Source organism: Leptotrichia rugosa (assembly GCF_041200005.1).
In the GTDB taxonomy this organism is placed as follows: Bacteria; Fusobacteriota; Fusobacteriia; order Fusobacteriales; family Leptotrichiaceae; genus Leptotrichia; species Leptotrichia rugosa.
Genome location: NZ_CP165644.1, coordinates 978,785 through 1,036,455, shown reverse-complemented (window position 1 = coordinate 1,036,455; position 57,671 = coordinate 978,785). Strand labels below are relative to the sequence as shown.

Genomic DNA, 57,671 nt, shown 5'->3' with positions numbered 1-57,671 from the left:
ACAAGCTGCCACATTTCTTGTCCCAGCCGCTGCATATCCTTTATCTTTGTCCTTGTAATTAATATCTAATTTTTCCATAATTGGCTGAACCATTTTATTGACTTTTTCAATGTCCTTCCAATTGATTCCCAAAACTTCAAATCCTTGACGAGTTGTAATATGCACATTTCCATCTCCGTAAGTATTTGCTATGTCTGCAACTAATCCCATTATTTCTGCTGTAACTGCTCCACCTGGAACTCTTACACGAAGTGCAGTTTTTGATCTGTCTTTTGTCACTCTATATGCATTTTTTGTAACAACTTTTCTATTTAAATCCATACTCATTTTATTGCCTTCTTTCTTAAATTTAGATTTCTAAAAATTTTTCTAATCCAACAATTTTTGTGCCTTGTCATACTTAAATACAGGCCCTTCTAAGCAGATGTATGTTTCATCAATTTTACAGTGCCCACATTTTCCAACCGCACACGACATTTTTCTCTCAAATGAAACCCATATTTTTTCAACTGGCACATTTAATTTCAAAATTTCAAGACAGGCAAAATGCATCATTATTGGCGGTCCCACTACAATAAACTCGGTTTCATCCATATTTTCAATTTTCAAATCTGGAATATATTTAGTTACCATTCCTTCATGAAATTCTTCTTCAGTTTTCCCTAAATCTCTTGCACTTTCAGCATTGTCCAAAGTGACTAAAATCTCAATATTTTCCCTCCAACGAGAAAACTCTTCTTCAAAAATCACGCTTTCATAATTTTTGTAACCTACAATTATTTTAAAAGACTTCATTTCTTCAGGATGTTTTGTAAAATATTCAATAATCGGACGAACTGGTGCAATTCCACTTCCTCCAACAATCATTACAATATGCTTATTTTTATATTTTTCAATTGGAAAACCATTTCCGTAAGGTCCACGCAAAAATACTTTATCTCCAGCTTTTAATTTAAAAATTTCATCTGTTACTTTCCCAACTTTTCTAATCAAAAAATCCAGATATCCTTTTTCCAAGTCAAAATTTGCAATCGAAATAGGAGCTTCTCCAACTTTAGGAAGCGACACTTGCATAAATTGTCCAGCATTCACACTACTTTCATTATATTCCACACGAAAAAGCCATTCTAAATCCGTTGTCTGCTCTACAAGCAAAACTTTATGCGCTGTTGGCAAATAAACATTTTCCATTAGATTTCACCCCTTTTTTCTTTGGAAATTCTCTTTAGTTCCGCACTTAATTTATTTATACAGTTTGAGAATGAAATGTATTCAGGGCAAGCGTCATCACATCGTCCACAACCAGTACACATTTGATAACCAAATCTCTTTTTAAAGTCAGAAATTTTATGCATAACTTTAAATCTCATTCTATCTCCATGTCTTTGCCTAAACGAATGTCCACCAGCCATATCAGTAAATCCATTTACATGGCACGAAGCCCACACTCTTCTCCGCTCACCGTTATTATCATTTTCACTGTAAAAAACATCTTGCGTCGTCGTACAAGTACAAGTTGGACAGACGAAGTTACATTTTCCACAAGCTATGCAACGGCTGTCATATTCACGCCATAAATCTAAATTTATAATATCGGAAAGTTCAATATTGTCTGGAATATCTACATGAATTTCATTGTCATCTACAAATTCCATTTCAAAATCTTTTTCTTTATTTTGTGTTTCTTCAAAAAACTCTTTCATTTCGTCGTCTTTTATATCAACAAAAATTTCATTTTCTGTAACTTTAATTCCCAAATTATATTTATCAGTTTTGTTAGTTCCCATATCCACGCAAAAACAATTTTCAAATGAATTTGGACATCCAAATACGACAAATTTAACTTTATCCCTCACTCTTTTATAATAAATATCTAAAAATTTGTTATTTAAGTAAATTTCATCCACTCTTTTTACTCCATGAAAATCACAGCTTCTTAAAAATATTAAATATTTTTTATCCTGTTCTTCTGGCATTTTACACTCGTCACCAGTAAAATAGAACATTGTTTGAGTTATAGGAAGCATTATTTCCTTTGCTGAAAAATGTGATTTTTTATCAAAGCAAATTTCTTCCACTTTATTTATTTTTGAATATCTGATAACAGGCGTATCAGAAAAAGTTCCACGATACGGTATTTCAATCGGAGCATAGATTTCATATTCTTTGCTCAATTTTGAAAGTGCTGCATTAAAATTTTTGTAATCTAAACTTATTTTCATTTTTCCTCCTGAATTAAATTTCTCTCCGTATATTAATAAAAAATTTTATTTATTTTTTTCTCTTCCAATATAGTAATATGCGAAACCGATAAATCCGCCACCAACTATATTACCTAATGTTACAAATAATAAGTTATAAGCACATCCTCCCAATGTAACTTTTGCACCGTTTAATAAATTTGCGATCGTAAAAAGCGTCATATTGGCTACACTATGTTCAAATCCGCATGTTATAAAAACGAATAAACACCAGAAAACCATTATTAATTTTGCAGTTTCCTCTTTTAATTTTATTCCAGAAAGTACGGCAAGGCAGACAAGAAAATTACATAAAATTCCTCTAAAAAATAATTGTCCCGCTGGTGCGGTCGTCTTTGCCACACCCGCTTTTACAAATGCATCAACTATTTGCGGCGTTGCAACTCCTGAAAAAACAAATAACGCTCCACCTATAATTGAACCAATAAGATTTCCAATGTATGAAAATATCCATAATTCAATCAATTCTTTTCCAGTTATTGCTCTATTTAAAAATCATGCAAAACCAACCATATTATTTCCAGTAAACAGTTCCACGCCAAGTGCAACCACCAAACTCAAGGCAACTGGAAAAGCTACTCCCATAACAATTTTAGTTGCTGGACTCTTTTCTAAAAGTCCTGAAATTACAAAAATAAGCATAATTCCAAATCCAATAAACAATCCCGCAAGTCCTGCCGACATTAAATATCTGGCTTTACTTTCTCGCAGTAGTTCAACTTTACCTTTTGCCGCATTTGAAACTTTAGATATTGTGTCTTCATGCATAAATATTCTCCTTTTAAATTATTTTTTTCACTTAATTTAATATCAACATTATAATTATTACATATATTTTTTAATTTGTAAAATACTTTTTTATATTTGTTACATTAATATTTTGGTTTTAAAAGTAGTTTCATTGTTTTAAATTTTTCTTTCGTTTTTTAATTCTTTCAATAAATTTTTTAACATAAAAGAATCAGCTTTTGGATTATTAATAGCTCTTTTCCAAAACTTGCTGCCTTTCTGTCCAAAAAATAAACCGTGAGTGTGCATTAAGAATAAATGTGGTCTTATTCCATTTAATTCTATCTTTTCGACATATTTTATCATTTTTTCAATAATTTCTTCCCTCGTAATTTTTATATTTTTACCATAATACTTTCCAAACTGTGTTAAAATCATCGGATTTTCATAAATTTGCCGCCCAATCATTACTGAATCAACATGTTCCAAGTGCTTATCAATCTCTTCAACTGTTTTAATTCCTCCATTAATTTCTACATACAAATCTGGTATTTCTTTTTTTATTTTATAAACTTCATCATATCTCAAAGGCGGAATTTCTCTGTTTTGCTTAGTATCAAGACCAGCAAGAACTGCTATTCTTGCATGAATTATAAATTTTTTAATCCCAACTTTTTTTACAATTTCAACAAAATTTTTCATATCTTCGTATGTGTCAAACACTTTTTTTGAAATCTCATCAGGCAATATCTTTGTTCCATCTATCCCAATTCTATGCTTAATCGAAACAGGTTTTGAAGTAGCTGAATTCATTGCCTCCAAGATTTTTGCCACTTTTTCTGGATACGCCATAAGACAAGCTCCCATCATATTTCCAGAAACTCTGTCTGATGGACACCCCACATTCAAATTTATTTCATCGTAATCATATTTTTCTGAAATTTTTACAGCTTTGTATGCCTCTTCAGGACTTGTCGCCGCAATTTGCAAAACAATGGGATTTTCAATTTTTTCAAATCCCAAAATGTAATCTAAATCCCCATTTATAATTGCCTGTGCCGTGATCATTTCCGTATATAACAACACGTCTTTATTTATCATTCTGACAAAATTTCTGAAGTGCCTGTCAGTTCTATCAACCATTGGAGCAATACTTATTTTATTTTTTATAATTTCTTTTTTTTTATATTTATTCATTTTTTTATAAAACTCCTTTTATTTTTTAATAATTTAAAAAATAGAGCAAAATATTTTTATTTTTAAATTTTACTCTATCTCAATTTTTTCATTTTTTATTTTATTTTATTACTATTCTATTTTTTTATTTCTTAATTTTTCTTATTTCTTATAATATTTCATAGCTTCTGGCAAAAATTTTCTCATTGCTTCAACTCTGTTTTTTCCAGATGGATGTGTCGATAAAATTTCTATATCTCTGCCACCTATTGATTCCATTCTCTCTTGAGCGGTAATGGCATCTGCTGGATTATAACCTGCCATTGCCATAAAAATCATACCATATTTATCAGCCTCATATTCTTGCGTTCTATTAAATTTTAACAGACCTATACTAAGTCCTTCTGATACAAGCGAAGTTACCAAGTTTCCAGCAAAAAGTCCTGTAACAGATGCCGCAACTCCAGCTAATGCTTGATTACTTGCACCTTCAGAGTGATGCCCTCCAATGACATGTCCTATTTCATGCCCCATTACAAACGCTATTCCAGAATCTGTATTTAACACTGGCAAAATTCCCGTATAAAAGGCAATCTTTCCACCTGGCATAGCAAAAGCATTCACTTCGTTACTTTTTATCAAGTTAAATTCCCAGTCCAAATTTTTAGCTTTACTCGATAAATTATTTTCACGTAAATACTGTTCAACCGCTGAAGATATTCTGTTTCCTATTCTTCTAAGTCTTTGCCCATCAGCCGTATTATTAGCAAGAAGTCCCTTTGCACTCGCCTGACGAATAAATTCGTTGTAAGAAGATATTGAGCTCTCTCTGACACTTTCATCGCTGACAAGGCTAAGCTGTTTTCTTCCTGTAAGTGGTGCAGTAGTACAGCTTGACAAAATTCCTAAAAGTGTTAAACCCATAAATATTTTAGAATATTTTTTTAGTTTCATAAGTTCACTCCTTTAATATTTAATATTTTTTTATATTTTACTACAAAAAATAAATTATATCAAATTTTTTCTCTTTATTTATTTTTTTCTTTCTTTTTCGATTCACAAAATATTTTATAAAAAAAGTTTCTGTAAAAATGCAATTTTTTAGTTACATTATTTAAGAAACTTTTTTATATTTAAATTATGTTGTTAAAATAAATTATAAATCATTTAATATACGCATATGTAAAATCTGTTATTCCAGTTATTTCTCTCCGAACAATCCCATGAATTTTAGGATTTGTGTAGGTATTCTCGATTGCAAAATAAATTGGTGCGATTACTGCATCATCAATTAAGATTTTTTCTGCTTCATTAATTTTCTTATCTCTTTCAGCACTTTTTGGCATTTTATAAATTTCATCAACTAACAAGTCATATTTTTGTTTTTGCCAAGAAGAAGCATTTTTGTTATCTTTTGTCTTCCATCTGTCGAAATATGTAGTGGCATCGTCATATTTTGGTGACCAAGTATTTAGAACGATGTCGTACTTTTCACTTCGTGTCATATTTAGACGCTCTTTTAACGATACAACTGTTATTTTTGTCTTTAATCCCAATTTTACTCTTAATTCTTCCTGAATATGCTGTATTTCCAATATTTCAGGATCAGAATTTCCTGCGAGTAATCCCAGTTCAAGCTCTTTCACTCCAAGTTCTTTTAATGCTTCGTCATATAATTTTTTAGCCAATTTTGAATCTTTATCATTTATGTAATTATTATCAGGATATTCTTCTCTATATTTTTTTGAATATCCAGAAATTTGATTACCAATTACTGATCTTGCGGCTATTGAACCATCGTTGTTTTTTATTTTTTTTATATTTACATCTCTGTCAATTGCCATTGAAATAGCTTGTCTTAATTTTTGATTTTTCAAAAATTTGTTATTTAAATTATAATCTAAATACCACAGTTTTCCTATTAAGAAAGAATTTAATGTTTTATCTTTTCTATATTTTTCAAGGTTATAGTTTTCAACTCTCGAAATATCGATTTCCCCATTCTCTATTAAATTATCTACAGCGTGAAAATCTGAAGAAACGATATATTTTATTTTAGGTATTTTTATATTTTTTACATTCCAATAATTTTCATTTTTTTCAAGTAATGTTTCCCCGTCGCTTAATTTTGTTATTTTGTATGGTCCATTAAACAAAAAACTGTCTAAATTTACTGCAAAAGTCTTTTCGTGAGCCTTATAAAATTCTTCTTTTATAGGTGCTGTTATTGGAAGTGTTAAAATATATTTAAAGTAAGCTACTGGATGTTCAAATTCTATTTCAAGATTGTTGTCATCTATTGCTTTAACACCTAATTCATTAACATTTGCTTTTCCATTATAATATTTTTCTGCATTTTTTATTGGAAAAAGCATCTCTGAAAATCTTGCAGCTGTCTTTGGATTTAAAACTCTTCTAAATGCAAATACAAAATCATTTGCAGTAATTTTAGAACCGTCACTCCATTTGGCATTTTTTCTAATTTTAAAAGTCATCTTATTATTATTTTCTGTAAAGCTTTCAGCAACTCCACCAATATAATTTCCTTTTTTATCAAGACGCAAAAGTCCTTCATAAATAGAACTGTCAACTTGAGCAGAAATCATTTCCGTAAATAAATGTGGATCTAATGTATTGTAATTAATTCCTAAATTAAATACCACAGGATCATCATTTTTTTCTTTGCTTTTAAAAAAAACATTTTTTATTCCTATTCCTAAAATCAAAATAATTATAACGAAAAATAAAATCTTAAATTTTTTCACAATTCCTCCTTAAAATATATTAAATGGTTTTGTACTTTTTCATTAATTTAATATGCTAATTTTACATAATTTATTTTACCATTTTTTATTTTAATGCTTCTTTTATTTCTTTAACTTTATCAAGTTTTTCCCAAGGCAAGTCAATATCTGTTCGCCCAATATGTCCAAATGCCGCTAAATCTTGGTATCTAAACGATGGTTTTCTAAGGCTAAGAGATTTTTCAATACCTCTAGGTGTTAAATCAAAAATTTTAGAAATTGCTTCTTCAATTTTTTCTTCGTCAACAGTTCCAGTCCCAAATGTTTCAACTCTTATTGACACCGGCTCAACAACTCCAATCGCATAAGACAGCTGAACTTCACATTTAGTTGCAAATCCTGCCGCAACGATATTTTTAGCAATCCATCTTGCCGCATAGGCAGCCGATCTGTCAACTTTTGATGGATCTTTTCCAGAAAATGCTCCTCCACCGTGTCTAAAATATCCACCATAAGTGTCAATTATAATTTTTCTTCCAGTTAGCCCAGAATCCCCGTGAGGCCCTCCAATTACAAATCTTCCAGTCGGATTTATGTGAAATTTTCTAACTTCGTCAATTTTTAAATCATATTTTTCAAGTACAGGTTTTATCACTTTTTCTTTTAAATCTTCTTCAATTTGTTTTTGCGTAACTTCTTCGTTGTGTTGAACTGATAATACAATTGTATCTACTCCTAAAACTTTACCATTTTCATCATAAGCAAGCGTAACTTGAGCCTTAGCATCAGGTCTAGCCCAAGAAAGCTCTTTACTTCTAGTAAGTTTTGTCAATTTTTGAATAATTCCACGAGATAGAACAAGCGCAAGCGGCATAAGCTCTTCAGTTTCGTTTACCGCACCACCGAACATAATTCCTTGATCTCCAGCTCCACCTGTGTCAACTCCCATTGAAATATCTGGCGATTGAGAATGGATAGTATTTAACACACCACAGTCAGCGTCAAATCCCATTCCAGGTCTATATCCAATTTCAGTTATTTTTTCTCGTACAATTTTTTGTACATCTACATAAGTTTTAGTCGTAATTTCTCCACCTATAACAACTAGTCCAGTTGTTGCAAACGCTTCACAAGCAACTCTTGAATTTTCATCATCTTTTAAACAAGCATCCAAAATTGAATCAGAAATTTGGTCACAAATTTTATCTGGATGCCCCGGTGATACAAATTCTGATGTAAAATAAACTTTTTTTTCCATTTTTTCCTCCTAAATTTCATTTCAAATATTTAAAAAAAAATCTCTTCCTGCTAGGAAGAGAATTGTAATTCTTATCTTCGCATTCAATGCCAGGATTTAGCACCTTGTAAATACAGGTTGCTGGATACTCAAAACGTATGTCCCTAATATCTCTCTTGATAAGTTATTTAATTTGATTATTATACGGCTAGTATACAACATTTTTTTAAATGTCAATATTTTTTATTTGCTATATTCTTTTGCTTTACTGTTCATAATTTCATCTATATTTACTTCTTTTTTCATTATTATGTTTTTCGTTTGTATCTTTCTTTTCCTCTATTTTTTTCTCCTCTTCAGCTTTACCTTTACTTTTAACACTGTTCAAAGTACTTTCAGTAAGACTTTTTGAATTTTGATTTCCTAAAAAAGTTGTAGAGTTTCTAGATTTTCCTTCTTCACCTTTAGTTGTAGAACTGTTTTCACCTGAAGAATTTGGTCTTTCGAGTCTTTCAAGTGTCGCTTTTGCATTTTTATCTCCGTTTTGTGCAGCAATTTTATACCATTTTACCGCTTCAGCTGTATCTTTTTGGTTATGATACGACATTGCAATAGGCATGGCAAGTGATTTATTTCCCGCTTTATATGCTTTTAGTAAATATGGTCTAGCTTCTTCTTGTTTTCCACTGTCATAAAGCATTGCTCCCACTTCAAAATTTGCTTCTTTTACACCACGATTAGCTGCTTTTTGAAACCATTTTACAGATTCATCTGTATTTTTTTGTTCTTTATTAATAAGCGCTATACGGATATCCGCTTCTTTTATTCCGGCATTGTAGGCTTTTTCAAAATATTTTTTGGCTTCATCATATTTTTTGGCTCTTACCAAATCTACCGCTCTATTATATTCTTCAGCTCCTGGACGCATTCTAAGCTGTCTAATCATGACAGGTCCTCTACCGCTTACAACTCTTCCCCCTTGTCTTCTCACAACTCTTTCAGTTCTTGGAAGTTGTGCCATAAGTTTATTAGCTTGTTCTGTATTTCCTTCCTGTTTTAAAATTACTGCCAAATTATAAATTGCTTCAGGGTAACCTTTATCAACTCCATACTGCAAAATTTGTTTTACTTTGTTATTATCTTTTAAATTGTAATAAAGTTGTGCCAATGACATAATTGATTCTTTATCTCCATTTTGCGCTTTTGTCAACGCTTCTGAAACTTTTGCTGGATCAATTTGATTGTCAATCAATTTTTGTTGTTCTTCAGGAGTCAGATTTTGGATATTTGGATTTCCTTGTGCTTGTTTCGCGCCTAAATTGAAAATATCTGTATTTATTGGTTTATTTGAAATCTGTGTCTGTGCCGACTTATTGTTTTTTGCTTTCTTTTTACAAGATACTGTCATTGTTCCCAGTGCTAATATAATTAGCAAAAATGTCATTTTTTTTCTCATTTTCATAGTTTTTTCCTCTCTTTTAAAATTATTTATATTTTTTATTATTTTAAAACGAACCTAATTGCGCCGCATCTAATATTTTGTACATAAAGTCTTGACTTGCTTTCGTCGTTGGCTCATCATCAAAATTTATTGTAAACAGTCCATCTCTATTTTCCCACAATCTGTCAAAATAGTTGTAGACATCTTTTGTCAGCTTAGAATCTTTATTTGTCAAAACTCTTAAATTGGCATCCATTATGTAGCCACGAATATTTTTTTTAATATAATTCGCAGAACCTGTATGTATTATAACATTTCCATCTGTTTTTTTCATTAGCATTATCTTTGTATGAAATTGTTCATTGTTTGTAAAATACCATTTTATCTCGATTTTATTCTTTGTTTTTTTCTTTAATTTTTTTGAAACAGGTTTATTTGGAAGTCCATTTGTACTCATTCCAAAAGCATCCCTGCTTCTGTCAAAAATAATTCTCACTTTGACTCCACGGTTAGCCGCTTTAATAAGTTTATCTATAACTGGTCTGTCCGCCAAAAAGTACATTCCCATAAGAACTTCGTCCCCAGCTTTTAAACTGTCAATATCTTTGTCTAAATTTTCACCAATCTTAGCTTCTGACTCAAATTGAACTTTGTAACTATTATTTGGATCATCATTTTGCAAAACATCTTCATTTTTTGTAAGTTCTCCCGTTTCGTAAAATTCTTTCGTTCCTTTATCTACAAAATTTCCTTTATTCTTCTCAATTTGTTCAACTTGTTTTTGCAAATCTGATTTTAAACTTTCATCTTCTTTAAATTTAATTTTTGATGCTTGAAAATTTTTTATATTAACAGGTTTTTTAGCTTCACTTTCACTTGAGACATCTATATTTCCACCTGAAAATTTTGCAACCAGCTGTAAATCTCTTAAAATGTCTTTAGTAATTTCTCCATCAGCAGAAATTGCCACATTTTCATGAAAATAACTAGGATCGTGAATATTTGCACTCGCAATTACAACTTTATCTTCATTCAAAAAAATCTTTCTGTGGTCAGCTTTTACATTTAAAGCACGAAATAAATTTCTAAGCGTAAGTTTTGGCCACATCGGTCCATAAAAATTAGTAATCCATCCTTTTCCCTGTGGGTTCCCAAAAGGTTTTATCACACTTCGCCAAATGGGCGAATACCATGGAAAAGTGTCTTTTAACTTGTAAATATCCACATCTATAACATCAATTCCAGCATTTTTCATTTCTGTGATAAGCGGATGCTCAAATGCTCCATACAAATCATTATTTTCGTCCGATAATATATATACTTTTAAATTTGGATTTTCCATTTTCTTTTTCACAAGCCTTCTCGTGTATTCTTTTGCAAATTCAGGAAATTTATCCACATCTTTGTTATAAATATCGTTAAATAAAAACATTTCGATTACCAAATAATCTTTTGCATTATCGACAACTTCGTAAGTCGCATCCCAAATCTTTCTATCATATTTAATATTTCCATCTTTGTCCAAATATGTTAAATCATAGTGAAAGTCGACATTTTTACTATCTCTAACCGGACTTTCATAGTCGACTCCCTCAGGTGGCGTCTTTATTGTAGAACAAGACACAAGAAAAAATAAAACTCCTATTGTAAAACTTCTTTTTATTATATTCTTTTTTATATTTTCTTTCATATTTTTTTCTCCCTAACTTACCAGATTATTAATCCATTTTTTACTTTTTAATCTTTTAATACAATACTAAATTTTTATGACTTCGTCGCTGCATGAAAGTAAATAAACTATATAAATTGGCCACCCTAGCTGAAGTCCTGTAAAATATGTGATTGGAATTGCAACACACCAAAGCGGAATTAAATCCATAAATATCGTCCAAATCACATCTCCCCCAGCTCTTAAAATTCCAACTAAAAGCTGCAGACTCAAAGATTTTACAACAATTATAAAAACTTCTGATTTTACAATTTGCTTTGTCAATGGGTAAATGCTTTTGGAAATTCCCATCAGCGACAAAATTAACGGACTGAATAAAAGCACAAAAAGTCCGACTAAAAGTCCACAAAAAAATGACACTCTCAATAAAATCATAGAATAGTTGTAGGCATTTTCTTCATTCCCCGCACCAATTTCATTTCCAATAATCGCTGAAGTTGCGCTTGAAAGTCCAAAAAATAATGTTAAAACTAAGCTGCTTATTGCTTTTACCGTCTGAATCGAAGCCGCATAATTTGTTCCCATTCGTCCAAAAATTACGATGTAGACACTTGACCCCAAAATCCAAAGTATTTCATGCAAAAATACTGGAAGCGAAATTTTCATAACTTTTACAAAAAAATGTAGCGATAAATCAAATAGTTCACTTATTTTCCCCGCAATTGGCAACTTCAATTTATAAATTATAAAAATTATATAAAAGGTGCTTATGATTCTTGCAATGACAGTCGCAATTGCAGCCCCTCTAACTCCTAACGCAGGAAAACCAAAATATCCAAATATTAACACAGTATTAAACATTAAGTTTACGACTAGTCCAATGACGCTTGAATAAAACGAATATTTTGTCTTTCCAATCGCACGAAGCTGCATATTAAACGCAAGTCCAACTCCCATAAGTGGATAAACCCAAGCGACTATTTTCATATATGCTGCTCCAACTTTTATAACATTTGCATCTTTTGTAAATATCGAAATTATAACTTCTGGAATAAAAATTCCTGCAAAGAAAAAAATTAACGAAAACACAAATCCAACAATTATTGTAATTCCAAGGCATCGCTTCAAATTTTTATAATCTTTGTTCCCAAAATACTGAGCCGCTAAAATTCCGCCACCGCTGTTCATTCCAAAAAGCGAGGTCACGAAAATCATAAATATTTGATTGGCAAATCCTGTTCCAGCAACTGCAATTGTTCCAAGTCCAAGAGCTACATTATTTTTTCCAACCATAAATATGTCGATAAAATTCATAAGGCTGTAAATCATATTTTCTATTGCAACTGGAAGTCCTACAGAAAAGACTTTTTTATAAACTGTTTTTTTCATTCTTCTCCTTTTTTAATAATTATATTTACAATTTTTTTATTTATAAAAATTATACAAGATTAATATTACCATTATTTTATGATTTTTTCAATCTTTAAAAAATAAAAAATAATAAAGTAAAATTTTTTTTTGATATAATTTTATAGATTTGCTATAATATAAATTAAGTATATTATGTTTTATAAAAAAATAATAAATAAATAAAATTATTTATTAAATTATAAATTAAATAATAAATAAAATAAAAATAAATAAATAAAATTAAAAATAAAAATAAAAAAAGAAAGAGAAAAGAAAAATTATGAATAAAAAAATATTGTATTACTTGTTATGAGTATTATCTTCATGATGACTTATTTATGTTGTGATGGATTATAAAAAAATTTATAAATTTTTGTATAAATTTAAAAAAGTGATAGCATTTTTTGGATATCCAGAAATGCCTGAAATTAATAAAATTTCAAATTTTTTGTATGCAAATTTTGTTTTAAAGGATAAAAATGTAGATAGGGAAAAAAATAAAAAAGAGTTTAGAAAAGCTGTAAAATTTGTTCAAAATAAAGGTTATAGCTGTGATTTTTTTATGATTGGGAGTTATGAAAACTCGTTTTTGGAGAAAAATTTGAATAAAATGAAGGTTTTTAAGTACAAGAGCAAGATGTATAGGGTTTTTTATGAGAAAATTTGTAATTGTGAAAATAATGAAGAAACTAAGGATGAGGATTGGGAATTTTTGCTTTGGAATTTGTAATCTGGATTTTATAATCAAGTGCAACACCTAAATATATTAAAATAATGTGCTTATTTTTTCAAATATAAAAATTTTATATTTATTAGTTCAATTTTTAAAAATATTTTATTTATTTTTAATAATAAAGATTATTTTATATAAAATATTATAAATTTATCTGATAAAAGTGTTATAATTTTTTACAAAAATAATATTTTAGGAGGATTTTATGAAAAAATTAAATACAAATCAGTTGAAATATATTGCTTTATTTTTTATGTTTTTAGACTCAGTATTTTTTGTATTTTCAGGATTTTTACCATCTTGGATTCATTTAATCACAAGATTTGTGGCACCATTATTTGCATTTTTTACAGTGGAAGGCTTTTATCATACAAGAAACCGTAAAAAATATATGGCAAGATTGTGGATAGCCGCTATTTTGATGCAATTTGGAAATGTAATTTCATTTATTACACTAGGAGAAAGATATCAAATAGTAGATAATATTTTTTTAAGTCTTGCGATTGGATTTACAATAATTTATTTCTTGCAAAAAGGGAGAAGTAGTAAAAAAGTAATTTATAATATTTTAGGAATTTTTCTTTTTATTTTGGGATTGGTATTTTCTTTTGTTCCGATTGTGATCAGAAATTATATCATGGGGCTTGAAGGTGGAATACAGACTTTGTTTACAATGATTAGTTTTTGGGCATTTTATGGAAATAGAAAAAAGCAGGTAATAACATTTTTAATTTTGAATATGTTATATATTCCATTATTTACGCCACCGTTAAATCCTGCTAAATACCCTAATTCAAGAGCATGGTTTGACAGTTTTTGCTATAACAGCGACGGTTTAACATTTTTATTTTTACCATTCATATTTTTGTACAATGGAAAAAAAGGAAGCAAAGCACCAATTCACAAATGGTTTTTCTATATTTTTTACCCTTTACAATTTTGGATTTTGAATATTCTTGCATTCTTTTTGAAAATAAGAAGTTAAAGTTAAGTTACAATAATTTTTATTTATTTAGCTTTCTATTTTTCCTATTTTTTTTATTGATATAATTTAACATATTTGATATAATAACTTTATGCAATAACTTTATTTTTCAAGGGAATTATTCCCTTCTAAAAAATTATCGAAAAATGAACACAATACATATTAAAATTTTATAAGGAAATGACAAGATGAATAAAAAAATATAGTTTTAGTTGTTATGAGTATTATCTTCATGATGACTTATTCGAGTCTTTTGGGAACGCCAAAATTCACAAGTAAACTTAATAACTTTGTAAACGACAATAATTTGTCGCATAAAGATATTGATGATATTGCGAATGAAATTAGCAAAATAAATAGTGATAAAAACGATGTCTTTGCTAAAGAACTTAAAAAAATTGGAAAAAGAAAAAAATTGAAAGCAATTCACGAAATGAATTTCACGTTATTACAAAAATTAATGAAAATATAGATTTTTTCGACGATATAATAAGAAATAAAAACTTATTCCAAAATGACAGATTTTTTGAAAAAAGAAAAGAGAATAACTTGCGAATAAGAGAATAAAAATTTTCGATTTTAATTACAAAAAATTTTAATTAAATTAAATAAATTTAAATCGAAAGGAAAAAGAAGAATAAAATGTTAAAAAAACTTGGAGAAAAAATATTTGGAACTTCAGATGAAAGAGAAATAAAAAAAATGAGAAAAGTAGTGGAGAAAATTAATGAAATTGAACCACTATTTGAAAAAATGACAGATGAACAATTGCAGCACAAAACTGTGGAATTTAAAGAAAGAATTTCAAAATCAGAAACTTTAGATGATATTTTAATAGAAGCGTTTGCTACTGTAAGAGAAGCGTCTAAAAGAATAATAGGAATGCGTCACTACGATGTCCAAATCATAGGTGGTATGATTTTGCATAAGGGAAGTATTGCGGAAATGAAAACTGGAGAAGGTAAAACACTTATGTCGACACTTCCTATTTACTTAAATGCACTAACTGGAAAAGGGGTGCATGTCGTGACCGTAAACGACTATTTAGCCAAAAGGGATAGAGATATCATGGCTGAGTTATTTGAATTTTTGGGATTGAGATCTGATTTTATCGGTGGAAATATTACTCAAGAACGGAGAAAAATCGCTTACCAAGCGGATATAACTTACGGAACAAACAGTGAGTTTGGATTTGACTACTTAAGGGATAACATGGTTGGTTCACTTGAAGAAAAAGTTCAAAGAGGACATAACTTTGTAATTGTCGACGAGGTGGATTCGATTTTGATTGATGAAGCGAGAACTCCGTTAATTATATCTGGAGCGGCGGAAGAGACGACAGAGTGGTACAACACTTTTGCGGAAGTTGCTAAAAGATTGAAAAGAAGTTACAAAACTGAAGAAATAAAAGATAAAAAAAACACTGTAATTCCTGACGAAGATTGGGAAGATTATGAAGTTGATGAAAAATCACATACTGTTACAATTACAGACAAAGGGATTAAAAACGTTGAGAGAATTTTGAAAATTGATAACCTTTATTCACCTGAATATGTTGAACTTACACACTTTTTAACACAGGCATTAAAAGCGAAAGAACTGTTTAAAATTGATAGAGATTACATCATCAACGATGATGGAGAAGTTATAATAGTTGACGAATTTACTGGAAGACTTATGGAAGGTAGAAGATATTCGGATGGGCTTCACCAAGCGATTGAAGCCAAAGAACATTTGGAAGTTGCGGGAGAAAATCAGACTCTAGCTTCAATCACACTGCAAAATTATTTTAGGATGTACGAAAAATTGTCAGGAATGACGGGGACAGCCAAAACAGAAGAAGAAGAATTTAAACAAATTTATAACTTAAAAGTTATAGTTGTTCCTACAAACAAACCTGTTATAAGAAAAGATTTGCCAGATGTTATCTATATGAATAAAAATGCGAAATATCGAGCAATAGCAAGAAAAATTGAAGAATTATATGAAAAAGGACAGCCAGTCTTAGTCGGAACTGCATCTATCCAGCACTCGGAAGAAGTTTCGGCACTACTTAAAAAAGCAAGAATTCCGCATGAAATATTAAATGCAAAACATCACGAAAGAGAAGCGGAAATTGTATCTCAAGCTGGAAGATTTAAAACTGTAACAATTGCGACAAATATGGCAGGGAGGGGAACCGACATAAAACTTGGTGGAGATCCTGAATCTTTTGCTTCTAAAGTTGCTATAAAAGGAACGCCTGAATATGAGGATATCTATCAAACCTATATGAAAGAGTGCGCTGAGAATAGAGAAAAAGTTCTAAAAGCTGGAGGACTTTTCATTTTAGGGACCGAAAGACATGAATCTCGACGTATTGACAATCAGTTGAGAGGTCGTGCTGGTCGTCAGGGAGATCCCGGAGCATCAGAATTTTATTTGTCATTAGACGATGACTTGATGAGACTTTTTGGTGGAGACAAATTAAAATCTATGATGAAAATATTAAAAATCGATGAAGATGAGGACATTCGTCATAAACAAATTACAAAATCGGTTGAAAATGCACAAAGAAGAATTGAAAGCCGAAACTTTTCATCAAGAAAAAGTCTTATTGAATATGACGATGTAAATAACACTCAAAGGGAAGCTGTTTATGAGCAAAGAGATGCCATTTTAAAAAATGAGAATTTAAGAGAATTGATTGAAGGAATGATTTCAGAAACTGTTGACGTTGTTGTAGGCAATGCATTCGCAGGAGAATCTGAAGAAAAAGATTTGAATTTGTTAGAAGACAAATTAAACGAAATATTTGGTTACCAAATTGATCTTAATGGAATCGAAGGAAAATCGGCAGAAGAAGTTTCAAATTTAATTTATGACGATTTGATAAAAATTTATGATGAAAAAGAAAAAGCGGTTGGAGATGAAGTATTTAGAAAAATAGAACGTTACATAATGCTAGAAGTGCTGGATTCAAAATGGAGACAACACTTAAAAGATTTGACTGAATTAAGAGAGGGAATAAGACTTCGTTCTTACGGTCAAAGAAATCCAATTCATGACTACAAAATTGTTGGGTACGATATCTATAATGAAATGATTGATGCGATTAAAAGGGAAACAAGCTCGTTTATCTTGAAATTAAAAGTTCGAGGGGAAGAAGACACAAATAACTTAACTCACGAAGAAGTTTCAAATGTAAAATATGAGCATACTGACGATAAAATCATAATTGGCGATGACTATCAGCAAGAAGTTATTCCAGAAAAACTTGAACAACCTCAAAGACCACTTTCAAGACGAGAAAGACGAGAAAGAGAAAGAAGAAATATATAATTAAAATAAAAAACTATCTTAAAGACTAGATAATTTTAAGATAGTTTTTTTTATAAAAAAATCCCTTGAATAATCAAATATTACAAGAGATTTCTTTTTTTATCTTCCTTCCAATCTGTCTAACATACGAGTTAGATTTGATAATTCCAAATCCAATTTTTCATCCAGAGTCAGCTTCTTAGCTTTTTCTTTTTTTGTTTTAACTTGATTTTTCTGAGTTTTATTTGTTCTCTTTGTTTTAGTTTCTGTTATTTTTGTATTTGTATTTGCATCTGTATTTTCTGAAGTCGTTTCTTTTTCTTCATCTCCAGCTGCAGGAGTTAAAACTGTGGTTTCATCTGTTCCATCATTTATTGTATTTTGAATTTTTTCTGAAGTTGCAGCTGTATTTGCAGTTTCATCATTTGAATTTGGATATGCATTTATTAAATGTACATCTTTTGGCACATCAGACTGATTAACATTCTCAACATTACTTACTGCATATGACAATTGACATAAAAAAAGTGCTACTATTATCATTATTGCTTTTTTTCTCATAATCTTCTCCTTAAATTTCTATTTTAGTTATTATAATCCAATTTTATTTGAATTCAATTTATTTTAACTTTTTTATCTCTTTTTTTATAAAATTTATAAAGCTTGGGAAATTTCTTCTAAAATCAATTTAGCACTTTCCACAGGATTTTCAGCTTTGGTAATCGGTCTTCCAACGACTAAAAAATCTACATTATTTTTAATCGCATCAAATGGTGTCATTATTCTGTTTTGGTCATCATCACTTTTTCCTTGCGCATTTAATGTAAATGCTGGTCTTACTCCAGGACAGACAGTTACAAAGTTTTGTCCCAACTTTTCTTTAATTTTCTTCGACTCCAAAGGAGAGCAGACAATCCCGTGCATTCCATTATTTTTTGCAATTGTCGCCAAATTTAGAACCATTTCTTCGACATTTAAGCTACTTTTGAACATTTCAGAAATGTCATCGCCAGATAAATTTGTCAAAACTGTCACACCGATTAAAAGGCTTTTTGAATCACTTTCTTTCACTAAATTTGAAACTTCTCTCATAGTTTTGCTTCCATTTGAGCAATGAATGTTAAACATGAAAACATTTTTTTGAATAGCATTTTTACATGCCATCTTTACTGTATTTGTAATGTCATGAAATTTTAAATCTAAAAATACTTTTTTCCCTTTTTCGTGCAAATAATCAACCAATTTCCCATCTGTGCTCAAATAACTCTCAAGCCCAACTTTGTACATTGAAATATTATCTCCAAGTTGTTCCACCAATTTTTTTGCATCTTCTAAATTGTCAAAGTCCAACGCTACAAATATTTTTTCTTTAGCTTTTTCATTTATTTTATTCAAAATTTTTCTCCTTTTTTATTTTATTTAATTATTTTTAAAAGTCCATAAAGCTCTATTAATTGAAATAATTTTAATTTTGATTTATTTAATTTCCAGTCTTTTTCTATAAGAAACTCCATCATCAGGATGAGAAAATCCAATAATCTCTGAAATATTCGATAAATTTTTCTTTCCACAATATTCCAAAAGTCCTTTTTTTACTTCAAGAGCTACTAAAGGATTTCCAAAAAAAGCCGTTCCTATTGAAACTGCCGATGCTCCCGCCAAAAAGAACTCAATCGCATCTTTCGCACAGCTTATTCCACCCATTCCTAAAATCGGAATTGACACCGCTTGTGAAACTTGATGTATCATTCTTAATGCAATTGGCTTAACCGCAGGACCCGACATTCCACCGTAAGTGTTTCCCAAAATTGCTTTTCCAGTATTTGTGTCAATTGCCATTCCAAGCAAAGTATTTATCATCGAAATTGCGTCTGCTCCTTCACTTTCTACAATTTTTGCAATTTCCACAATATTTGTCACATTTGGTGACAATTTTACCATTAACGGCTTATTTGCGACTTTTCTCACTTCTCTTGTGACAAGTCTTGCCATCTCAGGATTCGCTCCAAAAGCCATTCCTCCATCTTTTACATTTGGACATGAAATATTCAATTCCAAAATTTTTATTTCTTCAAGTTTATCAAGTCTTTTTGTAAGTTCCACATATTGCTCAACTGTACTTCCGTTGATATTTGCGACCACTGGCACATTTAAATGCTCTTTTATTTCTTTTAGCGTATTTTTCTCAAAATAGTCAATTCCAGGATTTTCAAGACCCACACTATTTAGCATTCCCGCTGGCGTTTCTGCAATTCTTGAGCCAGAATTCCCATCTCTTTTCTCCAAAGTTAAGCCTTTTATTACAATTGCTCCCAATTCATTTGGATCGAAATAATCCATATATTCTGTTCCAAAAGCAAAACAGCCGCTTCCTGTAAAAATTGGATTATTTAATTTTACTCCCAGAAAATTTGTTGAAAGTTTATTTGTTTTACTTTCCATTTAATTTACCTCCATTTTTTACATTTTCAGATTTTTTTCCAAAAATTTTGCTGTAAAAAACAGGACCATTTTTACAAACTTTTTTCATTCCTTCTTCACTTGGAATAGAACATCCCACACAAGCTCCGACTCCACAAGCCATTCTTTCTTCCATCGAAACTTGCGAAGTTAAATTATTTTCATTTGACAATTCAGAAATTAATTCTAATACCTTGTGTGGTCCACAAGAATAAATAATATCAATTTTTTCATCAATTGAAATTTCTTTTTTTAATAACTCAATAACATTCGCTTTTTCTCCAAGGCTTCCATCGTCGCTGCAAACTTTAAGAGAAATTCTTTTATCTGAAAAATCAAAACTGTCAAGCATCTCCAAAGTTTTTTTATCTCGACCTCCAGCGATAAAGACAATCTTTTTATTTTCTTTATTTTTCAATAATTCTTTTAACAGCTGTTTTAACGGCGCAAGTCCAATTCCACCGCCAACAATCACTATTTTTGATGATTTTTTTATTAATTCAAAACCATTTCCAAGCGGGCCTTGAATGTTTATGACATCTCCTTTTGCATAACTTGCCAACTCTTTCGTCCCTTCTCCCAAAACTTTGTACAAAAACTCTATTTCTCCAGTTTGAGAATTTACACTGTGCAAACTTATTGGCCGTCTTAAAATCATGATTTCATTTTTTAACTTTAACATATAAAACTGTCCAGCGACAGGAGTGCTTTTTTTATTTGGAACATTTTCAGACTTTACTCTCATCAAAAAATTATCTCCGCCAACAGCTTTATTTTCCAAAATTTCCACATTCTCTAAAAATTCCATTTTTTTATTTTTTTCACAATTATCTTGCATTTTAAAATTTTCTCTCCATTTCAAATTTTTGTTAAAAATTTTTATTTTATTATTTTTTCAAAAAATTTATTTAGTTTTTAAATGAATTTCATCTTCTGAAATTATTTTTTCGCAATAAAAACACTTGTATTTATTTTCTTCTTTTAATCTTACAAATTTTGTCTTAATATTTTCGTGATTTGAAATACATTTTGGATTGTCGCATCTCACAAGTTCCTCAACTTCATCCAGTCTTTCTAATTTCGTTTTTTCCACAACTTCATAATCTTCAATAATATTTATTGTAGCATCTGGCGCAATAAGCGAAATATTATTAAGCTCATTTTCCTGCAAAATTTTATCTTCAATTTTTATAATCCCTTTTTTCACAAGCGAACTGCTTGGCATATTTGTAGCAACTGTAATTCTTTGCGAATAATTTTTTAACTTTAGAATTTCCACAATCAAAAAAACCTTTTTCGACGGAATATGGTCAATTACAATTCCGTCTTTTATAGCTCCAATTAATAATTCTTTTCCTTTACTCATTCTATTTACCTTTCGTTTAAAAATCAAATAATAAATTATTATTTTTATTATAATAAATTTTATAAAAAATAAAATAAATTATTATACCATTTTTTCTTTTTCTAAAACTTTTAACATCATTGCTTGTCTAATAGGAATTCCGTTTTTAGCCTGTTTAAAATATAGCGCATGTTTTGTCGAATCTAAATCTGTCGAAATTTCATCAACTCTTGGAAGCGGATGCAGAATAACCATATCTTCTTTACATTTTCCTATAATATTTTTTTTATTTATAATGTAAACTCCCTTTAATTTCTCATATTCATCAACATCGAGAAATCTCTCTTTTTGAATTCGAGTCATATAAAAGACATCAATTTTATCAAGACAATCTCTGAAATCAGATAAAATTTCATATTTTATGTTATTTTTACGCAAATTTTCCAGCAAATAATCCGGCATCTGCAAAATTTGCGGTGCCACAAAATAAACTGTTGGATTAAAGTGAGTTAGCGCTCTCATAAGTGAATGAACTGTTCTTCCATATTTTAAATCTCCAACAAACGCAATTGATAAATTTTCGAGCGTCCCTTTTTCTTCCAAAATTGTGTATAAATCTAATAAAGTTTGGCTTGGATGTTGATTTGAACCATCCCCTGCGTTTATGACAGGTTTTATTGAAGCAACTGAAGCAAGTCTTGCCGCTCCGTCAAATGGGTGTCTTACAACAATCACATCAGAATAGCTTTCCACCATTTTTATTGTATCCAAAAATGATTCGCCTTTTTTTAGCGAAGAATATTCCGCTGGTGGCAACTGCAAAACATTTGCTCCCAATCTATAAGCTGCCGACTCAAAAGACATCTTTGTCCGTGTGCTCGGTTCAAAAAAAAGAGTGGAAACAATTTTGCCACTTAAAATTTTTAATTTTTCTTCTTCTGGAGTATTTTCAATTTTTTTGCTAACCTTAAAATTTCCATTATCTCTTCTTTTGCCATATCATTCATTGAAATAATATCTTTTTTCATCTTTTTCTCCTATTTTTTATTTTTATCCCAAGAATTTTTACTGATTAAATAATAACATATTTTTTGGGTAATTCAATAAATCTAAAAAAAATCTATAATTTTTTTCTTTATATTTATTCAATTTTTTATCGAGAGCTTTAAAATTAAATTTACATTTTTTTCATTATCTTATATCTACTTACTTTTTAAATTTTAATATTAATTTATTTTAATTTCATTATTTCAAAAATTATCTTTTTAAATTATAAAAAATGGTTATTTAATAATAAAGAGTAGAATTTTTTTCTACTCTTCAATTCTAACTACAATTTTAAGTTTCATTAATTTTAAGTTTCATTTTAATTAAATTATTTTAATTTGTTAAATTTTTAATTTTCCAAAATTTTATCGGCAAGTATCAACGCAATTTTTTTCTCTCCAACTTTAAATTCCACAGTCATACTTTTTGTATCAACTTTTTTTATTTTTCCCGAACCAAATTTTTTGTGAATCACAGTTTGTCCCACTTTATATTTTGAATTTTCAGTTTTTTCAACTTTTCTTAGCTCAACTTTTCTACCAAATCCACCTTTTGAAAATGGATTAAAGTTTTCAATTGTTGGAACACTTTTGGCTACGGAAGATCTTTTTAAAGTTCCAAATCTTCCACCAACATATTCTAAGTTATCCTGTTTCATCTCATACAAAAATCTTGAAGGTTTTCTAAAGTTGTCATCTCTTCCCCAAATTTTTCTTGTCGAAGCGTAAGAAATAAACAGTTCTTTTTTAGCACGAGTAATTGCCACATAGCAAAGTCTTCGCTCTTCTTCAATTTCTTCTTCTGGCGTATCAAATGAAATTGAGGGAAATAGTCCTTCTTCCATTCCCGCTAAAAATACATAGTCAAATTCCAATCCTTTTGAGCTGTGAATTGTCATAAGTTTTACATAATTTTCATCTTCTTCAATGTTGTCCGATGATGAAGTTAATGAAATCATATCAAGATATTCAGTTAATGAAATATCTGGATTTTGTTTTTCTGCTTCAATTATACTATTCAAAAGTTCTTCTATATTTTTTATTCTATCTTCTTTATTATCTTCAAGGCTATCAATATAGCTTGTCTTTGACAAAACTTGTTCAAAGATCTCTTTTATTGATAAATTTTCAAGGTTTGAATGAATACTTTCCATCATATTGTAAAAACTTTTTAATGTTGGCTTTACAGTTGCTCTAATTGAAATTTCATCAACATATTTCAGTGCATCCAACATTGATACATTTTTTTCGATCGCAAATTCTGAAATTTTTTGGAGTGTCTTTTCTCCAACTGCTCTTTTTGGAACATTTATAATTCTTGCAAAATTATGATTGTCATTTCTGTTGTTTAACAAACTTAAATATGCCAAAATATCTTTTATTTCCTTCCTTTGAAAAAACTGCATTCCACCATAAATTTTATATGGTACATTAGCTGCCAGCAATTTTTCTTCCAATATTCGAGATTGTGCATTTGTACGATAAAGTATCGTCATATTTTTATAAGAAGCTCCATTTTTAACTTTTTTTCTTATTTCCGACACGATATAATTTGCTTCATCAAAAATATCTGTGGCGTTGTAAACTTTAATTTTTTCTCCTTCACTAGAATTTGTCCAAAGATTTTTTCCCTTCGAGCTTTTATTGTTTTTAATAAGTTCATTTGCTGTATCAAGTATCTTTTTAGTTGAACGGTAATTCTGCTCCAATTTTACGGTAAACGCATCTTTGTAATCTCGCTCAAAATTCAGTATATTGTTAATATTTGCTCCACGAAAAGCGTAAATACTCTGGTCTTCATCTCCCACGACGCAAATATTTTTATATTTTTCTGCAATCAAATTGATTATCTCGTATTGAATATCATTTGTATCTTGATATTCATCCACCATAATGTACTTATATCTCTCTTGTATTCGTTCAAGAATAAATTTATCATCCAATAATTTTCTTGCATTCACAAGCAAATCCGAAAAGTCCATCGCATTATTTTTTTTCAAAGTTTCATTATAACTTTGATAAATTTGTGCAAAAATTTTATTTGCTGGAATTTTCAAGTCAACTTGCTGCCCTAATTCGTTCACACCAATTCCCTGTTCCTTCAATTTACTAATTCTATTTGCCAAAACTCCAGGTTTTGAACTGTCATTGTCTCCAATGTTCATTTCTTTTTTTATTTTTGTAATAATGGATTTTTGGTCGTCCACATCATAAATATTAAAATTTCTGTCATATCCAATTCTATCAGCATACATTTTTAAAAGTCTTACAGAAAAAGCGTGAAATGTTGATACTACCAAGTTTTGTGCTTCACTTCCAATAAGTTCTTCAGCTCTTTCCTTCATCTCTCTTGCAGCCTTATTAGTAAAAGTTAACGCAAGTATGTTAAGTGGTGAAATTCCTTTTTCTTTTATCATATGTGCCATTCTGTAAGTGACTGTTCTCGTTTTCCCGCTTCCAGCTCCAGCTAAAATTAACACAGGCCCTTCAACTTTTTCCGCCGCTTTTCTCTGTTCTTCATTCAATTTATCTAAAATACTCAATTTTCTTCTCCTTTTTTATTTTCTAAATCATTCTATATCCAATTCCAGCTAATTTAGAAATTTTTTCAATTATTTGGTTTTCTTCAATTTCATTATTATTGCTAGTCTTTTTATAAACAATTTCTCTTAAATTTAAATCCGATTTTTTTATCAGATCAGCCATGACTAAAATTTGATTCAAAGCTCCCTTTTTATTTTTTGAAACAATTACAACTTCAGAATCTTTTCGTAACTCACACATAAAATCCAAAATTGTATAATTTTTTTCAATTGGAAGCAAAATCCCACCTGTAATTCTCACAAACAAAAAATCATTTTTTGAAATTTTTTCTTCAACTTTTTTCCGCAAATTTTTTATCGCATTTTTTTCACAATTTAAAATATTTCCACTTAGAATTATCGTTTCACTTTTAATATTTTCATGTTTTGCCAAATTTTTTATATACATTTCTTCAACAAATTTTTTTCCAACATTAATTTCAGTTCCAACAAAAAAATAAATTTTAGCTTTTTTTTCATTTCTGTGATTTATAATAAAATGCCTTTTACATCTAGCTTCGTAATTTTCACTTGTTCCAACCATCATAAGCGGATCTTCATAATACGCAGGTTTCCCATCTAAAAGTCTTTGGCTCGCATAAGCAGGTTTTCCGCAAACGGTACAAATAGCATGTAATTTATCAACTTCGTCGGCAATTGCCATAAGTTCTGGAACAGGCTCATACGGCTCTGCTCTAAAACTTAAATCAAGCCCTGCCACAATCACTCTTTTCCCAAAATTGACATATTTCTTACAAAAATCCACAATTTCATCACCAAAAAACTGAACTTCATCAATTCCAATAATTTCGGCATCAATATTTTCATCCATAATTTTTTCCATTTCAGCGACATCTTTTACTGGATATGCAAAAATACTTTCTTTTCTATGAGAAAATACGCCATTTTCTCCATATCTATTATCGACAGAATGTTTAAATGTAACAACTTTTTGTTTTGCAAATTTTGCTCTTCTGAGTCGTCTTATAAGCTCTTCACTTTTCCCAGAAAACATACTTCCAGTTATTACTTCAAGAGTTCCTATTTTAGGATTTTCCATCTTTCCCCTTTCTAATTTTTTATAAAAAAAATAAAAGATATAAACTGTAAAATACAGTAAATATCAATTATTTTTTATTAAATTTATTTATTTTAAAATTTTTATTTATTTAAAAAACTTCAGCTCCATATAAATTTATTTTTTTCTTTTCAATAGTCCATTTATCTGGCAATTTTTCAAGTTCTTTTCTCATATTTTCCAAAAATTCATCGTTGTCATAATTAAGCGAGATTAAAGTTGGTCCCGCACCACTTATGTACTCTCCCAATGCTCCATATTTTTTCGACATTTCAAATATTTTTTCAGAATCGTTTATAAGTGCAAATCTATAAGGCTGATGAATTTTATCTCCCAATAAAAATCTTAAATTTTGATATTCTCCTTTGCTAAAAGCATTTACTAATAACCCAAGTTTTGACATATTGTTAATTACATCCGAAACTAAATAAGAATTTGGAAGTACACTTCTAGCTTTCTCAGTTGATAATTTAAAATCTGGTATCATAACATAAAAACATAAGTCATCTGAACTAAGAAGCGAACTATACACCAATTTATCCTTGTCGTGAGCAGTCAAGACCATTCCTCCAAATATTGCAGGTACGACATTGTCTGGATGTCCTTCCATTTCCACAGCTAATTCTGCGATTTTATCCACGTCCAAAACATCTCCAGCAAATTTATTTGCAATTAAAATTCCCGCAACAATTGCTGATGAGCTACTCCCAAGCCCACGAGAAATAGGAATGTCGTTTCTTGTAATATTCACTTTGTAGCTTGGAATATTTTTTACCAAATGTTTTTCAGTATATTTTATCGCTTCAAAAATTAAATTTTCTTCAATCGGTATTGGAAAAGGTTTTCCATTTTCAAAAAACTCAATTTTATCGCTCTCTTCAACTTCCATTTCCAAAAAATAATCTAGTGCAACTCCCAGACAATCATAACCAACACCAATATTTGCAGAAGTTCCCGGTACTCTAACTTTAAATTTTAAACCCATTTCTTATTATAAATCGAAAAATTTTAATTTGATTAAAACTTTTCGATCGTGCTCCTTTCTTATTCTTTTTTTTCTTTTCTTTGTTTTATATTTTTTATAATTTCAAATCCAAATAATGAGCCCATTTAATTTGACTTAATTGTCTCAAATTTTTAAGTGCATTCCCTTCTACTTCACTATCCACAGTAAGTAGCATTATAGCACTGTTATCTCTTCTTCCAACATTCATTGTTGCAATATTCACACCAGCTTTTCCTAATGTTGCTCCAACAGCTCCAATTACTCCTGGAACATCGTCATTTCCAAGATAAATCATGTTATCTGAAATTGCCATGTCGACATCGTGTTTTTTGATGTTTACTATTCTCTCTTCACCATTTATCCCAATTGTTCCGACAACATGAACTTTATGCCCTTCTTCATTACTTACAACAAATTCAATTGCTGACGCATAATTTTTGTACTTTTCATCTTTTTTATTTATTGAAATATTAATTCCTCTTTTTTCAGCAAGCGGTCTTGAATTTATGTAATTCACTTCTTCTTTTAACACAGGCTCCAAAATCCCTTTTATTGCAGTTGCATCAACTAATGCTGTTTCTTGCTGGGCTATTTCACCGTAATAATTAATTACGATATTTGAAATTGGATTTTTTTCAATTTGAAAATAAATTTTTCCCAATTTTTCAGCTAAATTTATATAAGGTTTTACGATTAAATATTCTTCTCTTCCAATTGATGGCAAGTTTACCGCTGTTTCCACGATTTCTCCATGAAGTCCGTTTAATACTTGTTTTACAACTTGAGTTCCAACATTTCTTTGCGCTTCGTAAGTTGTCGCTCCGATATGTGGTGTTGCAATCGCATTTTCAAATTCATAAAGTACACATTCACTTCTTGGCTCAACTGAGTGAACATCGTAACCAAAACTTGCTATTTTCCCACTTCTTAGACCTTCTGCAACCGCTTCTTCATTAAATAATCCTCCACGAGCCGCATTGACAAGTCTAACTCCATCTTTTAACTTAGAAATATTTTCAGAATTTATTATATTTATTGTTTCATTTGTCTTCGGTGTATGAATTGTAATTACATCTGATTTTTTTAAAAGTTCATCAAGCGTATTTGCTTTTTTGCAGCCATTTCTTTTGAAAATTTCATCAGAAATATACGGATCATATGCAATTAAATTCATTCCAAACGCTTTCATTCTCTTTGCCATAAGACTTCCAATTCTTCCCAGTCCAATAATTCCCAATGTTTTTTCAAATAATTCATTTCCAACAAAAATTTCTCTTTCCCATTTTCCGCTTTTTATAAAATTATTTGCTGAAACTATATTTCTTGCTGACGCTATCATAAGTCCAATTGCAATTTCACAAGCTGAAACTGTGTTACTGTCAGGCGTATTTGCAACAATTACTCCGTGTGCAGTAGCTTCGGGAATATTGATATTATCAACTCCATTCCCAGCACGACCTACTATTTTTAAATTTTTAGCTCTATCAAGCAATTCTTTGTCAACTTTAATAACACTTCTCACAATTAAAGCGTCATAATCTTGTATAATATCTAAGATTTCTTCTCTTTTAATTCCAATTTTCACATCCACTTTTATATCTTTTGCCTCTTTTAAATGTGAAATTGCTTCATCATCAATATATTCTCCAACTAGTATTTTGAACATAGTCTCTCCTTTTTTGACTTTAAAATTTCTATTTTATATACAAATATTATAATGTATCACTATTTTACACTATATCTCGATATTTTTTAATATTTGCAATACTTAATTATGTATTTATTTTACCAAATCTTTGATTAAAATTCAAGGACTGAAATAAAAAAACTAAAAAAAGCAGGAGTTAAAACTCCCGCCAAATTTTATTAATTTATTCTCAAATTCCGCAACAAATAATATTATTGTAAAGCTTAATCTATATTTTTATAGCTTTTTATTAATTTGGTGAACTACTCCCGCTTTTAGAAGCGGGAGCTTCTTGGGAAGTACCTGCTTTTGCTAGCCAAATATATTTACCAAGCTCTTCGGGCAGTCCCTGCCCTGTTTTCTTTATTTTTCTAATATCCCATTATTTCTTTTCCAACGTTTCTTATATTCAATGCCGCATTGTAATCTCTATCAATTTCAATCCCACAGCACTCACATTTATAACTTCTTTCTGATAATTTCAGCTCCTCTTTAACGTTTCCACATCTACTACAAGTTTTCGACGATGGAAACCACTTATCTATCTTCAAAAATTGCTTTCCTAAAAACATCAGTTTATACTCAAGCATCCTCAAAAATATTCCCCACCCATTATCTCCTACACTTTTCCCAAAATTTAATGCCTGACTCATCCCTTTCATATTCAAATTTTCAACAACCACGGCATTATAATCTTCAGATAATTTTTTCGATAATTTATGCAAAAAATCTCTTCGACAATTTTTGATATACTCATGCAATTTTGATATTTTCATTTTTTGTTTATACCAATTTTTAGAAAATTTCACTTTTCTTGACAATGATTTCTGTAATTTCTTCAATTTTTTCTCCAACATCCTAAAATATCTTGGATAATCAGCCCTTTGGTTTTCAGAGCTGACAAATAATTCAGACATTGAAAAATCAAGCCCAATTACTTTATCATTACTTGGTATTTTTTGAATTTCTTTTTCAAATTCTGTCAAGATAGAAACATAGTAATTTCCATTACTGTTTATTAGTGTTACCGACTTTATCTTGTAATCTTCTGGTATTTCTCTATGATATTTCAATTTTACTTTTTTCAATTTTGGCAAAACCAAATATTTGTTTTCCTCAATTCGTATTGAATTATTCACACAATTTGTCGTGTAACTTTTAACATTATTCTTTTTAGATTTGAACCTTGGAAACTTTGCCCTCTTCTGAAAAAAATTTGTAAACGATCGTTTTACATTCAATTGAGCATTTGAAAGTGCCAGACTGTCCACTTCTTTTAAAAATTGGTTTTCACTTTTCAAACTGGCAGGTGTAATTATTTTATTTTTTCCGGTTTCTTCATAAATTTTATTAGCAGTGTACAAAATCGTATTGTAAACAAAACGAACACATCCAAAAGTCTTGTTTATCAATAATTCCTGCTCCTTATTTGGATAAATCCTGTATTTGAATGCTAAATTATATTTCACAAAATTACACCTCCTTTTGATTTTGAATATATTTTTTAATTATCTCTAACGGTGCACCTCCGACACTTACAACTAAGTAACTTCTACTCCAAAAATATTCTTTCCACAATCTTCCCCTTATTTCAGGAAATTCTTTTTTTATCAACCTGCTGGAAGCACTTTTGTAAGTATTTACAAACTTAGAAAGCTCAGTATTAGGCATAGCATTAATCAACATATGAATATGATCAATATCATGTTCCCATTCTTTAAGAACAATGTTATACTTCGGACATATTTTTTCAAAAATCTCTTTCAATCTATTAGAAATTTCATCATTAATGACTTCTCTTCGATACTTTATACAAAAAATCATATGATAATTTATATCAAATACTGAATGATAATTGCTATTATATGACATTATTATTAAATACTTTTATATTATTTCACTGAATAAATTATATCATAAATATATCCTTTTTTCAATTTTTTTTACAAAAAAAAGCAATTCATCTCCCGCTTGTAGAAGCCGGAGACTTCTTGCTATCTTTTGTTAAAATTTATTTTTCTTTTAAGTTTAATTTCATTTACCCGTCGTCGAATATTCTGAAAAAATTAATAAATGATCTGACACATATTTTTTAATCTCAGCATAATTATCATTTTTTATAAAGTTATAAACTCCTGAATTTCCAGTAAATTCTTTTGTTTTTTTATGATTAATAAAAAAATTGTCGTATGAACTTACAAGTTTAGTGTCCGATAATGTTGTTGGGTTTTCCTTTGGGTCTAAAATATATGAAACATCATATTTTTCAGACAAATTTTTAAAAGCTAAGCTATCCGCAGACATGTTAAAATCTCCAGCAATAATTATGTCATCTTCGTCTGTGAGTTTTGAAAAATATTCGTAGACATTCGCATAATTTGAAGCTTCGATAAGTCTTTGCTTTTCTTTGTCCCCGAAAACCGAGTGCGCTATGATGTAGACAAAATCGAAGTTTCCACTTTTAAAATATGCGCCAAAAGGTTCCCGCATAAACTCATTTTCATCCTTTTCCACATAAAACCCTACTGGCTTTGCTTCCAAAAATTTATTTTTTCTGTAAATAAAAGCATAAAATTCCCGATAATTTTCACTTCCCACAGAATGATCTGAAATTATATAATCCCAATTTTCTTGCGTCATTTTTTCCAATTGAGCTTTCACTTTTTTTACACCTTTTTCATTCATAACTTCTTCCAGCCCTATTAAATCAAAATTTGACAAAATTTTTGTAAACGCTAAATAATCCTTTTGTTTTTCTCCAAGTCTTAACGCATTAAATGAAGCAATTAAAACTGTATTTTCACTCCGATTAATTCCACTTCCTAAATCTAAATCAGTATTTTTCTTTTTTGAACAGCAAAATAAACCTAAAATGATAATTATAAATATTAACCCTTTTATTATCTTTTTTTTCACTTCAATCAACCCCTTAATTTTTTCATCTAAAATAATTTTTCATAAATTTAAAAAACTCTGATCCCCTTTAAATAAAAAACTATCTTCTAAGCATCTTCGCCGCAATTTCCACCATTCTAATCGCCAACTCATGACTGTCCCCAAATAAATCATAAGCCGCATCTTCACTCAAAACTCCGCATTTTAAGTCCTGCGGCAAATTACCATTACTGTAATCGTTTGCATCCGAAAACCAATTTTTATTGCTATAATACTCGTCCAATTTTTTATAATCCGAAAAATTTTTTTCTAATCTATCTAGCGCCAAATTTACTTCTCTAAATATATCTGCCGATTTATCCAAAATTTTTTCCATTTCTTCAATTCTTTTTATTTTTTCAGCTATTTCAGCTTTTTTTATTTTTTTATCATCCATAAATTTCTCATCTCCTAAATTTTAATATAATATTAATTATAACTTATTTTTCAAAAAAAGCCATCGTTTTTTAACGATAGCTCATAATTTTATCCTTTTTTTTATTTTCGTTATTAATTTGCTCTTTCGATGTATTCTCCAGTTCTTGTGTCAATTTTGATTTTATCTCCAATTACGACAAATAAAGGAACCTGTAAGCTGTAACCATTTGCTAGTGTTGCAGGTTTTGTTGCTCTTCCGATTGTATCTCCTTTTAATCCTGGCTCAGTGTAAGTGATTTCCCTAATTACCGTATTAGGTAGTTCCACACCAACTGGTCTTCCTTCATACATCAATACTTGAATAATCATTTCTTCTTCTAAAAAGTTTACCGCATCTCCTAAATCTTCTGCTGTTAATGCTATTTGCTCAAAAGTTTCCTGATCCATAAAGTTGTAATCGCCGTCGCTCTCGTACAAAAATTGCATTTGATTTCTATCTAAAATAATGTCGTCCATAAGTTCGGTAGCAAGTACTGTAATTTCTTGAATTTTTCCAGAAATTAATTCTTTTGTCTTAAATTTTACTTCTGCCGCTCTTTGTCTTTTTCCTGAAGTGGATTGGTGTCTTTCAGCTTTTAGTATTAAATATGGTATGTTATCCTTTCTGTATGTACTTCCCTGTCTTAATTCTGCTGCTGGTTTCATTAATTTTCCTCCTAATTTATTTTATTTATTATTTTTAAATTAACTAATATCTTATAAAATAAGTGGCTGTCACAACTAGACGCATCCTTTTGTAAATTTGATTTTGCATTTCTTCATCTTTATTTAAGATATCTTCATTATCTTTTAATATCTCAAATTGTCCCTGTGTCATACTTTTTAAACCGTTTATTTCATTGCTGTTTACTTTTAACATTTCAATTGCTCTAAATTCTGCATTTTTTGTTGCATCAACTAACAAATCCTTCTTATATTTATCAATGTTTGTAACAATATATTCTGGCTTTGTAATTTCAATATTGTCACTTTGTAATTTTAACTCCAATAAATTTTCATAGAACTTTTTAGCTTTATCAATATCTCCAGTTACAATTGATATAATTTCCTGTCCGTCGTAATTTAAAATTTTACTTTCTAAAGCCACTGTCTCTTCATTATTTTGAGAAGCTTTCTCTTTTGTTTTATCATAATTTGGCTGAATTTTTAAATTTTCAATGTCGTAACTATTTTCACTGATTTTTAAACTTTTTAACTTGTCAATTACAATTTTTTCACTCGCATCTATTTCTTTTTTTAAATTATCTAAATTTTCATTTTTATTTGAAATTATTATTTTAATAAGTGCCTTGTCCGATTTAATTCTCTTTTCGGCAACTCCTTTTACTGTAATTCTATTATCCAGTTTATTTGTCTTATCAATTGCATTTGAAATTAACGCCGCCGACACAATCAACCCAAAAGATAATATTGTAGAAATTATTATAAATTGTACTTTTTTCAATTTGTTCACTCCTTAGTTATTGAAGTTTTTACTTTTTAAATTATAATTTATTTTAAAAAAAATGTCAATTAATTTTTGCAATTTACTTATCTTATCAAGTAAAATTAATTTAATTGATTTTTCCCTAAAATTATGATATTTTATAATAAATAATTTTATTTAAGTAGATTTTAAAAGTTTTAAATATATTTTGAGGTGATGCTATGGATTTATCAAAAATTAAATTGGTTATAATAATTCAATGTGAAATTGCAAAAAGACGCTGTAGTGGTTATCATTGTAGCCAGTCATTTTACGAGAGAAGCGGTGGTTTTTCAAAATATCCATTGGAGCAAGATATAAGACTTCTTATGTTTCAATGTGGAGGATGTAATGGAAAAGGAATAAATTCCCTTTTGTCGAATGTGAATAAATGTATTAAAAAAGAAGGAAAGATTACACCTGAAGAAGTGGCTATACACTTTGCATCCTGTGTTACACTTGACAATCATCATTCTTCCAGATGTATGTTTTTAAATCATATGAAACAGCAAGTTTTAAAAACTCCTTTTAGAGATTCGCTTATTTTGGAAGATACTTGGTATTCTAAAACTGCGACTAGGAGACGTGCGGAAGGCATTTATAAAACAAATAAAAGCTAAAAGATTAAAAGAAGAATGTTAAGATATATAAACCTTTTTGTAAATATATCAAAAAATTTCTATATCACTATATTTCTATATACACTTATATAGATTTTGAATGTTATTAAATATTTTTTATACAAAAAAATCAGATGCACAAAACATCTGACTTTTTATTATATTACCTTATTTTCTTTTTTTTCAGAAACCTTTTTTGCCACTTTTTTAGTTACAACTTTTTTTGCTTTTTTTTCATCTTTAAAAACTATTTTTTTAACATCGTCGTAAGTTTTGGCAAAATAAAATTTCATTTGTTTCGATATTTCCTTTGGCAATTCTTCCGTATCAATTTTATTGTCAAAAGGCAGTACAACTTCTCTTATTCCAACTCTGTGTGCTCCTATGACTTTTTCCTTAATTCCACCGACTGCTAAAACTTCTCCTGTAATCGTGATTTCTCCAGTCATTGCTACATCTTGTCTCACTTCTTTATTTGTCAAAACAGAAATTATCGCTGTAGTTATTGTAATTCCCGCAGAAGGTCCATCTTTTGGCACCGCTCCTTCAGGAAAATGTAAGTGAACATCGCATTTTTCATAAAAGTTTTCTTTTATTCCCAATTTATCTTTTATATATCTCACATAAGAATAGGCAACTTGAGCAGATTCCTTCATCACATCTCCCAATTTTCCAGTGAGCTGCAGCCTTCCTTTTCCGTCCATTTTAACCGCCTGAACTTCCAATGTAGTTCCTCCGACAACTGTCCATGCAAGTCCATTTACAACTCCAACTTTTCCTTCTTCTTTTCTAATCTTATCAGGTCTATATTTGACATTTCCCAAATATTTTTTAATTTTTGTTTCTGTAACTGACAATTTTTTAGTTTTTGAAAGAACTGCTTCCTTTGCCATCTTTCTAAATAATTTCCCAATTTCTCTTTTTAAGTTTCTAACTCCAGCTTCTCTCGTATATTCGTTAATAATCTTTAAAATCGAAGCATCTGAAAATGGAATTTTATAATCTTTCAATCCATTTTCTTCTTGAGTTTGTGGAATTAAATATCTTTTTGCAATATTTAATTTCTCAAATTCTGTATACGATTCGATAAAAATTATCTCCATTCTATCCCTTAATGGTCCCGGAATTCCACCCAAGTCGTTTGCTGTACAAATGAAAAATACTTTGGACAAGTCAAAAGTGTGATCTATGTAATGGTCCTCAAAATTGTTATTTTGTGCGGGATCTAGCACCTCAAGCATAGCAGACGCTGGATCTCCTCTAAAATCAGATGCCATTTTGTCAATTTCGTCAAACAACATAACAGGATTATTTACTCCAATTTGTTTTAGCGAATTTACAATTCTTCCTGGCATAGCTCCCACATAAGTTCTTCTATGTCCACGAATTTCAGCTTCATCTCTGACTCCACCAAGCGAAATTCTTGTAAATTTTCTGTTCATTGCACGAGCAACTGAATGTGCAAGCGAAGTTTTTCCAACACCTGGAGGTCCAACAAGACAGATAATTGAACCTTTTAACGTATTATTCAATTTTTTAACTGCCAAAAATTCTAAGATTCTCTCTTTAACTTCTTCTAAACCGTAGTGATCCTCATCCAATATTTCTTTTGCTTTTTCAATATCAATTTCATCTTTCGTCGACTTGCTCCAAGGCAAATCTAAAACCGTTTCAACATAACTTCTAATAACCGATGCTTCTGAAGAAAAATCAGGCATTTTTCTAAGTCTTGACACTTCCTTCAAAAGTTTTTCCTTCAAATCTTTTGGGATTTTAGAATTTTTAATTCTTCCATCCAATTCTTGCGCATCTTCTTCATTGTCAATTTCTTCGCCCAGCTCATCTTTTATAACTTTAATTTTTTCTCGCAAGTAGTAATTTTTCTGTAACTCTGCCATCTGCTCCTTTACACGGCTCTCAATATTCATATCCAGTACAAACACTTCCATTTCAATACTCAATACTTCCAAAATTTTTAGAGCACATTTTTCAATATCTGTAATTTCTAAAATTTCCTGCTTTGTAACTGATTTTATTGGCAGATGTGTACAAATTAAATTAAAAACTTTTTCTACATCTTCAATTCCATTTATATTTTGAACAATGTCTGGCAAAATTTTTTGCGTCTTTTTCGCATATTCTGAAAATTTTTCCAAAACTTTTTTTCTCAATGCCTGAGATTTGCTCTCAGAAATAGGTCTTAAAAATATTTTTTCATATTCACAAAAAATTACACCATTTTGTTTTTCAAATTTATTTATTACAACTTTAGATTTTGATTCAACCAAAATTTTTATATTCCCATTCGGCATTTCAACAGATTGGATTATTTTTACTAAAACACCTGTTGTATAAACATCTTTTGGTAATTTTGGCTCTTCCATCTCCGTATCCTTTTGCATTGAAAGAACTAATTTTCCGTCAAAATTATTTATCGCTTCGTCCAGACTTTTTAAACTAGCTTCTCTTCCAATAAAAATCGGCGTTACAGTTTCTGGAAATATAACTAATTCTCTCGTCGCTATATATGGTTTATTTGACATTCTTTCCCCTTTCATAATTTAAATTTTTCTGTTTTATTTTTCTTCTTTTTCAATCTTTACTTTAGTTTTGTCCGTAACAGATTCTTTTGTTATGATAACTTTTTTTACACCTTTTTCAGATGGTATTTCATACATCAAATCTGTCATAACATTTTCAATTATCGAACGAAGCCCTCTGGCTCCAATTTTTCTCTTAAGAGCAAGTTTTGCAATTTCAACAATTGCATCTTTCTCAAATATAAGCTCCACATTTTCCATCTCAAAATATTTTTTATATTGTTTAGTAAGTGAATTTTTAGGTTCAGTAAGTATTTTAATCATAGCTTCTTCATCAAGTCCGTGAAGCGCCGTAATAACTGGAAGTCTTCCAATTATTTCAGGAATAAGTCCAAATTTAATCAAATCTTCAGGAAGCACATTTTCAAATAAAGTCAAATCGTCCAACTTAATATTTTCAGTTTCCAAACCAAATCCAACTTTCTTTTCATTAATTCTATTTTTAACTTTGCTTTCAAGCCCTTCAAATGCTCCACCAACGATAAATAAAATATCTTTTGTGTTAATTTCTATCATCTCTTGATTTGGATGTTTTCTTCCACCTTGAGGTGGCACACTTGCAACTGTCCCCTCAATAATTTTAAGCAGTGCCTGTTGTACTCCTTCTCCAGAAACATCTCTTGTAATTGACATATTTTCTGATTTTCTAGCAATCTTATCAATTTCATCAATGTAAATAATCCCGTGTTCAGCAGCTTCAATGTCATAGTCTGCAGCTTTGATTAATTTAAGCAGCACATTTTCCACATCGTCTCCAACATATCCAGCTTCTGTAAGAGTTGTCGCATCGGCAATTGCCAAAGGTACATTCAACGTTTTAGCAAGCGTCTGTGCAAGTAATGTTTTCCCACTTCCTGTAGGTCCAACTAACAAAACGTTAGATTTTTGCAATTCCACATCGTCATCAACCGATTTATTCTGTTTATGTGTAATTCTTTTAAAATGGTTGTAAACTGCGACAGATAAAACCTTTTTTGCTTTTTCCTGACCAATGATATACTCATCCAGCTTTGCTTTTATTTGAACTGGTTTTAAAAGTGTTATCTCTTTATATCTATTTTCAAATTCGTCATATTCTCTGAAACTTTCAAGTAACTGTTCACTTTCTTCTATACATTCGTTACAAATAAAGACATCTTCTTCTTCCTGACTTTGAATAAGTCTTTCAACTTGGGACTCTTCTTTACCGCAAAAAGAACAATAATATTTTTTCTTATCTTTTGGCATTTTTTCACCTCTTTAAATTTTTAAAATTTTTTATAATATCTTATCTATCAATCCATATTCCACAGCTTCTTCGGCTGACATAAAATTATCTCTTTCCGTATCTCTATAAATTTCTTCAACCGATTTACCCGTTGCTTCAGACAAAATTTTACTTGTGATTTCTTTCATTCGTTCAATTTCTCTTGCTTGAATCTGAATATCTGTCGCTTGTCCTCTTGCCCCTCCAAGTGGCTGATGAATCATTATCCGAGAATTCGGCAGCGAATATCTCTTCCCTCTTGTTCCAGCGGCTAAAAGAACTGCTCCCATACTGGCAGCCTGTCCCACGCAAACTGTCGAAACATCACATTTTATATGACGCATTGTGTCATAAATTGCAAGTCCCGCCGTAATTACACCTCCTGGACTGTTAATATACATAACTATATCTTTTTCCTTATCTTGCGCATCTAAAAATAAAAGTTGAGCAACAATCGCATTTGCCATATTATCTTCAACTTCTCCACTCACAAAAATTATTCTATCTTTTAGCAGTCTTGAATAAATGTCGTAACTTCTTTCTCCACGACCGTCATTTTCAATAACTACTGGACTATATACTGACATAACCGTCTCCTTTTCTTACTTTTTATTTATAAATTTATTTTTTTATTTTCTAATTTTTTTAAACTATTTTTACTATATCATAATATTCCCATAAAATCAACACTTTTAATTTATAAAATTATATAAAAAAGAATCTTGCAATAAAGTATATCACAAAATTCTTTTAAAATCAAAATATATAATAATTAAGATTTACTAAATTATTATCTTACTTTAGTTTCTTTTACCAATAAATCAATAGTTTTTTTGTTTACCAATCTATATTTTGCTTCATCGGCAAATCTTTGGTAATTCCCTGATTTTTTAACTTCATTTAACATTGATTCTTTATCCATTCCATACATTGTAGCCATTACTTCAAATTCGTTATCAACTTCTTCGTCAGTAACTGTGATATTTTCAACTTTTGAAATTTCAGAAAGAACTAATTCGGTTTTAACAGATTTTTCTGCCATTTCTCTTGAATCTTCTCTCATTTTGTCAATAGTTTGACCAGTCATTTGGAAATATTGACTCAAGTTAATTCCTTGCATTTGCAATTGTTGTGCAAATCTATTAATTTGGAATTCAATTTCTCTATCAACTAGTGCTCTTGGAGCTTCAACATTTGTTCCGTCAACAACTTTTTCGATTATTTTATTTTTAAATTCGTTTTCTACTCTAGCTTCTTCTCTTTTTGTAATATTTTCTCTAGTTTTAGCTCTCATGTCGTCAACTGAATCGAATCCCAATTCTTTTGCTAAATCATCGTTTAATTCAGCTTCTTCTTTTCTCTTAATAGAATTTACTTTTACTTTAAATAAAGCAGGTTTTCCTTTTAAGTTTTCCGCATGATATGCTTCAGGGAACTTAACATTTACATCAAATTCGTCATTTTTCTTGTGTCCTACGATTTGATCTTCAAAAGTGTCAATAAAGCTATGAGATCCCAAAGTCAAGTCATATCCTTCAGCTTTTCCACCGTCAAATGCAACTCCGTCAACAAATCCTTCAAAATTAATATTTACAACATCATCGTTTTTAGCTTCTTCATTTTCAGGAACTTCTTTTAATTTAGAAGCATTTTTTCTCATTCCTTCAATTTCTTCGTTCACTTTTTCATCAGTTACTTCAAAGTTTTCTTTTTCAACTTCTAGTCCTTTATATTGTCCCAATTCAAACGCAGGTAATACAGGAATTGTAAATACAACTTCAGCTTTGTCTGCTTGAATTTCATATTTTTCTAATTTTATATCTGCAATTGGCTTTAATTCATTTTCTGCAACTGCTTTTTGATATTCATCAGATATTATGTGATTTAAAATTTCTCCGTCAATTTCTTTTTTAAATTTTTTTTCAATAACATTTGCAGGTACATGTCCAGGTCTGAATCCATCCACTTTAGCATCTTTAAAATGCACTAAAACATGTTCTTTTAAGTGTTTAAATTCTTCTCCTTCTCTAACTGCTGATACTTCGTAAGTTGTTTCATCTAATTTTTTTACTGCCATTTAATTTTTCCTCCTAATTTTTTTATTTTATATATTAATTAAATTTAATTAATTTATTATTTAAATGAAATCTTTTATTCTGAGTTCGATATACAAATCAGAATGAACCGATTTAAATATTGGAGTATAAATAACTCGGTACTTTCTTTCATTTTCGCTTTTAGCTTTTAATTTATGCCCCAAATTATACCCAATCACAGAAATAACCCTGTCATTTTTTTTGGCAAATCCTTTAAAGTGCCGATTATTTATTCCAAATTTTGAAATTCCTATAAATTCGACTTCTGTGTCAATAAAATTTGGCTCTGGATTGTCTAGGCCAAATGGAGCAAGTCTATTTATATCACATAATTTTTTCTTATTAATACTTTTAATATTTAACCAAGAATCCACATTTAAAATCTTTTCCACATCTTCCCGATTTTTTCTGACCAATCTTTGCCGCAAATATCTCTCCACTTCAAAAAGATATTTTTCCGAAACCAAAAAACCAGCCGCCAAATCATGTCCTCCAAACCGCTCCAATTTTGTAGAAATTTCTTTTAACATATCAAAAATATTAATTCCTTCAATACTTCGGCAAGATGCCTTTCCGTACCCATTTTTTATTGAAACTAAAATGACAGGTATATTATATTTTATGGAAATTCTTGAGCAAACGACACCAACAACGCCAGAATGCCAACTTCTGCTTTTCATAAAAATATATTTGGGTCTGTTTAACCTTTGTATTTTTTCTTCAATTTCATTGTAAATTTCATTTTCCAAGTAACGCCGTATTTTATTAGCTTTTTTCATTTCTTCAATAATGGAAATCAATTTAAAATCATCTTCCTGAATAAAAAAGTTTACTACAATTTTTGAGTTGTCAATTCTTCCAAGAGCATTAAAAATTGGTGCAATCAAAAATCCAATATCACTTGTCGTAATATTTTTCGGATTTATTTTCAAATAATTAATAATATACTTTAAACCTTTTATTTTCGTTTTTTTTATATTATTTAATCCTTTTTTTATAATAAATCTATTTTCATTGACCATCGGAACTACATCTGCAACCGTCCCAATCATAACAATATCCAAGTATTCATAAAGTATCTTTTTACTCATTCCAAATCTCTCATAAATGGCACAAGCCACTTTAAAGGCGACTCCAGCTCCAGATAAATATTTATTTGGATAACTTTTACTTATTTTGGGATTAATTGTCAAAATTTCCATTTCATCACAAATGGTTGTTTGTCTGTGGTGGTCTGTCACGATTATGTCAATTCCATTTTTTTTTAACAGCATTATTTCTTCACGACTATTTATAGAAATGTCAACTGTAATAAATAATTTTGTATCTCTTCGCTTCAAAAAATTCAGCGTGGATCTATTTATTCCAAAACCCTCATGCACACGATTTGGAATATAGTAGTCAATATTTAATCCCAATTTTCTTAGCATAATAACTAAATACGCGACTCCTGAAATTCCATCTACATCATAATCTCCGTAAATTACAATCTTTTCTTTTTTTAATTTTGCCACTTTTATTCTTTCAACGACTTTTTCCATATTTTCAAACAAAAATGGATCTAGTAAGTCATTTTCACTCATATTTAAAAATTTTTCAACTTTTTTCGTGTATCAATGCCCCTATTCAGCAAAAGTCTCGTAATCAATTTACTTTTACTAAATTCTGAACTTTTTTTCGTTAAATATTTTATATCATATTTTTTTAATTCCCATTTCATCACAAATTAAATCGCTTTCTAAATTAATATATTATTAATTTTTTTAATATCATTTAATATTGATGATATCTTCACTCCATACTCAACACTGCTATCCATATGAATTCTCACTTCTGGAACAAATCTTATCGAAAGATGTGAACCAATTTTTTTTCTGAAAAATCCTTTTAACTTATTCAAATCTTCTTCAATTTTTTCTTTATTTACATTGTTTTTTAAATCCAATATAGAAAAAGTCAAATCGAGATAACGACCATCCTTTGTCAACTCAACTTTATGAATCGACACAAGATTTTTTATTTTTTCATTCTCAATATCTGTCAAAAGCGTCATTCCAATAATTCTTGAAATTTCTTTTTCAAGTCCTTGTCTTCTTCTCTCGTTCATTTTTCCCCTCCTTCCCCAAAAATTTTTCTGCTAAATATTTGATAAAATTTTATTTAAATTTTTTAAAATGACTATCTAGGAATTTCTTCCATGATGTATGATTCGATAATATCTCCCGCTTTTATGTCGTTAAAGTCCTGTATTCCAATTCCACATTCCTGTCCAGTTGCAACTTCTTTCACATCATCTTTAAATCTCTTAAGTGAACCTAATTCTCCGTCAAAAATGATTATTCCGTCACGAATTACACGAATTTTAGAATCTTTTGTAACTTTTCCGTCAACAACAATTGCTCCAGCAATATTTCCAACATTTGACACTTTAAACACCTGTTTAACTTCAATTCTTCCAAAATATACTTCTTTGTATTCGGGATCAAGCATTCCGTTCATCGCTTTTTCGATTTCTTCTGTTGCATGATAAATTACATTGTAGTTTCTAATTTCCACTCCAACTTTTTCTGCAATAATTCTAGCTGGTGTAGTTGGTCTTACTCCAAATGCAATAATTATCGCATTTGACGCTTCAGCAAGTTTCACATCTCCTTCTGTTACCGCTCCAGCACTTCCTTGAATTATATTTACAACAACTTTTTCATTATTCAATTTTTCAAGCGACTCCCTCAACGCTTCAACAGACCCTTTGGAATCCGCTCTTATAATACATTTCAACTCTTTTAATTCCTGCTCTTCCAATTCCTGAGACAAACTTTCAAGTGAAATGTGTTTTTTCTTGTTCTGCTCATTAACTTTTTTCTCACGAATGAAATCTTCGACTATTTTCTTAGCATGTTTGTCACTTTCCACACCATACAAAATATCTCCAGCGTTTGGAACGACATTGAATCCAGTAATTTCAACCGGTTGAGAAATTAGAGCTTTATTAATTTTTTTACCTCTGTCATCAACCATCGAACGAACTCTTCCGTGCGCTTCTCCCGCAACAAAAATATCTCCTATTTTAAGCGTTCCTTCTTGTACTAAAACATCGGCAACTGCTCCCATTTTCGGATCTAATCTCGACTCTACGACAACTGCCTTTGGTCTTTTCTTAGGATTTGCTTTTAACTCTTCTAATTCAGCCGTAATCAAAATTGTTTCCAAAAGTTCTTCCAAGTTAATTTTTTTCTTAGCTGAAATTTCTACAAATTCAGTAGTTCCACCCCATTCAGGCGACAGAAGTCCATATTCTGTCAACTCAGTCCTAACTTTTATCGGATCCGCACCTGGCTTATCAATTTTATTAATTGCAACAATTATAGGTACTCCAGCTTCTTTGGCGTGGGAAATTGCTTCCACAGTTTGAGGTTTAACCCCATCGTCTGCCGCTACAATCAAAATCGAAATATCTGTAATATTTGCTCCACGAGCTCTCATTTCAGTAAACGCTTCGTGTCCAGGAGTATCAATAAATGTTATTTTCTGACCTTTCCAGTTCACCTGATAAGCACCAATTTTTTGAGTGATTCCTCCAGCTTCTCCTTCAATTACATTTGTATGTCTAAGTGCGTCAAGCAGTGAAGTTTTCCCATGGTCAACATGCCCCATTATAGTAATTACAGGCGCTCTTGTAACCAAGTCTTTTTCACTGTCCTCAGTTTCCAAGTGATATTTTTCACCGTAACTAATTTCTTCAATTTCTTCTTTTTCCACAATTACATCATAGTCAAGCGCCACTTCTTCAGCTTCTTCAAAAGTTAAAATTGCATTTGCAGTAAGCATTTTACCTTCCATAAAGAATTTTTTAATTATGTCTGAAATATTAATTCCTAATTTTTCAGCCAAATCTTTAATAACTATTTCTTCTCCAATAGTTATCATTCCGATAGATTCTCCTTCAATTCTCACAATTTCGTCTTTTACAGCTTTTTCCTGTTTTTTATTTTTCTTTTTCTTTCTGTCATCCCTTCTAAAATCTGAACGAAGTTCTTTTTCTTCTCTGTCTCTTCTATTTTTTTCATATTTTTTCTTTTCAAATTTTCCTTTACCTTTTCCGCTATTTTTTCCTTTTTCAGCTACAGGCGTAGCTATGATGTCAGTCTGAATCTCTTTTTTTGCACCAAAGTTTCTATTTTCCCTGTTGTCTCTATTATCTTTATTAAACGGTCTATCTTTTTTAAAGTTTTTATTTTCAGAATTTCTGTCATTGTCTCTAAAATTTCTGTTATCTTTATTTCCAAAGTTTCTATTTTCCCTGTTGTCTCTATTATCTTTATTAAATGGTCTATCTTTTCTAAAGTTTTTATTTTCAGAATTTCTGTCATTGTCTCTAAAATTTCTGTTATCTTTATTTCCAAAATTTCTATTGTTGTCTCTATTGTCCCTATTAAACGGTCTGTCTTTTCTAAAGTTTTTATTTTCAGAATTTCTGTCATTGTCTCTAAAATTTCTGTTATCTTTATTTCCAAAATTTCTATTGTTGTCTCTATTGTCTCTATTAAACGGTCTATCTTTTCTAAAATTTTTACTGTCAGAATTTTTGTCGTTATCTTTAAAGTTTCTATTTTCTCTATTATCTCTATTTCCAGAATTTCTACTATCTTTATTATTTTCTCTACTTTGTTTATTCAAATTTTTATTTATATTTTGATTGCTCAAATTAACTTTCATCTCCATTTTCTTTTGATTTTCTTTAAGATTTTGCTCGTTTTTCTGCGCAGTTTCCTTCTTTTTCAAATTTTTTTCTTTTATAGATTCAACTTCTTTTTTTTCTTTTGAAAAATTTTTCTTTATGAGTTCTTCTTCTTCAGACGTCAAAACATTCATATGATGTTTTTTATTTACTCCCAATCTAGCAATATCTTCAATAAATTTTGCAGTTCCTATGTAGCCCATCTCTTTTGCCAATTCATGTACTTTTTTCATCCAAGATCACCTCCACTTTCTTCAGTGTATTTTTATATTTTTTTAATATTCCCTTTATTACTTTTTTATCAAAAATTCCAATGACATTTACATCTCGCATAAAAAGTTTAATAAACTTTTCTTTTTTTCGATAAAAATAATATTTATAGAATATTTTTTTTGTAAATGTAAAAACTCTTCGATATATTTTTTATTTATATCACGAGGAATTACAACTAATTTTACTTTTTCCTTTTTTATATAATAAATATTTTCTTCAATTCCAAAGACAAAAAAATCTGAATTTTTCATCGGTTTTAAAATATCAATTATATCATTTTTCTTTATATTTTCCAACATTTTTATCAAACATTGAATCTCAATATCATATTTTTTATTTTTTGACAATCTCTCAATACATTCTTTCATTTTGCAGACATAAAATCCACGAGCTTGAATTTTCATTTCTTTGTCAAAAACATATTTTTTATCTCTTTGTGCCATTCTGAAAAAAGAAGACTTTTCATCTTTTCTTCGACAGCAGACACACATTCTAGTTGGCATAATTCATTTTTCCCTTTAAATTTTTAAATTTATTCTTATATTTCATTATCTTCCACAGTATTAATGTCAATTTTTATTCCACAAAGTCTAGCAGCAAGTCTTGAATTTTGACCTTTTTTCCCAATTGCAAGAGAAAGCTGGCCATCTTTTACAAATACTCTTGCAATTTTTGTTTTTTCAAACTCTTTATCAGTTTTTTCGCCTTCGCTTTCACTAATTTTTTTATTTTCTCCATCCTCTTCAATAATTTCCACTGATAAAACTTGCGCTGGATTTAGCGAATTTTTTACAAACTCTTTAATATCTTCGTCCCAAAGTACAACATCTATCTTTTCTCCGCCCAGTTCATCAATGACACTTTGAATTCTAAGCCCATTTTTCCCAATACAAGCTCCCTTTACATCAAGATTTTCATCATTTGAATAAACTGCCACCTTAGCACGACTTCCAGCTTCTCTGGCGATATTTTTTATTTCAATAATCCCTTCTTCAATTTCAGGAATTTCAAGTTTTAACAGTCCTCTTAAAAGCTCTTCTGATTTTCTTGAAATAAATGTCTTTGTAAATTTCGTATTTTCTTCAACTTCTCCGACAAAAACTTTTATTCTATCCCCTTGCTTAAAAGAATCCACACTTGAGAGCTCCTTTGCGGGAATAATCGCTTCAAGCCCATTAATATCGACATATAAGTTGCCTTTCTCATCGGTTTTTCTGACATTTGCTGAAACAACTGTGTTTTCGATTTCTTTAAATTTGTTAAAAATATTTCTTTTTTCGCATTCTCTAACTTTTTGCACAACAATTTGCTTTGCATTTTGAATAGCATTTCTTTTAAAATTTTCCGCATTGATTTCCAAATCCAAAATATCGCCCAATTTTGATCTCTTTTTCAACGAAACTGCATCTTCTAAACTTATTTCATCATCTGGATTTTCCACAACTTCTACAACTTTTTTTTGTGAAAATACCTTCACATCTCCACTATTTCTATTTATTATAACTTTAACGTTATCCCTTTCCCCATAATTTTTTTTATACGCCGCAAGAAGCGCTGTTTCTATCGTTTCAAGCAGCTCCTCCTTCAAAATCCCTTTTTCTTTCTCTAATTCATCAAGCGCTTCCAAAAATATTTTTTGGTCTTTCCCTTTCACTCTCTAATCCTCCTCGCTATCTAATATTCCGTTGGGTATTTCATACACCAAATTCGCCTTTTTCAATTTTTCCAGCGGAATTTGAACTACTTTTTTCAACTTCACATCAGAAATAAAAATTGTACTATTTTCAAATTTTTCTAATTTTCCAATAAATTTCTTAGTTCCTTCAATATTGCTTTTTGTGTGAACATTAATCTTTTCTCCAGTAAATCGCACAAAATCTTTTTCTTTTTTCAGTTTACGTTCAATCCCCGGAGTTGAAACTTCCAGAAAAAACTTCTCATCTATAAGCTCGTCGGCAATTCCATCAATTTTTCTGCTAAAGTCAATACAGTCATCTAATGTCGTCACCCCTTCTTCCTTTTCCACATAAACTCTCAAATAATTATAACCGCCATCTCGTACATATTCAACATCAGCCAGTTCTAAATTCATTTCTTTCAAATGTAATTCGATTTTCTTTTCAAATTCATTCAAAATTTTTTCCATAAGCCACCTCTGTATCTAAAACTAAAGAGTGGGAATAACCCACTCTCTTAAAAATCTATTTTCTTATATTTATTATATCATACTTTTTGTATTTTTTCAACAAAAAATTTTTTATAAAAAGTTGTTTTAAAAATGATGATTTTTTTGAATTGATTTTCTAATAAATTGCTCTAAATCCTATTCCACTTCTTATATTTTTTCCATTGGTATCATATCCAGCATTTAACGTCATTCCAAATCTTGTATTGTCTAATCCGATATTCAAGTCAAATTTTCCATTACCACGTTTATTTTCTTTTTCATTTCTTAAATTATACCAATCTGCTGCTGTATATCTTACTTTTGCCTTATTATTTACATCATCTAATCTTCCTAGCTCATTTTCATAATCGGCTGATAATCCCACAGAGAGTTGTGTCCTTAATGCTAATGGTTGAATATATTTAAATTCTGCTCCAATTTCTGGTTTTACTGAAAAATAATCATTTGAATCTATTTTTAATCTAATTTCTCCATCATCTTCTTTTATATTCGTAAATTTCCCATATTCCATTTTCAAGGCTCCATAAGGTCTCAAATGAGCTCTCTCACTAAGTCTTATATCATATTCTAATTCTGTTTTTAAAGAAGTTCCATAAGAATAATAATCAGATCTAGCATTGAATATATCATCAACTATCCAATATCGACGTTTCATTTCGTCAATTCCACCAAACATATCTGCTGCAACGGTCCATCTAAGTGAGCCATTGTGGTCATTTGCAGGCGATATTGTTTTAAATAATCCCGCTTTTATCATAGTTTGATTTTCTCTTGAACCACCCAAATCTTCAAACTTAAAATGATTTTTAACAGCTCCTGCATACCATCCTTGCGAATCTCCCATTTTAACCGTTTCATCTTCGTGAACATAGGCTACTCCATAAGCATTGCTTGTATAATCAATTATCCCAGCAGTATCTGTCTTATATTCATTTTTTTGACCGAATACTTTGATTTTATTATTTTGTTTAGATGGATTTCTCCAATCTTTTCTTAAATATTCAAATTCTTTTGACAATATATCTGTTGTTTCTTTTATTCTATGTTGGGTATTTGAATACTCATAACCTTTCATTTCATCAACAGCTTGTGTGAATATTTTAGTTTCAGATTTTCCTAAATCATTTAATTTATTAAATAATATTTTTTCTCTTGAACCTCTATCTCCATACCAATCAACTCCATATCTCTGTTCTAAACCATCTAAAAAATTATAATTATCAGTATCACCGTCCAAAGCATAAGAAGTATATGGTATTTTTGATAAATAAACTGCACTCAATGTACTGTCAGATTTTTGTGTAGCCGTAGCTATCCAGTTTAAATTTCCAGAATTTAATATCCATTCTGCATCTACTCCCAGATTTACTGCTTCCAATATTGCTTTATTATATGGTTCCAAAATGTTATTTGCCACTTTTATATCTTTTGCGTTTGTATAGCTGGCTGCTTCACTCCCAAAAATCAGATCAATTTTTTCCAAGCCTTTTAAATATTGTATTCCTTTTATTCGATTTGTATAATTCACTCCTGAAGTATCAACATACATTCCAATAGATGTGATTGTTCCCAAGTTTTTATTCCCATTTCCACTTCTTGCAGTATTTGGAATTTCTCCTAAATTTACTAATTTAGAGTTCACAGTTACATAATTTGGCTGTGGCGTTGCAGCCACTGTATCTACAGTATCTGGTGTTACAACAATATTATTTCTTTTTATAACTACTGGACTAAGTCCCCTTGCTTGAATCTCCAAGCCTTTTATTCTTTTACTTGTATCCGTGTTAGGCGTTCCATTTTTTTTAGCTCCATTTGTCGCAGTTATTGTTCCTCTTGCTCCAGTCACTGGATCAGTTTCACCTTCCATGACACTTGACGGATTTGCATTTTGTTTGTAAATCCCAACATTTCCATTCCCTGAAATAATAATTTGTCCGTAGTTTTTTATTATTCCACCATTTGCAACAACTACTCCTATTATTCTAGTTCCACTTGAATTTGCAACAGTTTGAATAGTTCCATAATTTATACCAACTGCATTTTTATCTATGTACATTCCAGTTGTGTTATTTCCATCTAGGTTAATTACACCTGTTGCACTGTTTATGGCAATTGAACCGCTTCCAACCGCATACATTCCAATACTTCCGTCTTTTGTAACATTTATTGTTCCATTGTTTACAATTGTACCTTGATTTGTAACACTTCTTGTATTTTCGTTATAATATCCTGTAGCCATACCAATTCCATATTTTTTATTGTCTGGATCGGTAATCGTGTCAGAAGCGCTTACATCAATTATTGCATTATTTGTAATTGTTCCATTGGTGCTGTAAATTGCCACATTTCCAACTCCACTGGAATAATTAATATTTGCGTTATTTATAACATCTTGTGCTGAATAAATACCATAGTTATTACTTCCAGTAGAAGAGAGTGCAGTATTATTTGTAATTGTTCCAAATTTATCGGCAGAATAAATAAATACTGTATCATTTCCTACTGTTACATTTGGTGTATTACTCAATAGTGTCGTTCCGCCACTTCCCATTAAGACATACCCATAAGAACCGTCTCCAATATTAAAATTTTGAATATTTCCATTAATTGTTACAGGATTAGTTCCTGTTGTAAATAATCCCACCGCCTCATTTTGTCCAACTGTTACAGTTCCATTTAAATTTAATAGTGAACTTGTCGAAAATATTGCCACTCCATTATTTCCTACTTTGGTTAATGAATTTGAGCCCGTTGTAATATCTCCAACTCCGTAAATTCCGTAAGAGTTATCTCCTGTGATTATACTTCCGTTATTTTCTATACTGGTTCCCGCATCTTTTGTAAAAATTCCTGTATTAAAATTCGATGAAGTTGAAGTTGCCACATTTATTATTCCATTATTTATAAGTTTTGAACTTCCCGGTGCATTATTTCCAGTTTGTAAATTAGGCCCTCCAAAAAGTCCAACACTTTCTTGACCCTTTACATTGATTACACCTGTTACATCATTTATTACAGTTGACGAACCTTCTCCAATTATTCCAACCGAAGAATTTCCATCTATTGTTATAGCTCCTGTGCTTAAAGCTTTCACATCATTAATACTTGTATTTGCATTATTTCTTACATAAATTCCAGTTGCACCATTTCCATTAAGATTAATACTTCCTCCATTGGAAACATCAGATTTTCCTTGTCCTATTGCACCTGCTCCAAATTCAGCTCCAACTACATTTCCAGCTGTATCTACTCTGTAAGCAAGTCCAATTATCCCAACAGAATTATTTCCGCCTATATTTAATATTCCATTATTAGTAACTTTTGTTCCATTTACTGTGTAAATTCCAACTGCGCTGTCATTTGCCGCATTTGTTGCTTCTTTTTCAACATTGATTGTAGAACCGTTATCAACTTGAACTTGTCCATAGTTCACATAAAGTCCAACTGCACCACTGCCACCATCAGTTCTGTCAGCTTTAATGTATGAACCTGATTGCATTGTGATTCCAGTTTCTCCATTACTTGCTGCACTTCTGCTGGAACTAATATCTAGACCTACAACAGCACCTTTCTTAATATTTGCTAATTCTGCACTATTCAGTAATGAACTTACATTGTAACCTGAATTTAATATAATATTAGTTCTTTGAAATGTTGTATTTCTGACATAAGTACTTGCATTAATATCACCTGTTCCGTTTGCTACAGCATTTTTATCAATATTACTATTAATATTCAGAGTTGCTCCGTCAATATTAGCAAGTTTATAATTATTAATTCCAGGCGCACCACTAACACTAAGTCCTAATCCCAAAGCACCATTAATTTCATTATTCAAATTATTTTGATTAAGAGCTGGTATAATATTTTTTAAATTACTAACAGTAACATCATCTGAAAGTGCAATAAATTTTGTGTTGCTAAATATCAAATCACTTGCATTTTCCCTAGAAAATCCAGTAGCCTTTCCATCTAAATTAATAGTCGCATTAGTTAAGTTAATTTTCCCATTATTGGAATAAACGGCATATCCTTCCCCATTATAAGTAAGAGTAGCTCCTGTTAAATTTAAATTTGAAGGAGTTGCAGCTCCTTTAGTGTCTTCTGAAGTAACTCCCGCAGAACCACCTTGTACGTTAATTGCAGCATTTGTCAGATTAACTTGAGCTCCGTTTTTAATATAAACACCACTGGCAGTTTTTGTAGTATCATTTATATTAATAGTTGCAACTTTACTCAAACTATTATTTATAGTCCCACCGTCACTATATATACCAGTAGTCCCTCCAATTCCAGTAATTTTATTGTTGTCATTTATATTAACAGTTCCCTGATTGTAAATACCTGTAGAATTAGTCCCAGATACAGTAATTTCGCTATTTACACCTATATTTGCAGTTGCAGGAGTTGCGCCGCCGCCCACATAAATTCCGACATTGTTACTTCCAGTTACAAGTATATTTAAATTTTTCACATTTGCAATTGGGTTTGTAGTTCCATATTTTTGTGAAGAGCCATTTGCTACAACTGCAGACGTATTCCCATTCTTATTGGCATTATTCCCATGATTATTAATACTGCTTCCAGTAGCTGACATTCCTTTACTAATTGACACTCCGACATTATTGTTTCCTGCTACAGTAATAGTTTTTCCTTTACCGTCAACAGTTGCTTCGTTATAGTAATCATCACCTTTAAAAGTCATATGAACAACACCGTTTGTTGGAGATGAACCATCTTCATCTTTATAATAATCCGTAGTCCCATCAAAAATATTGCTCATTCTAAATCCATAGTTATTACTTCCATTGACATTGATAGTTCCAAGTTCAACATCAACTTTAAGTAGTCCGTTCATATATTTACCAAAATCTATTCCTACACTTTTTTGGGAATTTATATTAATAACCCCGTCATTTATAACTTTATCTTGCACTTTATCAGTATCATTGGAACGCTCTATATCTATCATCATTCCAACTAAGTTATAACCGTCGACTAAATTTAAATTTCCTTTATTTAGTAATGTAGAATTAGAACTTGCAATTTCCCATTCACTTGTATCAGCATTTATAGTTGATTCTTTATCAATATTATAAAGCTGCAGTTCTAATCTGGCTAATGTGCTTATACCGTCACTACTTGCTCCATGTAAATTTACATCAGCATTGATAGTAGCCGTTCTATGCTGTTCAACTCCAGTTCCATCGCTCCATCCCCATAACGGCTTTCCACCAACTCCAGCTGGATTTAAGCTAATAAAATAGTTTTGTACCATTGCTAATGGTACCTCCACCACTAATAGAATCACTAGGACTTGTTACGTTATTGTGAAGCTCATATTTTCCAGTAATACTAGTATCGTGATCTCTTGTATCACTAATAAAAGCTACTACATAATCATCTCCACTTTCTCCTGAACTTCTAGTAATATGTTGATTTGCAACGGTACCGCTATTTAAATTATAAGTACCTGCTGATCTTAAAATGTATGGATCATCTGTTCCCCAATTTATGCTTTGACTCCCATCTACACTACCAGTTATATTTACATTTATATTATTTGCATTTCTTGGTGACTTATCACTTTTCATTTCGGTATTTCCAGTCCAAGTTGTTGAGCTATTATTAAAAGTTACAGTTGTCCCTGCAGTGTTATAACTGTCGTAATTTTGTGCAACAGAGGCATTTGGATAACTTGGACTTATTTGATTATGAAGAACTGTGCTATCTCTATGTCCGATAGTAGCTCTTTGCGAAAAACTTTGTCCATTTGCAGCGATTGTTGGCGGTGTAAAGCTACTTACGTAAGGTGTATTTGGCGCTCCTGGCGCTATTGGAGTTCCTACAATATTTGGCTCAAAAGGCGGTAAACTTCCCTTTGGTCCTGTCGGTGAAAAATTTGGCAATGTTTTATTGATTGAACGAGGTCTCACTCCCGCTCCAATTGTTATTGAAACTGGCGGTTCCTGAACTATATTTAAATTTGTCAAATTATAGTTATCCAGTAACACTGAATTTTTTTTAAATCTTTCTAAATTTCCCACTTCTGTTTTTCTGCTATAAATTAAATTACCAACTTTATCTCCTCTTCCCTTATAAGCTGCTGTCTGATTTTCAAAAAAGTATTTGCTCCAAATTGCCAGCTGCTCCAAGGAGATTTTACAACATGATCTCCCTGCTCCATAAGCTTTATAAGCTCCAATGTGGATTGTCTTAACAAATCATCGTTAGCTTTCCTCACACGTTTAAAATCCTGTTTTAGATTTCGAGTTGATATGTTTATTTTTTTTATTTGTGCATTTATATCTTGTGTCTCAATTGAAAATAAATTATTTGAAAAAATAACCGCACCACATAATAAAAATGCTATAAGTGTTGAATCATTATATTTAAAATCTTTAACTTTTTTAGCAAAAGATTTTAATTCCTTTTTTAAATTCTCTAAATTATTATTCAAATCTATTTTCTTGTATGATAAAATTTAAAGATTTTAATATTATCATACTCTCCTTTCTTAAAATTTATTTGAATTATAATAAATATTACTTTTTATTTTTATTTCATTTATTTCAATTCTTTCTAACTCTTTCTATTTAATTGAGCAGTCTTAATTTTTTTACCAAATCTTAATTCTATCAGCTGGAGCTTTATACATCTTATCTCCTTCTTTTACTTCAAATGTTTTCTCAAAGGCGTCGACATTTTTCAAAATTGCGTTTACTCTTAAAAAGTTTGGCGAATGAGAATCTGATTTTGTCATATTTTTCAAATATTCAGGCGTTGATTTTTGACGCCACATTCTCGCATAACTTAAGAAGAATAATTTACTTATTGTGTCATCATAAGCTTTTGTCGCATCTGGATGATCTTTTAAATAAAGCTGCAATGCATCATAAGCGATATTTACCCCGCCTAAATCGGCAATATTTTCAGTCAATGTAAATTCACCATTTACCTTTGTATCATCTATTACTGTGTAACTTGAAAATTCGTTTGCCAATTTTTTTGAAACAGCATCAAATTTTGCTTTATCTTCAGCAGTCCACCAATTTCTCACGTTTCCGTCCCCGTCATATGAAGCTCCCGACACATCAAATCCGTGCGTTATTTCATGTGCAATCACAGTTCCAATTGCTCCAAAATTTGCAGCGGCTTCAGAGTTTTTGACATCATAAAATGGAGGCTGAAGTATTCCTGCTGGAAATACTATTTCATTTCCAGTTGGCGAATAATAGGCATTTACTGTATTCGCAGACATTCCCCACTCAGTTTTATCTACAGGTTTTCCAACTTTTTTTAGAGCTTCTTTATAGCTCCAGTCGTTCATTTTTTCAACTAAGTCATAAAGTGTATCGTCATTTGTGAAAACCAATGTGCTGTAGTCTTTCCATTTATCTGGATAACCTATTTTAACATTTATTTTTGCCAATTTTTCCAGTGCTTTTTTCTTAGTCGTTTCACTCATCCAAGTAAGTTTTGTAATTCTATTTTTTAGCGCTTTTCTTATATATTCAACCATTTCTTTTGTATCTCTTTTAGCTTCAGGCGAAAAATTTCTTTTGACATAAATTTGTCCCACCATCTCTCCAAGTGAGCCGTTTGTAAAATACAATGCCCTTTTTTCAAGAGTTTCTCTTTCTTTCTGACCATTTAAATACTTTCCATAAAACTCAAAACTTCTTTTTCCAAGTTCATCTGTAAGGTATGAAGATGAGCCGTCAACTAATTGAAATTTCATATAGTCCTTGATTAAATCTATATTTTCATCCCGCAAGAATCTATCCAGATTTTTAAAGTAATTTAGCTCAGTAATGATGACTTTATCTGTATTTACTCCAACTTTTTGCAAGTAATCAGCTAAATTTATATTTTTTGTAATATTTGCCAAATCTTTTACACTTTTTGGATTGTTGTACTTTTTCACATCGTGGTAATCTTCCACCTTTAACATCGTATTTGCCATATCTTTTTCAAATTGTACAATCTTTTGCGCTTTTTGCAATGTATCTTTTTCTCCGGCAAATTTCAATATATCGCTGACATAGTTTGTATATTCTGCCAAAATTTTTCTATTTTCAGCGGTATCCTTTTGATAATAATCTACAGATAGCCCTAAACTTGCACTTCCTAAAAATACGGCATAATTTTTAGCATTATTAAAATCCGTTCCAATTCCCCAGCCATAAAATTCGTTTTCCCCCTGTCTTGTATTTTCAATATTATATTTTTGCAAATCTTTTATATCTTTAATCGCATTAATTTTATCCAAACTGTTTTTAATTGGCGAGATTCCAAGTTCATTTCTTTTTTTCATATCGGAAAAACTTTTGTATAAAGTTAAAATTTTCTGTTCATTTGTATTTCCGCTTACATTTTTTCTTCCAGTTCCTTTATCAAATTTTTCAAAAAATCATGATTTTTTTCCGTAACTTCGACAAATGATCCCCAAGACGATTTTGCTCTTGGAATCACTGTACTTTTATCCCATTTATTGTTTACATATTTGTAAAAATCATCTTGCGGTCTCACACTTTTATCTAAATCATTAAACAGTTTCTGATCATTAGGCTTTAAAAATTTTGTCTGCTGCTGCTCATAAAAATCCCAAAATTCTATTTTTTTTGTATTTGTTTTTTTGTTACTTCATTTACTTTTTTTTCATTTTCTACATTCGTATTTTCTTCCGCAAAAACACTATTTGCGGCTATTAAAATTGCCCAAATTATAAATATTTTTTTCATTTTTTATTCCTTTCACTCGATTATCTTTTTTTTGATTTATATATTTTCATTTTTTATAAATTACTTTTTAAATTATATCATTTTTTTTCAATAAAATCAAAAAAAATAACTCCCATAAATTTTTAAATTTAAAGGAGTTATTCTTTTGTTTCATATTATGACAAATAATTTAAACCATTTTCAGCAAATCCTCTTCAGCTTAGTAAATCGCTCTGAATCCGATACCTCCTCTTACATTTTCTCCCTTTGTATCGTATCCGGCGTTTACTGTCACTCCAAATCTTGTGTTCTCAAATCCTAAATTCAAGTCAAACTTTCCGTTTCCTTTCCGATTTTCCTTATCTCCGCGAAGTTCATAGTGCGGCGCATCCGCCCCTCTCAATTTGGCTTTGTTCTTGACATCATTCACTTCCCCAAGCTCATTTGTATAGGCGGCTGCCAAACTTGCTTTCAGGCTGCTCTTTAATCCCACAGGCTGTCTGTAGTTGAATGAAACTCCCGCTTCCGGCTGCACTGAAATGTAGTCGTTTCCTCTCACTTCAAGCGCCATCGGCCCATCTTCCTTTATTCCTGTGTATCTTCCATATTCCAAGTTTAGCGCCCCGTATGGTCTTATGCTTGTTCTCTCGCTCGTTCTGATGTCCTTTCCAAGTTCATTTCTTAGCGCCACTCCATATGTCGCGTAATCTGATTTCGCTTCAAATGTGTCGTCTACAACCCAGTATCTTCGCTTCATATGGTTCGCTCCTGCAAACGCTTCCCCTGATATTGTCCATTGCAGTGAGCCATTGTGGTCTTTTGCTGGCGATACTGTCTTAAAGATTCCAGCTTTCATCATTGTCTGGTCTTCCCTTGATCTTCCCAAATCTTTGAATTTAAAGTGGTTTGTTACCGCTCCTGCATACCATCCTGTCTTGTTTCCAAGCGTCACGCCTTCCTTCTCGTGAACATAGGCCACCCCGTAGGCGTTGCTTGCGTAGTCTACCACTCCAGCTGTGTCTGTCTTGTATTCCCCTCTCTGACCAAATGCTTTTATCTTGCTGCTGTCTTTCGTAGGATTTTCCCATTCATTCTGCAGGTAGCTGAACTCGTTGTTCAAAATATCCCCTGTTTCCTTTGTTCTCTGCTGGATATTTGAATACTGGTGACCCTTCATCTCGTCAATCGCTTGTGCCAGTATGTGACCTTCTCCGCCAGTTAGGCTGCTTATCTTGTCGAATATCAGTTTCTCCTGTGTCCCCAGTCCTTCGACTCCGTATCTCTTTTCAAGCCCTGCCAGGAAGTTGTATGTCTGGTCATCCCCGTCTTTTGCAAACGCTGTATAAGGAACTTTTACCAGGTACACCTTGTCCAGAAGTCCTGTCGACGCATCTTTCGTAGGCTGCGCCATCCAAGTAAGGCTCGGCGAAGTTACGTACAATGTCGTTCCTGCTGTGACAA

General features: G+C 30.5%; 47 protein-coding genes, 2 pseudogenes and 1 riboswitch (2 of these 50 running past the window's edge). Of the genes and pseudogenes, 5 read left to right on the top strand and 44 right to left on the bottom strand.

Annotated elements, in window-relative coordinates:
* The 11 genes and pseudogenes from asrC to AB8B22_RS04980 form a co-directional block, all read right to left on the bottom strand.
* On the bottom strand, nt 1-327 hold the 5' portion of the coding sequence (asrC, locus tag AB8B22_RS05030) for a sulfite reductase subunit C (protein ID WP_369711910.1). It extends 651 nt beyond the left edge of the window; only the first 327 of its 978 coding nucleotides appear in the window; its start codon is at nt 325-327; its stop codon lies off the left edge, out of view.
* A gap of 42 nt (nt 328-369) precedes the next feature.
* On the bottom strand, nt 370-1,191 hold the full coding sequence (gene asrB, locus AB8B22_RS05025) for an anaerobic sulfite reductase subunit AsrB (RefSeq protein WP_314079698.1): 822 nt from the start codon (nt 1,189-1,191) through the stop codon (nt 370-372).
* The gene (gene asrA / locus AB8B22_RS05020; RefSeq protein WP_369711909.1) at nt 1,191-2,222 is read right to left on the bottom strand and encodes an anaerobic sulfite reductase subunit AsrA; all 1,032 of its coding nucleotides are present in this window, start codon (nt 2,220-2,222) and stop codon (nt 1,191-1,193) included. Before asrA ends, asrB begins: the two co-directional genes overlap by 1 nt.
* Before the next feature lie 45 nt (nt 2,223-2,267).
* Nucleotides 2,268-3,029, bottom strand: a pseudogene (locus AB8B22_RS05015) (formate/nitrite transporter family protein).
* A gap of 138 nt (nt 3,030-3,167) precedes the next feature.
* Entirely contained in the window at nt 3,168-4,187 is a 1,020-nt protein-coding gene (gene dusA / locus AB8B22_RS05010; RefSeq protein ID WP_369711908.1) for a tRNA dihydrouridine(20/20a) synthase DusA, read from the bottom strand.
* 141 nt (nt 4,188-4,328) lie between these two features.
* Nucleotides 4,329-5,120 carry a M48 family metallopeptidase gene (locus AB8B22_RS05005; protein ID WP_369711907.1) on the bottom strand — a complete coding sequence of 264 codons (792 nt, stop codon included), beginning with the start codon at nt 5,118-5,120 and terminating at the stop codon, nt 4,329-4,331.
* Between the two features lie 209 nt (nt 5,121-5,329).
* Entirely contained in the window at nt 5,330-6,931 is a 1,602-nt protein-coding gene (locus AB8B22_RS05000; RefSeq protein ID WP_369711906.1) for a peptide ABC transporter substrate-binding protein, read from the bottom strand.
* A gap of 85 nt (nt 6,932-7,016) precedes the next feature.
* Nucleotides 7,017-8,168, bottom strand: coding sequence for a methionine adenosyltransferase (metK, locus tag AB8B22_RS04995; protein WP_369711905.1), 1,152 nt, complete (start codon nt 8,166-8,168; stop codon nt 7,017-7,019).
* A 68-nt stretch (nt 8,169-8,236) separates the two neighbouring features.
* Nucleotides 8,237-8,333, bottom strand: a riboswitch (SAM riboswitch).
* A gap of 94 nt (nt 8,334-8,427) precedes the next feature.
* Nucleotides 8,428-9,609, bottom strand: coding sequence for a tetratricopeptide repeat protein (locus tag AB8B22_RS04990; protein ID WP_369711904.1), 1,182 nt, complete (start codon nt 9,607-9,609; stop codon nt 8,428-8,430).
* 43 nt (nt 9,610-9,652) lie between these two features.
* Nucleotides 9,653-11,278 (bottom strand): phospholipase D family protein, encoded by a 1,626-nt coding sequence (locus AB8B22_RS04985; RefSeq protein WP_094080418.1) that lies wholly within the window; start codon nt 11,276-11,278, stop codon nt 9,653-9,655.
* A 66-nt stretch (nt 11,279-11,344) separates the two neighbouring features.
* The gene (locus AB8B22_RS04980; RefSeq protein ID WP_369711902.1) at nt 11,345-12,646 is read right to left on the bottom strand and encodes an MATE family efflux transporter; all 1,302 of its coding nucleotides are present in this window, start codon (nt 12,644-12,646) and stop codon (nt 11,345-11,347) included.
* 394 nt (nt 12,647-13,040) lie between these two features.
* Between AB8B22_RS04980 and AB8B22_RS04975 the strand changes: the two genes are divergently transcribed.
* The 4 genes from AB8B22_RS04975 (at nt 13,041) to secA (ending at nt 17,706) form a co-directional block, all read left to right on the top strand.
* A complete protein-coding gene (locus tag AB8B22_RS04975) occupies nt 13,041-13,397 on the top strand; it encodes a hypothetical protein (RefSeq protein WP_369711900.1) in 357 nt (118 codons plus the stop codon).
* A 208-nt stretch (nt 13,398-13,605) separates the two neighbouring features.
* Nucleotides 13,606-14,385: a TraX family protein gene (locus AB8B22_RS04970; RefSeq protein WP_369711899.1), complete on the top strand. Its 780-nt coding sequence runs from the start codon at nt 13,606-13,608 to the stop codon at nt 14,383-14,385.
* Between the two features lie 232 nt (nt 14,386-14,617).
* The gene (locus AB8B22_RS04965; RefSeq protein WP_369711897.1) at nt 14,618-14,857 is read left to right on the top strand and encodes a hypothetical protein; all 240 of its coding nucleotides are present in this window, start codon (nt 14,618-14,620) and stop codon (nt 14,855-14,857) included.
* A gap of 170 nt (nt 14,858-15,027) precedes the next feature.
* Nucleotides 15,028-17,706: a preprotein translocase subunit SecA gene (gene secA, locus AB8B22_RS04960; RefSeq protein ID WP_369711896.1), complete on the top strand. Its 2,679-nt coding sequence runs from the start codon at nt 15,028-15,030 to the stop codon at nt 17,704-17,706.
* Between the two features lie 99 nt (nt 17,707-17,805).
* On the opposite strand, the gene AB8B22_RS04955 is transcribed toward secA, so the two are convergent.
* The 16 genes and pseudogenes from AB8B22_RS04955 to AB8B22_RS04880 form a co-directional block, all read right to left on the bottom strand.
* Nucleotides 17,806-18,246, bottom strand: coding sequence for a hypothetical protein (locus tag AB8B22_RS04955; protein WP_369711895.1), 441 nt, complete (start codon nt 18,244-18,246; stop codon nt 17,806-17,808).
* Between the two features lie 93 nt (nt 18,247-18,339).
* Nucleotides 18,340-19,080, bottom strand: a complete 741-nt coding sequence (pyrF, locus tag AB8B22_RS04950) for an orotidine-5'-phosphate decarboxylase (protein ID WP_369711893.1) — start codon at nt 19,078-19,080, stop codon at nt 18,340-18,342.
* A gap of 81 nt (nt 19,081-19,161) precedes the next feature.
* Nucleotides 19,162-20,127: a dihydroorotate dehydrogenase gene (locus AB8B22_RS04945; RefSeq protein WP_369711892.1), complete on the bottom strand. Its 966-nt coding sequence runs from the start codon at nt 20,125-20,127 to the stop codon at nt 19,162-19,164.
* Entirely contained in the window at nt 20,117-20,953 is an 837-nt protein-coding gene (locus AB8B22_RS04940) for a dihydroorotate dehydrogenase electron transfer subunit (RefSeq protein WP_369711891.1), read from the bottom strand. Before AB8B22_RS04940 ends, AB8B22_RS04945 begins: the two co-directional genes overlap by 11 nt.
* A 96-nt stretch (nt 20,954-21,049) precedes the next feature.
* Nucleotides 21,050-21,511, bottom strand: coding sequence for an aspartate carbamoyltransferase regulatory subunit (gene pyrI / locus AB8B22_RS04935; RefSeq protein WP_369711890.1), 462 nt, complete (start codon nt 21,509-21,511; stop codon nt 21,050-21,052).
* Nucleotides 21,512-21,592: 81 nt separating this feature from the next.
* Nucleotides 21,593-22,518: pseudogene (gene pyrB / locus AB8B22_RS04930) on the bottom strand (aspartate carbamoyltransferase).
* Nucleotides 22,519-22,886: 368 nt separating this feature from the next.
* Nucleotides 22,887-25,079 carry an ATP-dependent helicase gene (locus AB8B22_RS04925; RefSeq protein WP_369711889.1) on the bottom strand — a complete coding sequence of 731 codons (2,193 nt, stop codon included), beginning with the start codon at nt 25,077-25,079 and terminating at the stop codon, nt 22,887-22,889.
* Between the two features lie 22 nt (nt 25,080-25,101).
* Nucleotides 25,102-26,178 carry a thymidine kinase gene (locus tag AB8B22_RS04920; RefSeq protein ID WP_369711887.1) on the bottom strand — a complete coding sequence of 359 codons (1,077 nt, stop codon included), beginning with the start codon at nt 26,176-26,178 and terminating at the stop codon, nt 25,102-25,104.
* A gap of 109 nt (nt 26,179-26,287) precedes the next feature.
* Nucleotides 26,288-27,181, bottom strand: a complete 894-nt coding sequence (gene thrB, locus AB8B22_RS04915) for a homoserine kinase (RefSeq protein ID WP_369711886.1) — start codon at nt 27,179-27,181, stop codon at nt 26,288-26,290.
* 94 nt (nt 27,182-27,275) lie between these two features.
* On the bottom strand, nt 27,276-28,868 hold the full coding sequence (gene serA, locus AB8B22_RS04910; protein WP_369711885.1) for a phosphoglycerate dehydrogenase: 1,593 nt from the start codon (nt 28,866-28,868) through the stop codon (nt 27,276-27,278).
* Nucleotides 28,869-29,260: 392 nt separating this feature from the next.
* Nucleotides 29,261-30,358 (bottom strand): RNA-guided endonuclease TnpB family protein, encoded by a 1,098-nt coding sequence (locus tag AB8B22_RS04905; protein WP_369711884.1) that lies wholly within the window; start codon nt 30,356-30,358, stop codon nt 29,261-29,263.
* A 4-nt stretch (nt 30,359-30,362) separates the two neighbouring features.
* A complete protein-coding gene (tnpA, locus tag AB8B22_RS04900; RefSeq protein WP_369711789.1) occupies nt 30,363-30,761 on the bottom strand; it encodes an IS200/IS605 family transposase in 399 nt (132 codons plus the stop codon).
* 162 nt (nt 30,762-30,923) lie between these two features.
* Nucleotides 30,924-31,805 (bottom strand): endonuclease/exonuclease/phosphatase family protein, encoded by an 882-nt coding sequence (locus tag AB8B22_RS04895; RefSeq protein ID WP_369711883.1) that lies wholly within the window; start codon nt 31,803-31,805, stop codon nt 30,924-30,926.
* 79 nt (nt 31,806-31,884) lie between these two features.
* Complete coding sequence (locus tag AB8B22_RS04890; RefSeq protein ID WP_369711882.1) at nt 31,885-32,220, bottom strand: DUF4298 domain-containing protein; 336 nt, start codon at nt 32,218-32,220, stop codon at nt 31,885-31,887.
* Nucleotides 32,221-32,333: 113 nt separating this feature from the next.
* Nucleotides 32,334-32,906 carry an elongation factor P gene (gene efp, locus AB8B22_RS04885; protein WP_068157814.1) on the bottom strand — a complete coding sequence of 191 codons (573 nt, stop codon included), beginning with the start codon at nt 32,904-32,906 and terminating at the stop codon, nt 32,334-32,336.
* A gap of 43 nt (nt 32,907-32,949) precedes the next feature.
* Nucleotides 32,950-33,714 (bottom strand): SIMPL domain-containing protein, encoded by a 765-nt coding sequence (locus AB8B22_RS04880; protein WP_369711881.1) that lies wholly within the window; start codon nt 33,712-33,714, stop codon nt 32,950-32,952.
* A 194-nt stretch (nt 33,715-33,908) separates the two neighbouring features.
* Here AB8B22_RS04880 and AB8B22_RS04875 point away from each other — a divergent pair, with 194 nt between their 5' ends.
* Entirely contained in the window at nt 33,909-34,346 is a 438-nt protein-coding gene (locus AB8B22_RS04875) for a CGGC domain-containing protein (protein ID WP_094080399.1), read from the top strand.
* 158 nt (nt 34,347-34,504) lie between these two features.
* On the opposite strand, the gene lon is transcribed toward AB8B22_RS04875, so the two are convergent.
* The 17 genes from lon to AB8B22_RS04790 all read right to left on the bottom strand — a co-directional run.
* Complete coding sequence (lon, locus tag AB8B22_RS04870) at nt 34,505-36,889, bottom strand: endopeptidase La (RefSeq protein ID WP_369711880.1); 2,385 nt, start codon at nt 36,887-36,889, stop codon at nt 34,505-34,507.
* A 33-nt stretch (nt 36,890-36,922) separates the two neighbouring features.
* Nucleotides 36,923-38,173, bottom strand: coding sequence for an ATP-dependent Clp protease ATP-binding subunit ClpX (clpX, locus tag AB8B22_RS04865; RefSeq protein WP_369711879.1), 1,251 nt, complete (start codon nt 38,171-38,173; stop codon nt 36,923-36,925).
* A gap of 30 nt (nt 38,174-38,203) precedes the next feature.
* Nucleotides 38,204-38,779, bottom strand: coding sequence for an ATP-dependent Clp endopeptidase proteolytic subunit ClpP (clpP, locus tag AB8B22_RS04860; RefSeq protein WP_369711878.1), 576 nt, complete (start codon nt 38,777-38,779; stop codon nt 38,204-38,206).
* Nucleotides 38,780-38,982: 203 nt separating this feature from the next.
* Nucleotides 38,983-40,269, bottom strand: coding sequence for a trigger factor (gene tig / locus AB8B22_RS04855; protein WP_314079615.1), 1,287 nt, complete (start codon nt 40,267-40,269; stop codon nt 38,983-38,985).
* Nucleotides 40,270-40,329: 60 nt separating this feature from the next.
* Nucleotides 40,330-41,871, bottom strand: coding sequence for a single-stranded-DNA-specific exonuclease RecJ (gene recJ, locus AB8B22_RS04850; RefSeq protein ID WP_369711877.1), 1,542 nt, complete (start codon nt 41,869-41,871; stop codon nt 40,330-40,332).
* 155 nt (nt 41,872-42,026) lie between these two features.
* Nucleotides 42,027-42,395: a 30S ribosome-binding factor RbfA gene (rbfA, locus tag AB8B22_RS04845; protein WP_369711876.1), complete on the bottom strand. Its 369-nt coding sequence runs from the start codon at nt 42,393-42,395 to the stop codon at nt 42,027-42,029.
* A 71-nt stretch (nt 42,396-42,466) separates the two neighbouring features.
* Nucleotides 42,467-45,259, bottom strand: coding sequence for a translation initiation factor IF-2 (infB, locus tag AB8B22_RS04840; protein WP_369711874.1), 2,793 nt, complete (start codon nt 45,257-45,259; stop codon nt 42,467-42,469).
* 87 nt (nt 45,260-45,346) lie between these two features.
* Entirely contained in the window at nt 45,347-45,802 is a 456-nt protein-coding gene (locus AB8B22_RS04835) for a DUF448 domain-containing protein (RefSeq protein WP_369711872.1), read from the bottom strand.
* Nucleotides 45,803-45,837: 35 nt separating this feature from the next.
* Nucleotides 45,838-46,953, bottom strand: coding sequence for a transcription termination factor NusA (nusA, locus tag AB8B22_RS04830; protein ID WP_369711870.1), 1,116 nt, complete (start codon nt 46,951-46,953; stop codon nt 45,838-45,840).
* Nucleotides 46,954-46,956: 3 nt separating this feature from the next.
* Entirely contained in the window at nt 46,957-47,445 is a 489-nt protein-coding gene (gene rimP / locus AB8B22_RS04825) for a ribosome maturation factor RimP (protein ID WP_094080390.1), read from the bottom strand.
* Between the two features lie 157 nt (nt 47,446-47,602).
* Entirely contained in the window at nt 47,603-52,765 is a 5,163-nt protein-coding gene (locus AB8B22_RS04820) for an autotransporter domain-containing protein (RefSeq protein WP_369711869.1), read from the bottom strand.
* Nucleotides 52,743-53,534: a hypothetical protein gene (locus AB8B22_RS04815; RefSeq protein ID WP_369711868.1), complete on the bottom strand. Its 792-nt coding sequence runs from the start codon at nt 53,532-53,534 to the stop codon at nt 52,743-52,745. The genes AB8B22_RS04820 and AB8B22_RS04815 overlap by 23 nt, the downstream gene beginning before the upstream one ends.
* A 20-nt stretch (nt 53,535-53,554) precedes the next feature.
* The gene (locus AB8B22_RS04810; RefSeq protein WP_369711867.1) at nt 53,555-53,947 is read right to left on the bottom strand and encodes an autotransporter-associated N-terminal domain-containing protein; all 393 of its coding nucleotides are present in this window, start codon (nt 53,945-53,947) and stop codon (nt 53,555-53,557) included.
* A 159-nt stretch (nt 53,948-54,106) separates the two neighbouring features.
* Nucleotides 54,107-55,804 carry a M13 family metallopeptidase gene (locus AB8B22_RS04805; protein ID WP_369711866.1) on the bottom strand — a complete coding sequence of 566 codons (1,698 nt, stop codon included), beginning with the start codon at nt 55,802-55,804 and terminating at the stop codon, nt 54,107-54,109.
* A gap of 53 nt (nt 55,805-55,857) precedes the next feature.
* On the bottom strand, nt 55,858-56,019 hold the full coding sequence (locus AB8B22_RS04800; RefSeq protein WP_369711865.1) for a hypothetical protein: 162 nt from the start codon (nt 56,017-56,019) through the stop codon (nt 55,858-55,860).
* 83 nt (nt 56,020-56,102) lie between these two features.
* Nucleotides 56,103-56,231, bottom strand: a complete 129-nt coding sequence (locus tag AB8B22_RS04795) for a hypothetical protein (RefSeq protein WP_369711864.1) — start codon at nt 56,229-56,231, stop codon at nt 56,103-56,105.
* 199 nt (nt 56,232-56,430) lie between these two features.
* Nucleotides 56,431-57,671: the 3' end of an autotransporter-associated N-terminal domain-containing protein gene (locus tag AB8B22_RS04790; protein ID WP_369711863.1), read on the bottom strand. Its footprint extends 5,869 nt past the window's final position; only the last 1,241 of its 7,110 coding nucleotides appear in the window; its start codon lies beyond the right edge, outside the window; it ends in the stop codon at nt 56,431-56,433.

Excerpts from the sequence above, each read along its gene's own strand:
- asrB (WP_314079698.1), bottom strand. The coding sequence starts at position 1,191 with ATGGAAAATGTTTATTTGCCAACAGCGCATAAAGTTTTGCTTGTAGAG.
- asrA (WP_369711909.1), bottom strand. The coding sequence starts at position 2,222 with ATGAAAATAAGTTTAGATTACAAAAATTTTAATGCAGCACTTTCAAAA.
- dusA (WP_369711908.1), bottom strand. The coding sequence starts at position 4,187 with ATGAATAAATATAAAAAAAAAGAAATTATAAAAAATAAAATAAGTATT.
- AB8B22_RS05005 (WP_369711907.1), bottom strand. The coding sequence starts at position 5,120 with ATGAAACTAAAAAAATATTCTAAAATATTTATGGGTTTAACACTTTTA.
- metK (WP_369711905.1), bottom strand. The coding sequence starts at position 8,168 with ATGGAAAAAAAAGTTTATTTTACATCAGAATTTGTATCACCGGGGCAT.
- AB8B22_RS04990 (WP_369711904.1), bottom strand. The coding sequence starts at position 9,609 with ATGAAAATGAGAAAAAAAATGACATTTTTGCTAATTATATTAGCACTG.
- AB8B22_RS04985 (WP_094080418.1), bottom strand. The coding sequence starts at position 11,278 with ATGAAAGAAAATATAAAAAAGAATATAATAAAAAGAAGTTTTACAATA.
- AB8B22_RS04980 (WP_369711902.1), bottom strand. The coding sequence starts at position 12,646 with ATGAAAAAAACAGTTTATAAAAAAGTCTTTTCTGTAGGACTTCCAGTT.
- AB8B22_RS04970 (WP_369711899.1), top strand. The coding sequence starts at position 13,606 with ATGAAAAAATTAAATACAAATCAGTTGAAATATATTGCTTTATTTTTT.
- AB8B22_RS04965 (WP_369711897.1), top strand. The coding sequence starts at position 14,618 with ATGATGACTTATTCGAGTCTTTTGGGAACGCCAAAATTCACAAGTAAA.
- secA (WP_369711896.1), top strand. The coding sequence starts at position 15,028 with ATGTTAAAAAAACTTGGAGAAAAAATATTTGGAACTTCAGATGAAAGA.
- AB8B22_RS04955 (WP_369711895.1), bottom strand. The coding sequence starts at position 18,246 with ATGAGAAAAAAAGCAATAATGATAATAGTAGCACTTTTTTTATGTCAA.
- AB8B22_RS04945 (WP_369711892.1), bottom strand. The coding sequence starts at position 20,127 with ATGGAAAGTAAAACAAATAAACTTTCAACAAATTTTCTGGGAGTAAAA.
- AB8B22_RS04940 (WP_369711891.1), bottom strand. The coding sequence starts at position 20,953 with ATGGAATTTTTAGAGAATGTGGAAATTTTGGAAAATAAAGCTGTTGGC.
- pyrI (WP_369711890.1), bottom strand. The coding sequence starts at position 21,511 with ATGAGTAAAGGAAAAGAATTATTAATTGGAGCTATAAAAGACGGAATT.
- AB8B22_RS04920 (WP_369711887.1), bottom strand. The coding sequence starts at position 26,178 with ATGGAAAATCCTAAAATAGGAACTCTTGAAGTAATAACTGGAAGTATG.
- thrB (WP_369711886.1), bottom strand. The coding sequence starts at position 27,181 with ATGGGTTTAAAATTTAAAGTTAGAGTACCGGGAACTTCTGCAAATATT.
- serA (WP_369711885.1), bottom strand. The coding sequence starts at position 28,868 with ATGTTCAAAATACTAGTTGGAGAATATATTGATGATGAAGCAATTTCA.
- tnpA (WP_369711789.1), bottom strand. The coding sequence starts at position 30,761 with ATGTCATATAATAGCAATTATCATTCAGTATTTGATATAAATTATCAT.
- AB8B22_RS04890 (WP_369711882.1), bottom strand. The coding sequence starts at position 32,220 with ATGGATGATAAAAAAATAAAAAAAGCTGAAATAGCTGAAAAAATAAAA.
- efp (WP_068157814.1), bottom strand. The coding sequence starts at position 32,906 with ATGAAACCAGCAGCAGAATTAAGACAGGGAAGTACATACAGAAAGGAT.
- AB8B22_RS04875 (WP_094080399.1), top strand. The coding sequence starts at position 33,909 with ATGGATTTATCAAAAATTAAATTGGTTATAATAATTCAATGTGAAATT.
- lon (WP_369711880.1), bottom strand. The coding sequence starts at position 36,889 with ATGTCAAATAAACCATATATAGCGACGAGAGAATTAGTTATATTTCCA.
- clpX (WP_369711879.1), bottom strand. The coding sequence starts at position 38,173 with ATGCCAAAAGATAAGAAAAAATATTATTGTTCTTTTTGCGGTAAAGAA.
- clpP (WP_369711878.1), bottom strand. The coding sequence starts at position 38,779 with ATGTCAGTATATAGTCCAGTAGTTATTGAAAATGACGGTCGTGGAGAA.
- tig (WP_314079615.1), bottom strand. The coding sequence starts at position 40,269 with ATGGCAGTAAAAAAATTAGATGAAACAACTTACGAAGTATCAGCAGTT.
- recJ (WP_369711877.1), bottom strand. The coding sequence starts at position 41,871 with ATGAGTGAAAATGACTTACTAGATCCATTTTTGTTTGAAAATATGGAA.
- rbfA (WP_369711876.1), bottom strand. The coding sequence starts at position 42,395 with ATGAACGAGAGAAGAAGACAAGGACTTGAAAAAGAAATTTCAAGAATT.
- infB (WP_369711874.1), bottom strand. The coding sequence starts at position 45,259 with ATGAAAAAAGTACATGAATTGGCAAAAGAGATGGGCTACATAGGAACT.
- AB8B22_RS04835 (WP_369711872.1), bottom strand. The coding sequence starts at position 45,802 with ATGCCAACTAGAATGTGTGTCTGCTGTCGAAGAAAAGATGAAAAGTCT.
- rimP (WP_094080390.1), bottom strand. The coding sequence starts at position 47,445 with ATGGAAAAAATTTTGAATGAATTTGAAAAGAAAATCGAATTACATTTG.
- AB8B22_RS04820 (WP_369711869.1), bottom strand. The coding sequence starts at position 52,765 with ATGGTACAAAACTATTTTATTAGCTTAAATCCAGCTGGAGTTGGTGGA.
- AB8B22_RS04805 (WP_369711866.1), bottom strand. The coding sequence starts at position 55,804 with ATGAAAAAAAGAAATGAACTTGGAATCTCGCCAATTAAAAACAGTTTG.
- AB8B22_RS04795 (WP_369711864.1), bottom strand. The coding sequence starts at position 56,231 with ATGAAAAAAATATTTATAATTTGGGCAATTTTAATAGCCGCAAATAGT.